This is a genomic window from Tannerella sp. (genome assembly GCF_030528505.1).
Classification (GTDB): domain Bacteria; phylum Bacteroidota; class Bacteroidia; order Bacteroidales; family Tannerellaceae; genus Tannerella.
Map to the genome: position 1 here is coordinate 1 of NZ_JAUMYS010000019.1, position 44,583 is coordinate 44,583.

44 protein-coding genes are annotated in these 44,583 nt (G+C 48.9%); 23 read left to right on the forward strand and 21 right to left on the reverse strand.

Annotated features, from left to right (window positions below):
- Window positions 1-175 precede the first annotated feature (175 nt).
- The 6 genes from Q4A89_RS04355 to Q4A89_RS04380 all read right to left on the reverse strand — a co-directional run bounded on the left by Q4A89_RS04355 (window position 176) and on the right by Q4A89_RS04380 (window position 7,967).
- Complete coding sequence (locus Q4A89_RS04355) at window positions 176-2,080, reverse strand: biotin/lipoyl-containing protein (RefSeq protein WP_303184026.1); 1,905 nt, start codon at window positions 2,078-2,080, stop codon at window positions 176-178.
- 253 nt (window positions 2,081-2,333) lie between these two features.
- On the reverse strand, window positions 2,334-3,893 hold the full coding sequence (locus Q4A89_RS04360) for an L-lactate permease (RefSeq protein WP_303184027.1): 1,560 nt from the start codon (window positions 3,891-3,893) through the stop codon (window positions 2,334-2,336).
- A 36-nt stretch (window positions 3,894-3,929) separates the two neighbouring features.
- Window positions 3,930-4,511, reverse strand: a complete 582-nt coding sequence (locus Q4A89_RS04365; protein ID WP_303184028.1) for an LUD domain-containing protein — start codon at window positions 4,509-4,511, stop codon at window positions 3,930-3,932.
- On the reverse strand, window positions 4,508-5,899 hold the full coding sequence (locus Q4A89_RS04370) for a lactate utilization protein B (protein WP_303184029.1): 1,392 nt from the start codon (window positions 5,897-5,899) through the stop codon (window positions 4,508-4,510). The genes Q4A89_RS04365 and Q4A89_RS04370 overlap by 4 nt, the downstream gene beginning before the upstream one ends.
- Complete coding sequence (locus Q4A89_RS04375; protein ID WP_303184030.1) at window positions 5,896-6,639, reverse strand: (Fe-S)-binding protein; 744 nt, start codon at window positions 6,637-6,639, stop codon at window positions 5,896-5,898. Before Q4A89_RS04375 ends, Q4A89_RS04370 begins: the two co-directional genes overlap by 4 nt.
- A 41-nt stretch (window positions 6,640-6,680) precedes the next feature.
- Window positions 6,681-7,967 (reverse strand): alginate export family protein, encoded by a 1,287-nt coding sequence (locus Q4A89_RS04380; RefSeq protein WP_303184031.1) that lies wholly within the window; start codon window positions 7,965-7,967, stop codon window positions 6,681-6,683.
- Between the two features lie 730 nt (window positions 7,968-8,697).
- Here Q4A89_RS04380 and Q4A89_RS04385 point away from each other — a divergent pair.
- The 7 genes from Q4A89_RS04385 to lipB all read left to right on the forward strand — a co-directional run bounded on the left by Q4A89_RS04385 (window position 8,698) and on the right by lipB (window position 12,947).
- Window positions 8,698-9,225: an NUDIX domain-containing protein gene (locus Q4A89_RS04385; protein ID WP_303184032.1), complete on the forward strand. Its 528-nt coding sequence runs from the start codon at window positions 8,698-8,700 to the stop codon at window positions 9,223-9,225.
- 56 nt (window positions 9,226-9,281) lie between these two features.
- Complete coding sequence (locus Q4A89_RS04390) at window positions 9,282-9,707, forward strand: amino acid-binding protein (protein WP_303184033.1); 426 nt, start codon at window positions 9,282-9,284, stop codon at window positions 9,705-9,707.
- A gap of 67 nt (window positions 9,708-9,774) precedes the next feature.
- The gene (locus Q4A89_RS04395) at window positions 9,775-10,581 is read left to right on the forward strand and encodes an outer membrane protein assembly factor BamD (RefSeq protein ID WP_303184034.1); all 807 of its coding nucleotides are present in this window, start codon (window positions 9,775-9,777) and stop codon (window positions 10,579-10,581) included.
- Between the two features lie 34 nt (window positions 10,582-10,615).
- A complete protein-coding gene (locus tag Q4A89_RS04400) occupies window positions 10,616-10,951 on the forward strand; it encodes a DNA-directed RNA polymerase subunit omega (protein WP_303184035.1) in 336 nt (111 codons plus the stop codon).
- The gene (locus Q4A89_RS04405) at window positions 10,951-11,412 is read left to right on the forward strand and encodes a DUF4293 domain-containing protein (RefSeq protein WP_303184036.1); all 462 of its coding nucleotides are present in this window, start codon (window positions 10,951-10,953) and stop codon (window positions 11,410-11,412) included. The genes Q4A89_RS04400 and Q4A89_RS04405 overlap by 1 nt, the downstream gene beginning before the upstream one ends.
- Before the next feature lie 15 nt (window positions 11,413-11,427).
- Complete coding sequence (gene mtgA / locus Q4A89_RS04410; protein ID WP_303184037.1) at window positions 11,428-12,264, forward strand: monofunctional biosynthetic peptidoglycan transglycosylase; 837 nt, start codon at window positions 11,428-11,430, stop codon at window positions 12,262-12,264.
- 5 nt (window positions 12,265-12,269) lie between these two features.
- A complete protein-coding gene (gene lipB / locus Q4A89_RS04415) occupies window positions 12,270-12,947 on the forward strand; it encodes a lipoyl(octanoyl) transferase LipB (RefSeq protein ID WP_303184038.1) in 678 nt (225 codons plus the stop codon).
- A gap of 12 nt (window positions 12,948-12,959) precedes the next feature.
- Here the strand turns inward: lipB and gldH are convergent, their stop codons facing one another.
- From gldH to Q4A89_RS04440, 5 genes are all read right to left on the reverse strand, one after another.
- Window positions 12,960-13,430, reverse strand: coding sequence for a gliding motility lipoprotein GldH (gene gldH, locus Q4A89_RS04420; RefSeq protein ID WP_303184039.1), 471 nt, complete (start codon window positions 13,428-13,430; stop codon window positions 12,960-12,962).
- On the reverse strand, window positions 13,423-14,787 hold the full coding sequence (gene ricT, locus Q4A89_RS04425; RefSeq protein WP_303184040.1) for a regulatory iron-sulfur-containing complex subunit RicT: 1,365 nt from the start codon (window positions 14,785-14,787) through the stop codon (window positions 13,423-13,425). Before ricT ends, gldH begins: the two co-directional genes overlap by 8 nt.
- A 9-nt stretch (window positions 14,788-14,796) precedes the next feature.
- Window positions 14,797-15,984 (reverse strand): pyridoxal phosphate-dependent aminotransferase family protein, encoded by a 1,188-nt coding sequence (locus Q4A89_RS04430; protein ID WP_303184041.1) that lies wholly within the window; start codon window positions 15,982-15,984, stop codon window positions 14,797-14,799.
- Between the two features lie 155 nt (window positions 15,985-16,139).
- Window positions 16,140-16,853: a tRNA1(Val) (adenine(37)-N6)-methyltransferase gene (locus Q4A89_RS04435; protein WP_368389495.1), complete on the reverse strand. Its 714-nt coding sequence runs from the start codon at window positions 16,851-16,853 to the stop codon at window positions 16,140-16,142.
- A 71-nt stretch (window positions 16,854-16,924) separates the two neighbouring features.
- Complete coding sequence (locus Q4A89_RS04440; protein WP_303184043.1) at window positions 16,925-17,476, reverse strand: hypothetical protein; 552 nt, start codon at window positions 17,474-17,476, stop codon at window positions 16,925-16,927.
- 161 nt (window positions 17,477-17,637) lie between these two features.
- Between Q4A89_RS04440 and Q4A89_RS04445 the strand changes: the two genes are divergently transcribed.
- The 4 genes from Q4A89_RS04445 to Q4A89_RS04460 all read left to right on the forward strand — a co-directional run bounded on the left by Q4A89_RS04445 (window position 17,638) and on the right by Q4A89_RS04460 (window position 23,116).
- Window positions 17,638-18,996 carry a dipeptidase gene (locus Q4A89_RS04445; protein WP_303184044.1) on the forward strand — a complete coding sequence of 453 codons (1,359 nt, stop codon included), beginning with the start codon at window positions 17,638-17,640 and terminating at the stop codon, window positions 18,994-18,996.
- Window positions 18,993-20,255 carry an amidohydrolase gene (locus Q4A89_RS04450; RefSeq protein ID WP_303184045.1) on the forward strand — a complete coding sequence of 421 codons (1,263 nt, stop codon included), beginning with the start codon at window positions 18,993-18,995 and terminating at the stop codon, window positions 20,253-20,255. The genes Q4A89_RS04445 and Q4A89_RS04450 overlap by 4 nt, the downstream gene beginning before the upstream one ends.
- Before the next feature lie 491 nt (window positions 20,256-20,746).
- Window positions 20,747-22,432 carry an energy-dependent translational throttle protein EttA gene (gene ettA, locus Q4A89_RS04455; protein WP_303184046.1) on the forward strand — a complete coding sequence of 562 codons (1,686 nt, stop codon included), beginning with the start codon at window positions 20,747-20,749 and terminating at the stop codon, window positions 22,430-22,432.
- Window positions 22,433-22,471: 39 nt separating this feature from the next.
- Window positions 22,472-23,116 (forward strand): DUF1080 domain-containing protein, encoded by a 645-nt coding sequence (locus Q4A89_RS04460; protein ID WP_303184047.1) that lies wholly within the window; start codon window positions 22,472-22,474, stop codon window positions 23,114-23,116.
- An 18-nt stretch (window positions 23,117-23,134) separates the two neighbouring features.
- On the opposite strand, the gene dnaB is transcribed toward Q4A89_RS04460, so the two are convergent.
- From dnaB to Q4A89_RS04480, 4 genes are all read right to left on the reverse strand, one after another.
- The gene (gene dnaB / locus Q4A89_RS04465; protein ID WP_303184048.1) at window positions 23,135-24,670 is read right to left on the reverse strand and encodes a replicative DNA helicase; all 1,536 of its coding nucleotides are present in this window, start codon (window positions 24,668-24,670) and stop codon (window positions 23,135-23,137) included.
- Between the two features lie 95 nt (window positions 24,671-24,765).
- On the reverse strand, window positions 24,766-27,003 hold the full coding sequence (locus Q4A89_RS04470; protein ID WP_303184065.1) for a transglycosylase domain-containing protein: 2,238 nt from the start codon (window positions 27,001-27,003) through the stop codon (window positions 24,766-24,768).
- A 193-nt stretch (window positions 27,004-27,196) separates the two neighbouring features.
- Window positions 27,197-28,054: a twin-arginine translocase subunit TatC gene (tatC, locus tag Q4A89_RS04475; RefSeq protein WP_303184049.1), complete on the reverse strand. Its 858-nt coding sequence runs from the start codon at window positions 28,052-28,054 to the stop codon at window positions 27,197-27,199.
- A 16-nt stretch (window positions 28,055-28,070) separates the two neighbouring features.
- Complete coding sequence (locus Q4A89_RS04480) at window positions 28,071-28,268, reverse strand: twin-arginine translocase TatA/TatE family subunit (protein ID WP_124790604.1); 198 nt, start codon at window positions 28,266-28,268, stop codon at window positions 28,071-28,073.
- A gap of 126 nt (window positions 28,269-28,394) precedes the next feature.
- On the opposite strand from Q4A89_RS04480, the gene fabD reads away from it, so the two are divergent.
- The 5 genes from fabD to Q4A89_RS04505 are packed head-to-tail and all read left to right on the forward strand — an operon-like array spanning window position 28,395 to window position 32,171.
- Window positions 28,395-29,276, forward strand: coding sequence for an ACP S-malonyltransferase (gene fabD, locus Q4A89_RS04485; protein ID WP_303184050.1), 882 nt, complete (start codon window positions 28,395-28,397; stop codon window positions 29,274-29,276).
- Between the two features lie 4 nt (window positions 29,277-29,280).
- Window positions 29,281-29,823 carry a DUF5063 domain-containing protein gene (locus tag Q4A89_RS04490; RefSeq protein ID WP_303184051.1) on the forward strand — a complete coding sequence of 181 codons (543 nt, stop codon included), beginning with the start codon at window positions 29,281-29,283 and terminating at the stop codon, window positions 29,821-29,823.
- Window positions 29,820-30,416: a 3'-5' exonuclease gene (locus tag Q4A89_RS04495; RefSeq protein WP_303184052.1), complete on the forward strand. Its 597-nt coding sequence runs from the start codon at window positions 29,820-29,822 to the stop codon at window positions 30,414-30,416. The genes Q4A89_RS04490 and Q4A89_RS04495 overlap by 4 nt, the downstream gene beginning before the upstream one ends.
- Entirely contained in the window at window positions 30,413-31,603 is a 1,191-nt protein-coding gene (locus Q4A89_RS04500) for a class I SAM-dependent rRNA methyltransferase (RefSeq protein WP_303184053.1), read from the forward strand. The genes Q4A89_RS04495 and Q4A89_RS04500 overlap by 4 nt, the downstream gene beginning before the upstream one ends.
- Window positions 31,604-31,637: 34 nt before the next feature.
- Window positions 31,638-32,171 (forward strand): sugar O-acetyltransferase, encoded by a 534-nt coding sequence (locus Q4A89_RS04505; RefSeq protein ID WP_303184066.1) that lies wholly within the window; start codon window positions 31,638-31,640, stop codon window positions 32,169-32,171.
- Between the two features lie 27 nt (window positions 32,172-32,198).
- Here Q4A89_RS04505 and Q4A89_RS04510 read toward each other — a convergent pair whose 3' ends face one another.
- Window positions 32,199-32,459: a hypothetical protein gene (locus Q4A89_RS04510; protein WP_303184054.1), complete on the reverse strand. Its 261-nt coding sequence runs from the start codon at window positions 32,457-32,459 to the stop codon at window positions 32,199-32,201.
- A 152-nt stretch (window positions 32,460-32,611) separates the two neighbouring features.
- Between Q4A89_RS04510 and Q4A89_RS04515 the strand changes: the two genes are divergently transcribed.
- Complete coding sequence (locus tag Q4A89_RS04515; protein ID WP_303184055.1) at window positions 32,612-33,283, forward strand: hypothetical protein; 672 nt, start codon at window positions 32,612-32,614, stop codon at window positions 33,281-33,283.
- On the opposite strand, the gene Q4A89_RS04520 is transcribed toward Q4A89_RS04515, so the two are convergent.
- From Q4A89_RS04520 to Q4A89_RS04540, 5 genes are all read right to left on the reverse strand, one after another.
- The gene (locus tag Q4A89_RS04520) at window positions 33,274-34,860 is read right to left on the reverse strand and encodes an NAD(P)/FAD-dependent oxidoreductase (RefSeq protein ID WP_303184056.1); all 1,587 of its coding nucleotides are present in this window, start codon (window positions 34,858-34,860) and stop codon (window positions 33,274-33,276) included. The two genes, Q4A89_RS04515 and Q4A89_RS04520, sit on opposite strands and share 10 nt — an antisense overlap.
- A gap of 24 nt (window positions 34,861-34,884) precedes the next feature.
- A complete protein-coding gene (locus Q4A89_RS04525; RefSeq protein ID WP_303184057.1) occupies window positions 34,885-35,229 on the reverse strand; it encodes a DUF86 domain-containing protein in 345 nt (114 codons plus the stop codon).
- The gene (locus tag Q4A89_RS04530; protein ID WP_303184058.1) at window positions 35,213-35,509 is read right to left on the reverse strand and encodes a nucleotidyltransferase family protein; all 297 of its coding nucleotides are present in this window, start codon (window positions 35,507-35,509) and stop codon (window positions 35,213-35,215) included. Before Q4A89_RS04530 ends, Q4A89_RS04525 begins: the two co-directional genes overlap by 17 nt.
- Window positions 35,510-35,574: 65 nt before the next feature.
- Entirely contained in the window at window positions 35,575-36,945 is a 1,371-nt protein-coding gene (gene radA / locus Q4A89_RS04535; protein WP_303184059.1) for a DNA repair protein RadA, read from the reverse strand.
- Window positions 36,946-37,157: 212 nt separating this feature from the next.
- Window positions 37,158-38,153, reverse strand: a complete 996-nt coding sequence (locus tag Q4A89_RS04540) for a class II fructose-bisphosphate aldolase (RefSeq protein ID WP_303184060.1) — start codon at window positions 38,151-38,153, stop codon at window positions 37,158-37,160.
- Between the two features lie 232 nt (window positions 38,154-38,385).
- On the opposite strand from Q4A89_RS04540, the gene Q4A89_RS04545 reads away from it, so the two are divergent.
- The 6 genes from Q4A89_RS04545 to Q4A89_RS04570 all read left to right on the forward strand — a co-directional run bounded on the left by Q4A89_RS04545 (window position 38,386) and on the right by Q4A89_RS04570 (window position 44,471).
- On the forward strand, window positions 38,386-38,640 hold the full coding sequence (locus Q4A89_RS04545; RefSeq protein WP_124752651.1) for a type B 50S ribosomal protein L31: 255 nt from the start codon (window positions 38,386-38,388) through the stop codon (window positions 38,638-38,640).
- 75 nt (window positions 38,641-38,715) lie between these two features.
- Complete coding sequence (locus Q4A89_RS04550) at window positions 38,716-39,804, forward strand: phosphotransferase enzyme family protein (protein WP_303184061.1); 1,089 nt, start codon at window positions 38,716-38,718, stop codon at window positions 39,802-39,804.
- Window positions 39,805-40,099: 295 nt separating this feature from the next.
- A complete protein-coding gene (locus Q4A89_RS04555; RefSeq protein ID WP_303184062.1) occupies window positions 40,100-40,663 on the forward strand; it encodes a nitroreductase family protein in 564 nt (187 codons plus the stop codon).
- Window positions 40,660-41,424 (forward strand): Rossmann-like and DUF2520 domain-containing protein, encoded by a 765-nt coding sequence (locus tag Q4A89_RS04560; protein WP_303184063.1) that lies wholly within the window; start codon window positions 40,660-40,662, stop codon window positions 41,422-41,424. The genes Q4A89_RS04555 and Q4A89_RS04560 overlap by 4 nt, the downstream gene beginning before the upstream one ends.
- A 5-nt stretch (window positions 41,425-41,429) precedes the next feature.
- Window positions 41,430-41,945, forward strand: a complete 516-nt coding sequence (locus tag Q4A89_RS04565) for an HAD family hydrolase (protein ID WP_303184067.1) — start codon at window positions 41,430-41,432, stop codon at window positions 41,943-41,945.
- 66 nt (window positions 41,946-42,011) lie between these two features.
- On the forward strand, window positions 42,012-44,471 hold the full coding sequence (locus Q4A89_RS04570) for a TonB-dependent receptor (RefSeq protein ID WP_303184064.1): 2,460 nt from the start codon (window positions 42,012-42,014) through the stop codon (window positions 44,469-44,471).
- Window positions 44,472-44,583 lie beyond the last annotated feature (112 nt).

The window sequence follows — 44,583 nt, forward strand, 5'->3', positions numbered from 1 at the left end:
GAAGACGTAACGACCGGTAATCAGGCTGACAAAGTGGCATTACTCTTTCTTCCTGACTCTTTCTTGCTTTAATGAGATAGGTAGAAAAGTTTTGAAAAAAAAGCGGGAAAACCGATTAAAAGGCTTATCCCGCTTTCGTTAATTAATTAAGATAATTTTTCAGAAGGCGTGTTGATTATCCGATCTCGATCATCGGGGCGCCTGCCTGTATGGCGTCACCCGGTTTCACGTAGATACGAAGTACTGTACCGTTGTAATCGGAAGTAATGTCGTTCTCCATCTTCATTGATTCGAGGATGAGCAAGCTGTCGTTCTTTTTCACCACGTCTCCCTCTTTTACCGTGATTCGCAAGATATTCCCCGGCATCGGGCATTCCATTACATGTCCTTTCACCGCTTTTTCGGCAGTCGGGGCGGATTCTTGCTTTGTCTCGCACTTGGCTTCCTCGGCAGGAGCGGCCTGTTTCGCCTGAGCATTGAATTCCTCTTCGCGTTTTTTGCGGAGGAATCCGCTGGCTACGGCCGGGAACAGCTCCATCAACAGGCTGTCTTTTTCGTCTTTGGCCAATTGTACACCTCCGAATTCTTCCAGAACAGGATTGTCCTGACGTTTATAGTTCGACGTATCGTACGGCGTTTCTACCGGAGAACCGGTGATTTGTTCGCGGAATGCGGGATCGACCGGAACAGGCGTTTTTCCGTATTCACCTTTTACCAGCGCAATAAACTGATTCGACGGATTGGCATATTTCGGCCGACCGTTTTTGATGTTCAAGGCCGATACGACGGCTTGTGCGCCCACGATCTGGCTGGTGGGAGTAACGAGCGGCGGCAGACCCGCGTCGAGGCGTACGCTCGGGATCAGCTTCATGGCTTCTTCAAGCAGGTCGAGCGAGTTGAACTGTTTCAGCTGTGCCACCATGTTCGTATACATTCCGCCGGGGATTTCGGCATCCTTCACCAAATTATTCGGTTTCGGGAAGTTGAAGTAAGCCTCGATGGCGTGACAAGCTGCCAGCAAGGCAGGTTCGTCGTTGCGACGTACGGCTTCGATGGCTTTGTCGAACTCACGGTTTATTTCTGCCGGCAGCGTATCGGTCAGCGGGTTGAACGGTTTCGGGAATTGTTTGACGGCATCGAACGCATCGAGTTCCTTACGGATACCCAGCAATTCCTGATTGATCTTTGCCACAGCTTCCATGTTTACATCGAGTTCCACATCGAGTTTCTTACAGAAGAGGTAGATCAGCTCAATAGCCGGAGCAGCCGGTCCACCGGCAAAATTCCAGATATTCGTATCCACAATATCGACTCCGTGATAGATCGCCGTCAGAACCGCGCCTAAGCCAAACCCGGGTGTACAGTGCGTATGGAAATCGATCGGAACGTTCAGGTGCTGTTTGAACAGCGGGATCAGCGTAGCTACGCGCGAAGGCGGGATCAGGCCGCTCATATCCTTGATCGTAATCATATCGGCGCCGAGAGCGAGCATCTCTTTCGCTTTGTTCACAAAGTATGTATCGGTGAACACCAGCTCACGCTTCGGAGCGGCCTCTTCTTTCTTTCCGAACAGACCGCTGAAGAAGCCTCCTTTTTTGGCTTCGGCCTTCGGCTCATCGTCATACTTGGGATCTACGGTGTAGCACACGGCGCAATCGGCCATGCCACCATATTTTTTAATGGATTTTACACTCGACTTTACATTATCTACGTCGTTCAGTGCGTCGAAGATACGCATTACGTCTAACCCGGAAGCAACCGCGTTGCGGAAGAATCCGTCGATGATTTCGTCGGGATAGGGGGCATAGCCGTACAAGTTACGTCCGCGCGATAAGGCTGTCAGCTTCGAGGCGTTACCAACCGAGGCTTTAATTTTTTCCAGTCTGTCCCACGGGTTCTCGCCCAAGTATCGCATGACTGAGTCGGGCACGGCTCCTCCCCATACTTCCATGGCGTAGAAGTTGGCATCTTTGTAGTAAGGCAACACTCTGTCCACCTGCGACTGGTTCATACGTGTTGCGAAAGCCGACTGTTGTCCGTCTCTCAATGTTAAGTCTCTGATTAAAAGCTTCTTCTTCATGATTAATCGGTTTTTTTGAATGAGATTCGTTTTTATGATTTCGTTTGATTTTTATTTTATGATTTGATTGGTTTCCGGATTCTTCGTATCGGAAAAAAACACCGGAAACCAATGCTGTTTTATATTATTTATTCACTTAGCTTTGTTGAGTGCATTAAATATTACATATCATACTGCTGCAAAGTAAATACTTTTTTTGAAGATACATCGCCTGATTAGAGAAAAATTTCTTTAATTGGCGAAATTCTTTCGTTCAACAAGCAAAGTAGACCATCAACCCGGCCAGAATAATATAGCCGATGGCATACGGAAGAGCACTGCGAAGTATCTCTCCGTCCTTTCCCGGCATATTGCACGAAGCCGTTGCGATGGCAATACTTTGCGGCGAGATGATTTTTCCACCGGTTGCTCCTGACGTATTGGCGCTGACCAACCAGTTCGGGTCAGGATACGACAGCTGAGAGGCTACATTAGCTTGCAGTTTGCCGAACAGAATGTTCGACGAAGTGTCGCTACCTGTAACAAACGTACCGATGGCGCCGATCAGTGGCACGAACAACGGATAGTAAGCACCCGTCGCGGAGACAAGCGCCGAAGCGATCACTCCGATCATCCCCGCATAGTTCATCACCGATGCGATGGAAACGAGACTCATGATCGTGATTACTGTCTTATTCAGATTCTTCACCGTCCGGGCTAACACGACAAACAATTTCTTGACCGAAACGCCTTGTATCATGCCGCCGATAAACGTGCCGAGGAAAAGCATCAATCCTGCGTTCGATATCCATCCGAACGAAAAATATTTCCCTTCAGCATAGATGGGCAGATGCACATGACTGACAAGATGCGTACGGAGAAACTCGTTGATCGGCTTCACCAGCGGCCCACTGATAACAATAAAAAACAGGATGAATCCGTAGACGCTCCATGCCCGTAAGGCTCTCGAAAGAGTAATCGGTTCTTCGTCAGCCAAAGACTCGGCCGCTTTTTCTCCTCCGGCAAAAAGACGAGCGTAAAGCACAATGGCCAAAATGGCAGCTACGCTTCCGAGGATGGCCGGTGTCTCAGCCCCCAAGTACTTTGCGCAGAGATATTGTACCACCAACGAGATACCGCCCACCCATAGCGACAGCAGAATGTGTTTGAGAACCTTTTTGGGTGCACTGTCGGTAAGTGTAAGGATCACGAACGGAATAAGAATCATCAAAGGCGATAACTGTATAACCACTTTCGAGGCAATATCGCAAATGGCTTCGGGTGTAGCGCTGCCCGTAGGAGCGACCTCGTTGGCCAGTGTGATCACCGGCACCCCTACGGCGCCGAATCCCGTTGGTACACTGTTGGCAATCAGCGAGACCAATGCGCTGAAACCCGGCTTGAATCCCAAACCGATCAGGATGGCGGCAGGGATTGCGACAGCTGTTCCGAATCCGGCCATCCCTTCCAAAAGCCCTCCGAAGCCCCATACGAGCAGAAGCACGATGATGCCGCGATCGTTTGTGAGCGAGGTGAACTGCTTTTTGATGATCTCGATCTCTCCGCTTTCAAGCAGCGTGTTGTAGCTGTAAATGGCCATCAGGATAATGATCAAGATCGGGAAAGTCGCTTTTAGAATGCCTTCTACAAAAGCCCACAGCACCCCGCCTTGAGTATAACTCTCCGGAGCGAATCCGAGGGTAGGAGCGGCCAGCCATGCAATCAGCAGTGTGGCGACAAGGGTAAGGAATGCGCTCTTGTGTCCGGCCATCTTCACGCCGAGCATCAGTACGAACAAGAGCAGAATGGGGAAAACAGATAATAAAATGTTCATGACATATTTATTTAATTAGGTTTATAAATGAGCGAATTAAATAAGCAATACGGTAACCTGACGCGGTCCGTGTGCTCCCATAACGAGAGACTGTTCGATGTCGGCCGTTTTCGAGGGTCCGGACATAAAGCCTCTGAATTCTCCGGGATGTTCGTTCGGTACACGTTGGTATGCATCGTGCATGGTATCGACCAGTTGATCTTTCGGAAGAAGCATCAGCAACGCTTCCGAAATGAAGTAGATACCGCGTTGCAAATACTCCTGCTCAAAATATACGGCTGCATTTTCACACACCCCGAAAATTCCGCGGCAGATTACGAGGTCAGTTCCGTTCAACTCGGCCGGCGTCTTGATATCGTCGGGATTGTACGTGGCACACGTCACTTCCGGCAGGTTACATGCTATGCGCGAGGCATCGGGAAACAGACGCCGTACGGCATCATCGATCGATTCGCCTTCGTTGAGCACTTCCGCACGGCCGCCTACTCCGGCCGATATTTCGATAAACTGTTTGAGCTTATCGGGGTAAACGACATGTGGGATTTTTATTTCCGGACGTGAAAAACGCTCCTTGATATTTTCCCTCAAACTATGAATGATAAAATCTTTGCTGTTCATTTCGATTCTTGTTTAGTGTTTTTCTTTTGATGATTCTGTTTCCACCACGCTTCGAACGACTGCTTGGCAAAGCGTGGCATTTCTCTTTCTTTTCCCCAAGCATTCAGACCGTTGTACACGGCGAAACGCGGCATTTTATTGGCGATGGGTGCCATTTTCAAGGCAGAGTGGAACAGAGACGGACGTTCCATCAGAAATTGCATCCCTTTGCTCATCATTTTCTTCTGTGAATTGGCCTGTCCGAATCCGTCCAGCTTCTGGCGCCATACGTAAATCTGTTCGCCAAGGTCTACCATAGCCGGACATACGTACGAACACGACAGACAGAGCGAGCAGGCCGAGACGTTTCCGCTATGTTTCTGCGGGTCATGAAGCATGCCAAGATTGATGCCGATCGGCCCGGGGATAAAATACGAATAGGAATATCCACCGCTCCGACGGTACACCGGACAAGTGTTCATACAGGCCCCGCAACGGATGCAATTCATGCTTTTGCGATGTTGAGGCATGCCCAGAATCTTGCTGCGTCCGTTATCTACGATGATAAAATGCTGTTCGCCTCCCGTATGGGGACGTCCGAAGTGTGAGGTGTACGTCGTAATAGGTTGTCCCGTTGCCGAGCGTGCAAGTAAGCGTGTGAAGACGCCCAGCGATTCGAGGTCGGGGATGATTTTATCAATTCCGAAAGCGCAAATATTGAGCTTTTGGCACGACATGCCCATATCGGCATTTCCTTCGTTCGTACAAACAATCACTTCGCCTGTCGAGGCTACAGCAAAATTGCCGCCCGTCATACCGGCATCGGCATTCAGGAAATCTTGACGAAGTGCTCTTCGTGCCTGATGTGTCAGATAGGTCGGATCGAAGTTGCCCTTTTCACTGCCTAATTTTTCTTCAAACAGCTTTCCGACGATCTCGCGTTTAAGATGGATCGCCGGCATGACGATATGACTCGGGTTGGCATCCAGAAGCTGAAGAATACGTTCGCCCAAATCGCTTTCGATGACTTCGTAGCCTTTTTCGATCAGGTAAGGGTTCAGATGACATTCTTCGGAGAGCATCGATTTACTTTTTACCAGCTTGTGCGCGCCATGATCACGTAGAATCCCTTCAATGATCGATCGGTATTCTTCGGCGTCTTTGGCGTAATGTACATGACATCCGTTGGCGGTCGCGTTTTTTTCGAATTCTTCGATCAGCTCCGGCAGATGCGAATTGCTGTACAGCTTAATATCGCGTACGGCATGTCTCAGATCTTCCCACTCGGGGATCGCGTGCGAAAGACGGTCGCGTTTTGTGCGAACCATATACAATGTTTTGTCGTGCCATTCGGCATTCACTTTGTCGGATAAAAAGGCTTTGGCAGCCTTGGCATGTGTAGTACTCATAGCTGTGCGGATAATATTTCTAAATAATGGATGGTACGGATCGGATACTGTTCGCGTTCGATAACGCCTCCCATGTGCATCAGGCAGGAGCAGTCGGCGCCGGTGATGTATTCGGCTCCGGTAGCCATATGATCTTTTACTTTGTCGCGCCCCATACAGGCCGATACTTCAGGCTCTTCGGCAGCAAACATCCCGCCGAAGCCGCAGCACTCGTCCACGCGCTCCGGCTCTACGACTGTGATGCCCGGCACTTTCTCGAGCAAAGCGCGAATCTTATTGTAATAAGGTACCGTCAGTTCCGAAGCGGAAGAGAGGTGGAGCTCCCGTACGCCGTGGCAACTGTTGTGCAAGCTGACCTTATGAGGAAAGTGAGAAGCAAAGCGTTCCGGTTTTACCACATCATGAAGAAATTCAGTGATGTCGTAAATGTGTTTGCTTGTTTCACAGGTGTGCTCGCCGTGTTCGGACAGAAGACGGGGGTGATTTTCTTTCACGAAAGCTACACAACTGGCCGAGGGGCCTACGACATAGGTGTAGTCTTTAAACAATTGCTCGAAGCGTTTGACCAACTTCAACGAATCGCCTTCAAACCCGGCGTTAGCCATCGGCTGCCCGCAACAGGTTTGCCCCAAAGGGTAGTCAACGTCTATACCAAGACTTGTAAGCAGTTTGTAACATGCAATACCGACGTGTGGATAGACGGCATTCACATAACAGGGAATAAATAATCCTACTTTCATAACCACGTAAATTTTTAAAATGTCGAGACAAATATATTAAGTTATAATGTGTATTTCAACTCAAATCGTGCCCAATTATATGGATCTGCACCCTTGAAATAAAAATTGCCCGGAGTAAAGTGTTCGAACAGAAAGTGCCCTGTCCAGTTCTTATGCATCTGGTAACTGAGCTTCATGATGAATAGATTTCCTCGTGTCTTTCCTCCACCCGAACAGAAAGCTGTTTCATTAGGTTTTGGTGCCGATAAATGCAGATAGTCGGCATTAAACTTTATATTCGGAGCGAGCATAGCACAAAAGCCGAGATTGACTGCATGGATATTTGACCAATAGGCTACTTTTCCTTTGCTTTCAGCTATCAGCGTGTATACGTACGATTCGCTCCATTTCGGCCAACGGCTCCAAAGAGGGTCCCATCCTTCTATTTTCTCTGTTTTGGGGTCGTCACCACTCAGATAGAATGCGCCAGCCGATATGCAGTCAAGCAGAGGAATAGATTCTCCCAATTTATAATCCAAACGGGAATATCCTCCGTAAGACTGTCTGTTGAATCCATCTACTTTCCCTAACTGATAAGCCAATTCTGTGGTGAAAGTGAATCCGTTTAGAAATGGCAAAGCTACTCTGCTACCGACCGTATGGGTACGAGCCTCAGGCAACGCTTCGTATTTGAAATAGTTTTTATAAAAATAATAAGTCGACCAGTCGAGTTGCTTGATCTTCGAATTGTAGTGTATTCCTAACCCGCTGTTTGTTTGTTCTTCCAGGAGTTGATACGAATCTTTTTCGCGGAGGATCGGAAGAAACTCTTCTTTCCTTGTATTATAGGTGAAAAATGCCGTGAGTCTGTTTTGCTCATTGAAGCGATAGACGATTTTCAGGGCATTAAAATAATTTGAACGGGAACCAACCAACGGATTACCGTCGAAACAGATAAACCCTTCATCCAGCACGATATTTTGCCGTCCGAGGCGGATATCAAGCGGTAAGTTAGCAACATTTTGATAGTTAATATACAACTCGTTGATGAAGATTTCGTTCAGACTCGTCTTTTTAGAAGATGGAGACATCCAGATACGGGCCTCATTGCCCAGCTCAAGTTTCATACCCAGATACTCATTCAGGGTGTACTCTGCGCCCAGATACGTTCGCCACCGTGTGAATGTCAGCACATCCTTGCTGTTATCCAGTGTAATAGCCTTGTCAATGGTTGTTAAACGGACACGTTCCGAAAAAGACAGCTTGAATTTCGAGTCTTTCGTTGTCTCTTGTGCTTTAATCGGGTAAAAACAAAAGAGGAAGCAAATGATAGATACATACTTTTTCATTGGTTTATATGGCTTTAGATGGATATATTATGTTTAAGTTAGGATATTTATCGATGCATTGAATGGAGGATAAGAAAAGTAGAGGTTGTCACCCAATTGTCCCACACGGCTTTTATTGAAAAAAAAACGTGAATACAGTGTTTTATTAGATAATCTAGATAACATGTTTCTGTGAATTTTTTTGTAAAAGTCCGAAATATTTATCTAAACTGCAAAATAAAAAGAGAAAAAAGTGGTTGTTACTTTCGTTGTTTTATTGTTTGTTAACTGTTTTCATGGTGTTTTGTTTGTATATTAGCATATTTTAGTTATTGTTGGTTCGTATATTTTATCCTGAATTCTGAGTATTTTTGTTTTATCTAAGAGAGATTTATACAGGATTAGCGAATCATATTGTTAAATGTTATGTTTGATTTTATGTGTTGACTATATTTTGAATCATGTTTGATTTTTTGATCTAATCTATAATTAAATTTGGAGATAAAGCAAGAAATTGATCTTGTAGCCATATTGATCTGTTGTTTTCTGGAGTTTGTTTTATTGAGGGATGATTAATCGTGTGTTGTAATGTTGTAAATTAGTTGCTAATCGACATTTTACACAGCTTATCGTTTGGGGGTATCGGGTAGGAGAAATCGTTTATTGGATTCATTTCATCTCGAATATTCTTTGTGAAAATCGTTGAGTAAACGGAAAATTTCCGTAAGTTTGTCACAAAATAACGAAGGAAATGAGTGTTCATCCATTGGCAGATTTTCATTATTGTCCACAATGTGGTTCGTCGCACTTCGGTATACACGATAGTAAGTCGAAACGTTGCGCCGGCTGTGGCTTTGTATATTACTACAATTCCGCAGCGTCGACGGCGGCTATTATCCTGAACGAACAGGATGAACTGATGGTTTGCCGGCGTGCGCAGGAACCGGCGTGCGGCACACTCGATCTGCCGGGAGGGTTTTGTGACTGTTCCGAAACGGCTGAAGAAGGTGTCGTGCGTGAAGTGCGTGAAGAGACAGGGTTGGAAGTAATGCGTACTACTTATTTATTTTCATTACCCAACCGCTATCTCTATTCGGGTTTTTGGGTGCATACGACCGATTTGTTTTTCCGTTGTGAGGTCTCCTCTTCGTCGTCGCCGGTAGCGTGCGACGATGCATCGGAGCTGCTTTGGATACCGCGAAGTGAGTTGAAGGCTTCCGATTTCGGCCTCGAATCGATCCGAAAGGGGATTGAAACGTTTTTGGCCGGAAACTTTTAATGAATTGTTTTTTTTGTATGATAACGAATGAATGTCGAACCTAAATATAAATTGTTATGTTGATCAGGCAATTATCTGTTTTTCTGGAAAACAAACAGGGGCGTTTTACGCAAGTAGCCAAGTTATTGGGACAGGAAGGAATTAATATGACGGCATTTTCCGTTTCTGAGAATGCGGACTTCGGTATTCTTCGGCTGATCGTTGATGACCCTGATCGAGCCTTCGAGGTGCTTCGCCGTCATAAGTATGCTGTCACGGAAGTGGATGTTCTTCGTCTGTGTTGCCCGAATCGGCCGGGCGCACTCGGACGGCTAATGGATATCGTTACGCAGGCAGGAATTTTTATTGAATACATGTATGCGTTTTCTGGAGAACGTTCGGGACATGTGATCATTCGTCCGGATAATCTCGAAGAATGTGTCGAAGTATTGAACGAGCATCAATCGGAATTGACCTCCATCAGCGAGTTGTACGAGTTGTAAATATTAACGTTCGAAAAGGAGGGAGTTTCGTGAAGATGCATTATCTTTGCGGGCTAAACGCAGGAAAATGAAAAAGATTATCTATCTAATGATAACAGGTTTGTTGTGCGTTTCGTGTGGAGAGTACAATAAACTGCTGAAAAGTACGGACTATGAGTTGAAGTATTCGTATGCCAAGAAATACTTTAATGAAAAGAAATACGCCAAAGCGGCGACGCTTCTTGAGGAGGTCGTTCCGATATTTAAGGGATCGACTTATGCTGAAGAATCGTTGTATCTTCTGGCACAGACGTATTACGGACAGAAAGATTATCAGACGGCTTCCGAATATTTTAAGACATATTACAATACCTATCCGAAAGGAGAATTTGCAGAATTATCGCGCTTCTATTCAGGCTATGGGTTGTACCTCGACTCTCCTGATCCGCGCCTTGATCAGTCGCAGACGTATGAAGCGATCTCACAGTTACAGCTCTATATGGAATATTATCCGCAGAGCGAACGTGCCAAGCAGGCACAGGAGATTCTGTTCGAGTTGCAGGAAAAACTTGCTTATAAAGAATTTCTTGCGGCACAGTTGTATTACGATCTGGGGACATACATGGGGAACAACTATCGTTCGTGTGTGATTACCGCCGATAATGCCTTGCGTGACTATCCTTATTCAAAATATCGCGAGGATTTGATATTCCTCAAGATCAAATCGAAGTACGAATTGGCCATCGTCAGTGTCGAAGACCGTTTGCAAGGCCGTTACCGAGATGTGGTTGACGAGTACTACAATTACAAGAATGAATTTCCGGAGGGGAAGTATATGAAGCAGGTACAGAAGTTTTTCGACTATGCCAACGCTCAAATTACGACAAGTTATTAATTTACATAGATTTTCACTAGGATAAAAAATAATTATGGATTATCGCAAAACAAACGCTCCGACGACAACCGTCACTCGCGACATGATTAAGTTATGTCACGGTAATGAAGACAATGTATATGAAACGGTTATGGTTATCGCTAAACGTTCCAACCAAATCGCTTCCGAAATGAAGCAGGACTTGGAAAAGAAACTGCAGGAGTTCGCATCGTTCAACGACAATTTGGAAGAAGTGTTCGAGAATCGCGAGCAGATTGAAATTTCCCGTTACTACGAGAAATTGCCCAAACCCACACTTATCGCTACTCAGGAATACACCGAAGATAAGGTGTATCACAAAAATCCGGCGAGAGAAAAAAATAATTTCTGATGATTCAGCGTATTCAAACCGTCTATCTGCTGATCGTTGTCGCGTTGAATTTGGCTGTCGTCTTTTTGCCGCTGGCCGTTATTCAGTCGGGAGGGGCTTTTTACTCTTTCGATGCTTCGGGGATGAGCACGATCGAAGCCCCTCAGGAACTCGTTTATCCGACATGGGCTTTGATGGCGTTATCGGCCATCATCTCCTTGCTCGCATTGGTCACGGTATTTCTCTATAAGAAACGGATCTTGCAAATTCGTCTCTGTATATTTAATGCCCTGCTGATTATTGGCTTTTACGGGCTTTTTGCTTTTTCTCTTTGGAAAGTTGCAGGTGCTTCGGAGTCTTTTCATTTCAGTATGCGGATTGCTGTTGCGTTCCCCTTGGTAAGTTTAATTCTGAATTATTTAGCCATTCGCGAAATCGGAGCCGACGAGGCATTGATACGTTCGCTCGATCGGTTACGGTAAGCGTCTTTCTGCGCTATGAAGGCTGTCAAACGCCTGCTGGTTTGGGGCAGGAATACGTTGTTATTCCTGTTCTTATTTAGCATCCTGATTGTCGTTTTCTACAAATGGGTGCCGGTTTATTATACGCCGCTGATGTTTATTCGTTCGAGTGAAGAGGCCGCTCCTGCCCGTAAACATCAGTGGGTGCCGATCGAAAAGATTTCGCAGGCTATGCCTTTGGCAGTGGTAGCCTCCGAGGATAATCTTTTTATGACACACCATGGTTTTGACAGGGAACAGATTCGTAAAGCCATGGACGAAGCCGAAAAAGGAAGGCGCCGGCGGGGAGCCAGTACGATTTCGCAACAAACGGCCAAAAATGTGTTCCTGTGGCCGGGTAAGACTTATTTTCGGAAGGGGCTTGAAGCGTATTTTACGGTGCTGATCGAACTGATATGGGGAAAAGAACGCATCATGGAGGTCTATCTCAACTCAATTGAGATGGGAAAGGGTATTTATGGCGTAGAAGCGGCTTCAAGGACGTACTTTTCGAAACCGGCTATTGAACTGACACGCGGCGAGGCAGCCCTGATTGCCGCCTCGTTGCCTAATCCGCGCAAACGGAATCCGGGCAGTCCGTCCGGTTATATGTTACAACGACAAAGCGAAATCTTGTCGTTGATGCGCAAAGTCGAGAATGTTCCGTTGGGGTATCGACGTCCGATAAAAGCCGAAGCGGAAGAATCAAACGGGAAAAGAACGGACGAGGTGCAGGAAAAAGGGGCTTCGTCCGATGAGGTAACGGCCGGAGATAAAGAGAAAGCCGTCGTACAAGCTGCAGATACCTTGTCCGGAGGGTCGGCTGAACAATGAACCGAATGAACCACCCTCCATCATTTACTTTTTGCGATTTAGGCCGCATCTTATACGAAGAAGCATTGGCCATCCAGACCGATGCTTTCAATCGCTTAATTGTGAAAAAAGCGCACGGAAGCATCGGAGAGAATACGCTCTTTTTCTGCGAACACGAGCCGGTGTTCACGCTTGGGAAGCACGGTCGGGAAGCGAATCTGCTGCTGCCGGAAGAAAGGCTTAAGCAACGAGGCATTTCGTTTTATCATACGAATCGGGGAGGGGATATCACGTATCATGGTCCCGGACAGATTACGGGCTATCCCGTGTTTGATCTGGAGCAATTCGGTCTGGGACTGAAAGCCTATATCGACCGTTTAGAGGAAACGGTCATTCGTTTTCTGGCCTTTTACGGTCTGAAAGGTGAACGCATGACGGGGGCGTCCGGCGTCTGGCTCGATGCCGAAACGCCGAAAGCTCGCAAGATTTGCGCCGTAGGAGTCAGAAGCAGTCGTTTTGTGACCATGCACGGGTTTGCCCTGAATATCTCGACGGATTTGTCTTATTTTTCCCTGATTCATCCATGCGGGTTTGTGAATAAAGGAGTGACTTCTTTAGCTGCAGAATGTAAAAATGTTCCTGATTTTGACGTGGCAAAGCAACGTTTGGCAGATCTCTTTGAGGAAATGTTTCAACGAGTTTAGCTGACTCGTTCGCTATCGGGCTGTTTTCTCGATACGCAGCCCGATTGCTTCAATACCTTTCAATCGTTCGTCGCGCATACCTTGTCGGATGCATAACGTATATTGGCCTTTGTGTGGAAATAAGTGGCTGTTGCGAACGGGGATGGTGTTATGATAAACGGAGATTCCGCGACCTTTCCATCTGCCGTAATCGTCGGCCAATACACATTCTACGGTGTCGCGAACCATGGCGCCGACCGGTCGCTCTTCGGCGCAAAGCAACCACAGATTCTGATAGGGGTAGAAATTGTTGTTTCGAATTTCTAACGAAATATTATAAGGTACCGTATGATCTTCAATCTCATACGTGAAATAATATTCCCTGTCTTTTGGCCAAGGGTTTTCGATCGTTTGGTACAGGTCGTAATGGGCCGTGTTGGTACAGGATAAAAGAAGTCCCAATATCCATGATACCGATAACAGTCGATACCGACTTTTATTCATCGGAAGAAGCTTTTGGAGATGGTTTTCTTTCCGACGCAGAGCGGTCGTTCTTCGACGCGTTGCTCTCGTTTTTCTTGGGAGGCGGCGTATTGCCGTTATTTCTCGAAGGGTTTCCTCTACCGCCGCCTTTTCGGCGAGGAGCGTTTCCGTTTTTGGGCTCCGTACGATTTCCCGCTTGGGGTTGCGTACGCTGGTTGCCGTTCTGCGGCTTGTTGTTTGGAGCCGCCTGTTCAGTGTTGGCGTTGGTATTATTACGGCTACCGGACGGCCGCTTTTTCTTTTTCTTTCTGACCGAGTCGAATCGACTTACACTATCATCCAGAATGTCGTGCGTATCGATGGGTTTTGTGTTGGCTCCTGCCAGATGCTCCGGTTCCAACGTATCGGGTTTAATACCTTTTCTGTTCAGGTTGATAATCTCAAAAACTCGCTCTACCGAAATCGTGACGATATTCGCCGCAATCACTTTATCGGTAGAATAGCTGAGCTCTTTCTTGAAAATATCGGTCTTGAAATGATAATACGTCCGGTCTTTTGTTTCCAGCGCGATCTTCCGCGAAGGTAATTGCTTCTGCACTTCGGCATACGCATCTACTTCGTAGTTAATACAACATTTGAGTTTGGCGCATTGTCCGGCCAACTTTTGCGGATTCATCGAAATATCTTGCAAGCGTGCGGCATCTGTGGCAACGGATACGAAGTTCGTCATCCACGAAGAGCAGCAAAGTTGTCGTCCGCACGGTCCGATTCCGCCGATACGCCCTGCTTCCTGTCGAGCGCCGATCTGCTTCATTTCGATGCGTACATGGAAATTTTCGGCCAACACCTTGATCAGTTGACGGAAATCGACTCGCCCCTCGGCAATATAATAGAAGATGGCTTTGTTCCCGTCGCCCTGATATTCTACATCGCCGATTTTCATCGACAAGCCGAGATCGGCGGCGATTTGCCGCGAGCGAATCATCGTCTCGTGCTCTTTGGCCTTCGCTTCTTCGTAGCGTTCCAAATCACCGGGTTTGGCGATACGATAAATCTTCTTGGCCGTCGTATTGTCTTGACGAACATTGTTTTTCCGCATCTGGAGCAGAACCAGCTTGCCGGTGAGCGTGACCGTGCCGATATCATGTCCCGGATTCGCTTCTACGGCAACGATATCGCCTTTGTTGAGCGGGATTTTCGCTTCGTTCAGATAGTACCCTTTACGGGTGTTTTTAAACTGAACTTCGACATAATCCGTGGCATGCTCCGCTTCGGGAATATCACAGAGCCAGTTGCAGGTACAAAGTTTACCTTTCGAATGCTTACAACATCCTCTGGGCCCCATCGCGCTGTTCCCCATGTTCTGTACGAAGTCCATCGTGGATTATCAGGGAATCAGGTTGTGCTTCTTGAATATCTTCCGGATCGCTTCGAGGGCATAGTCGAGTTGGGCCTGCGTATGCGTAGCCATGAGGGAGAAGCGGATCAACGTATCTTGCGAAGCAACAGCCGGCGAAACGACCGGATTGACGAAGATACCCTCGTCGAAGAGTTCCTTCACGATGAGGAACGTCAAGTCGTTATCCCGGATAAAGAGCGGAATAATCGGGGTCGAAGTATGTCCGATCTCGCAACCCATCTGACGGAAGCCTTCCAAGGCATAATGCGTCAGTTTCCACAAATTCTTCATGTGTTCCGGCTCATTCAGCATGATGTCCAATGCCGCATTAGCCGCTGCTACAGAAGCGGGGGTACAGCTTGCACTGAAGATGTACGTGCGTGAATGATGGCGAAGATAGTTGATCGTATCTTTATCTGCTGCAATAAATCCACCCAGCGCAGCAAACGATTTGCTAAAGGTACCCATGATCAGGTCGACATCTTTCGAAACGCCGAAGTGATCGCACGTGCCGCGTCCGTGATTGCCGAGCACACCGATTCCGTGTGCTTCGTCGACCATGACATTGGCATTGTATTGCTTGGCCAGACGGACGATTTCGGCCACATTGGCCACATCGCCTTCCATGCTGAAAACACCGTCGGTGACGATCAGTTTTACCTTGTCCGGCTCGCATTTACGGAGCTGTTTTTCCAACGACTCCATGTCGTTGTGCTTATATTTGAGCTTATTGGAGAACGAAAGACGAATGCCTTCAATGATGGAAGCATGGTTCAATTCATCCCAAATCAGATAATCTTCGCGTCCGGTGATGCACGAAATAACGCCTTCATTGACCTGAAAACCTGTCGAGAAAGAAATAGCATCTTCTTTGCCGACGAACTTGGCCAGGCGTTCTTCGAGCTGAACATGGATGTCGAGTGTCCCATTCAAGAAGCGCGATCCGGCGCATCCGGTACCGTATTTCTTGATAGCTTCGATGGAAGCTTCTTTAACTTTCGGATGGTTAGTCAGCCCCAAGTAGGAGTTGGATCCGAACATCAATACTTTTTTTCCGCTGATATAAACTTCCGTGTCCTGGTCGCTTTGGATTTCGCGGAAATAAGGATAGATACCGGCAGCCTTCGCTCGTTGCGGGGCATCGTATTTCGCTAGTTTTTCTCTTAATAAGTTCATATATTGTTGAGGTTTACCTTGTCTTTTGTGAAAAAATCAGCGGCAAAAGTAGTAAAAAATCGAGATATATACAATGGGGCTTAAAATATTGAATGGCGTGTCTATGCTCCGATCAAGTGATCATCAGCCGTGGTTTCACTTTTTCGATGCGCTGTTTAAAACAGGTAGAAAACCTGTGTCAGTTGCCGGTAGGCGATTGTGCGTTGGTGCATGCGGTTTTCGAGCGTAAGTTCGTCTGTTGTGGAAACGGGCGAAGGCATGGAAGAGAGTTCTATAAGAAGACGTTTGGGAGCCGCTCCTTCGACGGGAATGACGTACGTTTCACGTACCTTGTGTAGTGCTTCGTTTTTGGCGGTGCGTAGCAGATCGTCACGTTGCGCGAAGGGCAGGATCAGGGCGATTCGTCCGTCGGGGGCAAGGAGCGATTTTCCGGTATGAAGCAGATCGGTGAGAGTCAGGCTGTCGTCGTGTCGTGCCAGGCTGCGTCTGCCTTCGGGGCATTTCATCGATTCTCTGAAATAGGGAGGGTTGGAGACGATCAGGTCGTACGGTTCGGTGACAGTCGAGGCGAAGGACTGAAGCGGAGCATGTACAACCCGGATACGTGTGGCGAAGGGTGACTGCCGTACATTCTCCTGCGCTTGCAGGCAAGCATCGGCATCGAGGTCGATGCCGTCGATGCGCGCTTCGAGGTTGCGTTGCGCCAGCATCAGCGCAATCAGTCCCGTACCCGTTCCGACGTCGAGAATCCGCCTCCGGTCGTGCACGTTAGCCCATGCTCCGAGCAGAGTACCGTCGGTGCCGACTTTCATGGCACAACGGTCGTGCCATACGGTAAACTGTTTGAAGCGGAAATACGGATTGGACATCGTCAGGGAGTCATCATAAAAACGCCGCAAAGATAGATGTTTTTATGATTGCGGCGTTATGATGTCCGTTTTTACTTCCCTTGTTTTCCGTCTGCTTCGAAGCGCATCCGGTGATGTTCGCGAATCTCCCGGCGTTCGTTGACAAAGTCTTGGATGAGTCTGTGGTCATCCTCCTGTTTCACCGTGGCATGACTGTGTCTATGACCGTGTCCTTTGGGGTAGAGCACCGTCATCACCTGCTTTTGGGTGAGTATCTTGGAGAACTTGGCGTAGTAATTTTCGCGGATGTCGAGTATTTTACGCTCGTTTTTCAGATGCTCTTTGAATTTTTTCTCAAGGTCTTTGTCCGACGGACGGTTAACGTTTGCGCCCTCCTGCTTGATCCTTGGGCACTCCGTTCGGCATTCCTGCAACTCTTTGAGGTAAGACTCGTACATCGGTTTGAACCGGGCTGCCGTCTGATCGTCGAGCATGAGCCGGTCGGCTACTCGTTCGGCTTTCATTTTCATGCGTTCGCCCGTGTTGGCCGGGCAGCGCTTTTCGCCGTGCATGGCGTTGTCTTGTGCAAAGGATTGTGAGCCGCATAACAAAAGGCTCATCGCAGCTACATAAAATACGTTCATTTTCATATCGTCAAAAAAAATAAATTCATGTTGGCATTAAGACGTGCCCGGTTGGAAAAGGTTTATTCGGCCGGTAAAAATTCCGGGCGATTCTTTTTCCCGGCGCGATTTCGTGATTCGTGAAATAGTTGTATTTTTACGGCTTGAAATAAAAAAATGTTATGGAAATAAAAGCGTATATCGAAGAACACAAGGACCGCTTTCGTGACGAGTGGTTCAGTTTGTTGCGTATTCCGTCGGTCAGTTCGCAGAGCGAGCACAAGGCGGACATGGTGAAGTGTGCCGAACGGTGGAAAGAGTTGTTGATCGCCTCGGGGGCGACGCGGGCGGAAGTGATGCCGACAGCTGGCAATCCGGTGGTGTATGCCGAGCGTATCGTCTCGGCCTCGGCGCCGACGGTGCTCGTGTACGGACATTACGATGTGATGCCGCCCGAGCCGCTGGAGCTGTGGAAGAGCAATCCGTTTGAACCGGAGATACGTGACGGACGGGTCTACGCGCGCGGCGCCGACGATGATAAAGGTCAGGCGATGATTCAGATCAAAGGATTTGAGACGGCGTTGCAGACGGGAATTTTGAACTGCAACGTCAAGTTTATCCTCGAAGGAGAAGAGGAAATCGGCTCGATCAGTCTCGGCGATTTCTGTGCGGCTCACAAAGAGCTGCTCGCCGCCGATGTGATTCTCGTATCGGACACGAGTATGGTGAGTGAGGAAACGCCTTCCCTGACGACCGGCTTGCGCGGACTGTCCTATTGGGAGGTGGAAGTGACGGGACCTAACCGCGACCTGCACTCGGGACACTTCGGCGGAGCGGTGGCCAACCCGATCAATGTGCTTTGTAAACTGATTGCCGATATTACGGATGCTGACGGACGCATTACGATCCCCGGTTTCTACGACGATGTGGAAGAACTCTCGGACACGGAGAAAGCCATGCTTGCGCAGGTGCCGTTCAGTGAAGCGAAGTATAAGCAGGCGATCGACGTGGACGAACTGTTCGGCGAAAAAGGCTATTCGACGCTTGAGCGCAACAGTTGCCGTCCGTCGTTCGATGTGTGCGGTATCTGGGGCGGTTACACGGGCGAAGGCGCGAAAACCGTTCTGCCGTCGAAGGCGTACGCCAAGTTGTCGTGCCGTCTCGTCCCGAACCAGCAGCCCGACAAGATTACGCGGCTGATGATCGATTATCTGGAGTCGGTCGCTCCCCGCTACGTGAAGATCAAAGTCGTTCACAAGCACGACGGCGACGCGTACGTTTGTCCGATCGATTTGCCGGCCTACAAAGCGGCCGAGAAAGGTTTTACAATCGCGTTCGGCAAACAGCCGCTGGCGGTGCGTCGCGGCGGAAGCATCCCGATTATTCCCGCCTTCGAGAAAATCCTCGGCATGAAATCGGTACTGATGGGCTTCGGACTGGAACGCAACGCCATCCATTCGCCTAACGAGAGCTTCGGGCTGGATATGTTTTATACCGGTATCGAGGCGGTGGCGGAGTTTTATAACCACTATCGTCCATGAGCATCCTGATTCAATCCGTCGAATGGAACGGCCGGCCGACGGATATTCTGATCGAGGGACAGACGATTGCGCAGGTGGCACCGGTGATCGACCGAACAGCCGATACGGTGATCGACGGGCGAGGCAAGGCTGTCATCCCGGGATTGATCAACGCGCATACGCATGCGGCTATGACGCTCTTTCGCGGTTACGGCGACGATATGCCGCTGATGCCGTGGCTCGAACAAGTGATCTGGCCGAACGAGGCCAAGCTGACCGACGAGGATGTATACTGGGGCGCCAAGTTGGCGTGTGTGGAGATGTTGCGCAGCGGCACGACGGCGTTTCTCGACATGTATCACAAACTCGACGCCACGGCGCGCGCCGTCGAAGAGATGGGCTTGCGTGCCGTTCTGTCCGAAGCGTGCTTCGATTATTTCAAACCGGCCGTTGCCGAGCGCAACAAACAGACCATTACGCGCCGTTTCTCATCGCCCTCTCCTTATGGAGACCGCATACGTTACGCCCTCGGGCCGCATGCCATCTATACCGTTTCGGGCGAGCTGCTGCAATGGGCCGGCGCCTTTGCGGCCGATCATGGGCTGCTCATCAACACCCATCTGGCCGAAACGGAGTATGAGACGCAGCAGTGCCTCCAACGCTTCGGACTGACGCCGGTGCGTTATATGCACAAACTGGGACTGCTTTCGCCGCGTCTGGTCGTGGCGCACGGGTTGTATGTAGACGACGAAGAGATCCGAATGCTGGCCGATCACGGCGTGAAAGTGGTGCATAACCCGGCCTCGAACATGAAGCTGGCTTCGGGCTACCGGTTCAAATACGAAGAGATGTGCGCCGCCGGCGTGACGGTCGGGTTGGGTACGGACGGCTGTTCGTCGTCGAACAATCTGGATATGATCGAGGCGATGAAGCTGGCTTCGTTGCTGGGCAAGGTTTGGCGCGGCGATCCGGAAGCCATGCGATGCGACCGCATGCTGTATGCCGCTACCGAAGCCGGCGCGGCGATACTCGGGATCGATGCCGGGCTCATCGCCGAAGGTTGTCTGGCCGACTTGTGTCTGATCGACCTGCGTCAGCCTGTCTTTTCGCCGAATCATCATTTCGTATCGAACCTCGTTTATGCCGCCAACGGCAGTTGCGTCGACACGGTGATCTGCGACGGGCGCATCGTGATGCGCGACAAAAAAGTGCCGGGCGAAGACGAGATCATGGAGCGCACCGCAGCGCTGGCGTATGATCTGATGAAGAGAGAGCGTTGAGATGGAGGGTGGTCAATCCGGCCATCAAGCATGGGGATAGGTGTGCATAGGGGCAAACCCACGTGTTCGCCCGCAATAACGATACCCAATAGTTGTATTATATAGTATAGTAGAGACGCCCAAATTGGACGTCTCTGCCATCTATGCCATGCTGAAACCTTCTCCAAGTGTTTCGGCATGCTTTCGGAAGATTCCGATACCTTCTCCAAGTGTTTCGGCATGCTTTCGGAAAGTTCCGAATTCTTGCATGTCAGAGGGCATATGGTCTGGTTTGAGAGTTAGAACATCATCCTTCTATTCAGAAACTTTACCTGAATTGTCAATCATACAAAGGAAAACGCTATCTTTTCATAAATTACGACTTTTTGTGCTTCGAGCACGCGAATAGACCATCAATCAAGTCCGCAGGGCTTGATTTTTTTATTCCACCAGTATAAAAAATGAAGTTTTTTATGTAAGTTTGCCCTATCATAAACAATACTGCTAAAAATATGGCTGACGACAAGAAAATTATTTTTTCGATGGTGGGAGTAAGCAAGATTTTCCCACCGCAAAAACAAGTGTTGAAGAACATTTACCTTTCGTTTTTTTATGGAGCTAAAATCGGGATTATCGGTTTGAACGGTTCCGGAAAATCGACGTTGTTGAAAATTATTGCCGGCCTTGACAAGGACTTTTTGGGCGAGGTCGTTTTTTCGCCCGGTTATACGGTCGGTTATCTGGAGCAAGATCCACGCCTCGAAGCCGGCAAGACCGTCAAAGAGATTGTACAGGAAGGGGTGCAGGAAACGGTCGACTTGCTGAAAGAATTTGAAGAGGTAAATGAAAAATTCGGAGATCCGGAGGTGCTTGAAAACCCGGACAAGATGGAGGCGCTGATGAACCGTCAGGCCGAACTTCAGGATAAGATCGATGCGATGGACGCGTGGAACCTCGATAGCAAACTCGAACGTGCGATGGACGCTCTCCGCTGTCCACCCGAAGATCAGGTGGTCGATACGCTGTCAGGAGGTGAGCGCCGCCGTGTGGCGTTGTGCCGTCTGCTGTTACAACAGCCGGACGTGCTCCTGCTTGACGAGCCGACGAACCACCTTGACGCCGAATCGATCGACTGGCTCGAACAGCACCTGCAACAATATGCGGGCACGGTGATTTGCATCACGCACGACCGTTATTTCCTCGACCATGTGGCCGGCTGGATTCTCGAACTTGACAGGGGCGAAGGAATTCCGTGGAAAGGCAATTATTCATCGTGGCTTGATCAGAAGACGCAGCGTATGGCACAAGAGGAGAAGCAAGCGAGCAAACGTCGGAAGACACTCGAACGCGAGTTGGAATGGATACGCATGGCACCGAAGGCCCGTCAGGCAAAAGGTAAAGCGCGTCTGAACTCTTATGAATCGTTGCTTAACGAAGACCAGAAAGAGCGCGAAACGAAGCTCGAAATATTTATACCGAACGGCCCTCGCTTGGGGAATAAGGTGATCGAAGCACATGATGTTGCCAAAGCATTCGGCGATAAACTACTGTTCGATAATCTCAACTTCATGCTGCCGCCTAACGGCATCGTGGGAGTGATCGGGCCGAACGGTGCCGGAAAGACGACTCTTTTTAAGATGATTATGGGGCAGGAGGCTATCGATAAGGGAGAGTTTGAAGTCGGCGAAACGGTTAAAGTCGGATACGTCGATCAGACTCATAAGGATATTGATCCGAATAAATCCGTGTATCAGGTGGTCTCGGGCGGAAATGACTTTATACGTGTCGGCGGAAAAGAAATCAATTCGAGGGCTTACCTTTCGCGATTCAATTTTGCCGGAGCCGATCAAGAAAAGTTGTGCGGTGTATTGTCGGGAGGCGAACGCAACCGATTGCATCTGGCGCTTGCTCTGAAAGCCGAAGCCAATGTGCTCCTGCTCGACGAGCCGACGAACGATATCGACGTGAATACGCTCCGCGCGTTGGAAGAAGGCTTGGAGAACTTTGCCGGCTGTGCCGTTGTCATCTCGCACGACCGTTGGTTCCTCGACCGTATCTGCACGCATATCCTCTCGTTCGAAGGGAACTCCGAAGTCGTGTTTTACGAAGGCAGTTATTCGGATTATGAAGAATACAAGCGTAAGCAGGTAGGCTTTACTGAACCGAAGCGAATCAGATACAGACAGCTAGTCAAATGACCTGCTGTCGTGTCATTACCATTTTATATTTATTGTATCATGAAACGTAGATTTTTTTTGCTGTCCGCCATCGTGGCGGCGTGTATGACGGCAGGAAGCAGTCATGCACAAACGGAAGATTTGTTCAACGGCAAGGACTTGTCGAATTGGAACTTTGTAGTAGCCGACGGAAACACACCGGCTGAAGACGTGTTTTCCGTGCAGGACGGTGTAATCCTTATTCAGGGCAATCCGTTCGGCTATATGTACACGAAAAAGAAGTATACGGACTTTACGTTGGAGGTCGAATGGGCATGGGTCGACAAGGCCTCGAACAGCGGTATTTTTCTGATGATTAGCGATCCGAAGACTCCGTTCCCGAACGGTATCGAATGTCAGTTGCACGCCGGTGATGCCGGTGATTTTATTCTGCTCGAAGGCGCTCATCTCGCGGAGTATAAACAACCGGCAGGCGAAGAGCGTCCGAAATTTCCGGTCGTAAAAAAACGTACCGACTCGAACGAAAAACCTGTCGGAGAATGGAACAAGGCGAAGATCGAAGTCAAAGATGGAGTCATCAAGGTGTACATTAACGATCTGTTGCAGAACACCGGGACGAGCAACGTGAAAGAAGGCTGCATCGGTCTGCAAAGCGAAGGTGGCTTGATTCAGTTTCGCACCGTGAAGGTCACTCCGGCCGGTTGAGGCTACGCCTCAATCCGGTCAGAAGGGATAGGGACTCTCCGATTGGACCGAAATAAAGTCTTCGACATTCGGTGTAAACGGAGAGGTCTCGTTTTTTTCTCCCGTATGATTGAGCTGGTTCATGCTCGATGCATATTCCTTTGTAGCCAGATCTTCATCCAGATTCATAAATTTCGCAAATTCACTTTTGAAACGCAGACGCACATCTCCTGTGGCGCCGTTACGGTGTTTCGCGACGATAATTTCGGCCAAACCGCGCAGATCGTTCCCCCTCTCGTCTTCATAAATCTTGTAATATTCCGGGCGATGGATGAAGCATACCATGTCGGCGTCCTGTTCAATGGCACCTGACTCACGCAAATCGGCCAACTGCGGGCGTTTTCCTTCAATTCCCTGACGCGATTCGACTCCGCGGTTCAACTGTGACAGGGCAATAATCGGAATATTGAGTTCCTTGGCCAGCGCTTTCAACGATCGGGAGATGGTACTGACTTCCTGCTCGCGGCTTCCGAAATTCATACCGCTGGCGTTCATCAGCTGCAGGTAATCGATAAAGATACATTGAATCTTATGTTCACGTACTAAACGTCGCGCTTTCGTACGTAGCTCGAAGATGGAAAGGCTGGGAGTATCGTCGACATAAATCGGGGCATCGTACAAATCTTTGATTTTATATTCGAGCTGTTCCCATTCGTACTTTTCCAATCGTCCGCTTTTGATTTTCTCGCCGGACAATTCGCATACATTTACGATCAGACGGTTTACAAGCTGCACATTACTCATTTCAAGCGAAAACATCGCAACGGGAATCTTGAAATTGAGTGCCATGTTTTTGGCCATCGAAAGCACAAAAGCCGTCTTTCCCATCGCCGGGCGGGCGGCAATAATCACCAAATCGGAATTTTGCCAGCCCGATGTGATTTTATCTAAGTAGGTAAAGCCGCTTGGCGAACCGCTCAACCCTTCTTTCCGGTTAGCCGCTTTCTCCAATAATTCGCGGGCTTGCTTGATGACCGGATTGATTTGAATTGCTTCGTTCTTGATGTTTTGCTGCGAAATTCTGAAAAGTTCGCCTTCGGCCTCTTGCATCAGCTCTCTGACTTCGACGGTCTCATCGAACGCTTTCCCTTGAATCAGACCGGTATAGCGGATCAGTTCGCGTGCCAGATATTTTTGTGCGACGATTTGCGAATGGTATTCCAAGTGTGCCGTACTGGCTATATTTTCTGTTAAGCGTGAGATGTAAAGAGGCCCTCCGACGGTTTCCAGATCTCCGTTTTTTTTTAACTGTTCCACAACGGTGAGCATATCGATGGGTTGCTGACGGGCAGCTAAATCTAAAACGGCTTGATAAATCAGCTCGTGGGCTTTTTCGTAAAAACTCTCGGGTTTAAGTATCTCGTTTATTTTGAAAAATGCATCTTGTTCGAGCATCAACGCACCGAGGATGGCCGCTTCAAGATCGCGAGCCTGCGGTTGTAATCTTCCCACATCGGAAACCTGTACGACCGCGGGCTTCTTCCGCGTCGCATTTTTCTTTTGTCCTTCTGCCATGTCTTGTTTTGATAATTCGGGCATCAAAAATACATGTTTTTAGGCAGACGGAAGCCCCGAAAAAAGAGAATTTATAACAAGGTTATTAACACGGATCAGTTAAAAAAGTCGTCGAATCCGGTCGCTTCGTTTACCCGACTGTTGTTATCTTTTGAAGAACCGCACGATACGGCATATTGCGACGGTACATCAAAGTTTTCCGTTTCCGAATATCCCAACGTTTTATCGGCATACACCTTTTGCATAAATAAGGCAAAAATAGGTAACGCCATCGAAGCGCCTTGTCCTTCACTCATCCGGTCGAAATGGATCGAACGGTCTTCGCCGCCTACCCAGCATCCGGCTACGAGGCTGGGCGTAAATCCCATAAACCATCCGTCGGAATTGTTCTGTGTCGTGCCGGTTTTGCCGCCCATGGGCGCACGCACGCCATAGCGAAAACGCAATCGACTACCTGTGCCGCCATCTACCACGCTGCGTAACATCCCGATCATCTTGCAGGAGGCTTCTTCGGACAGTACTTCGTTGACTTGTGCCGAGAACGAAGCGATCGTGTTGCCGTACGAATCTTCGATACGGGTCACGTAAAGTGGTTCGACGCGAATTCCTTTATTGGGGAAAACACTGTATCCGCTGACCATTTCGCTGACCGAAATATCGGGTGTACCCAAACACATCGAAACGACCGGATCAATATGTCCTTTCATGCCGTATGAACGCAGCAGGCGTACCAGCATATAGGGCGAGAGTTGTTTCATCAGATAAGCCGTTACCCAGTTCGATGAATTTTGCAATCCCCACTGGATGGTTACTTCTTCGCCGATATGTTTAGCCCCTGTATTCTTAGGAGCCCATTCTTTACCGTTTTCATCGACGAGAACCTGTTGGACATGGCGCATTTTATCGCAAGGATCAACGCCTTCGATTATCGCCAGAGAATAGAGGAAAGGCTTCATGGTCGATCCGATCTGACGCCGTCCGGTCGAGACCATATCGTATTTGAAGTAATTGTAATCGATTCCGCCGACGTAGGCCTTTACATATCCGGTTCGCGGATCCATGGCCATAAAGGCCGTACGCAGGAAGCTTTTGTAATAACGTATAGAGTCCATCGGCGTCATAGTCGTATCAATCGTTCCCGACCAACTGAAGACTTGCATGTCGACCGGCGTTTCAAAACTCTTTTTAATCTCGTTGTCGGATTTTCCGGCGTTTTTTAAGATACGGTAGCGATCGCTTTGCACCATGGCGCGTGTCAGCATTTCTTCCCGCTGTTCTTTGGAAACACGTTGAGAGAAGGGGGCATATTCACGTCCTTTCTTCTCTTTGAAAAAGGCCGGTTGCAACGTTTGGCTCAGATGTTCGACCACGACTTCTTCGGCATATTGCTGCATGTGCGAATCGATGGTCGTATAGACTTTCAATCCGTCGGTATAGATGTTGTACGGTTCGCCGTTGGCTTTTGTGTTTTTATGACACCAGCCATACAAAGGGTTGGTCTCCCATGCCAGCGAATCGTCTGAGAATTTCTGCGATTGCCACGCCGCGTAATCACTACGTACGGGCTTTTTGGCCGTAAGCATCAGGCGGAGGTATTCACGAAAATAGCGTGCCGGCCCTTCGTTATGGTCCATCCGCGTGAAATGCAGTTCGAGCGGTAAAGCGCATAACGAATCGCATGCGGCCGCATCGAGGTAACCGGCTTTCTTCATCTGAAGGAGCACCGTATTGCGCCGATTGCGTGTGCGTTCGTTGTGACGAACCGGATTATAGTACGACGGATTTTTGCACATCCCGACGAGGGTAGCCGCCTCTTCTACCTTCAAGGTTTTCGGGGTCTGTCCGAAATACACACAGGCAGCCGACTGAATACCCACGGCGTTGTGAAGAAAATCAAACTTGTTCAGATACATGTTGATGATTTCCTCCTTCGTATAGTAGCGCTCCAGACGTACGGCAATCACCCATTCGATCGGTTTCTGCAATAACCGTTCGGTAAGACTTTCGACACGCGGTGAAAATAATTGTTTGGCTAATTGCTGAGTGATCGTACTGCCGCCACCGCCGCTTTTTTGCATCAGCAGTCCGCGTTTGACAACGGCACGAAACAAACCGCGCACATCGATGCCGCAATGCTTTGTAAAACGGACATCTTCCGTGGCGATTAACGCTTTGACGAGGTCGGGAGATAAATCGTTATAGCTAACATAGATGCGATTGTCTTTTCCGTACGAATAACTGCCCAGCATCTTGCCGTCGGACGAGATGACCTGCGTCGCATAACGGTCGATAGGATTTTCCAACTGTTCGATGGGAGGAACGTAACCGATCATTCCCTTGCCGATGGCTATAAAGACCACGATGCTTGCAAAGACAAACAGTCCGGCCAACGACCAGAGTGTCACGATCAGGTATCCGCGTCGCTTCGGCGTCAGATTCAGTTTGCGACTCATCCATGCCGAGGTTTTGCGGTATCCGGCAATCGCTTTCGATAAGATAGCTTTGATTTTCTCCTTCATCATTACATTATAAATCTTTTTCAGCAGAGACGGTCGACAGCAACTCGTCCGAATCATCTTCCGCTTCCGTTTCTTCCGGCGCTTTTTTTACAAAGAAAGCGCTCAACTCATACAAGCCGTACAAGGGGAAGAAGACAAGCGACAACGTGAACGGATCGCCACTGGGCGTAATAAACGCCGCCGCCACTAATAGACCCACGATGGCATAACGCCGATAGGTACGAAAGAACGAGCGGTTCAGAATGCCTATCTGCGAAAGCAGCCACGAGAGCAACGGCATTTCAAAAACAATCCCCATGATGAAAATCATCATCAGAAAATTGTCCATATACGATTCGAGCGAAACCTGTTCCGTGATAGCTGCGCTTAACTCATAAGTTGCCAAGAATCGGAGCGTCATCGGGAATACGATAAAATATCCCACGCCGCATCCGATAAAAAACATCAGGGTACCGAACGAGAAGACCCAGCGAACGCTTTTCATCTCGTTCTCGTAGAGTGCCGGGCGGATAAATTTCCAGACCTCATACACCAGATAAGGAAACGTCAGAAGCAATGCCAGCCAGAAAGAGGAAGACATGTGCGTAAAAAACTGGGTAGCCAGTTTGATGTTGACGATGTTTACCTTAAAAGCCGGATCACAGAAGTCCGGCAGAAACGATACGCTCGACGTCACCTTACACATCAGTCGGTAGGTGGCAAAATCGCCGTAGCAGGGAGCCATGATGACGTGATCGAACAGATAACGCATCATGGAGAAAGAAGCAATCGTAAAAACAAGAAGAGCTAAAATGCAGCGGAATAAAGTCCATCGAAGCGCTTCTAGGTGATCCCAGAAGGACATTTCGTCATTTTGCTGTGACATGTTTATTTCGGTGCTTTTATTTCGTCGTGTTCGTGTCGTTCAAATTGATATCGTCTTCGATGCCTTTGACTCCGTCTTTAAAGTTCCGAATGCCTTTGCCCAACCCTTTCATCAGTTCGGGAATCTTTTTCCCGCCGAAGAGCAATAAGACGAGGACGGCAATAATGATGATTTCACCGGTACCTAAATTTCCCAAAAATAATAACTGGTTCATATATGAATAAATAAAGTTAATAATTCGTTTTGTCTGGGAGGCAAAGGTACAATTTGAAAATGATTCGACGATCCTTTTTACTAAATTTATTACTTTTGCGGCGTCTAAAAAATAAAATAGAAGATTATGAATGCGTATGTATTCCCCGGACAGGGGGCACAATTCGTTGGAATGGGCAAAGATCTGTATGATCATAACCCTTTGGCTAAAGAACTTTTTGAACAGGCGGACGCCGTGCTCGGATTTCGTATTACGGATCTAATGTTTGCCGGAACGGACGAGGACTTGAAACAGACGAAGGTCACTCAGCCGGCTATTTTCCTGCATTCGGTCATTTTGGCTCGTACGTTGGGAGCCGACTTCCAGCCCGATATGACGGCCGGACATTCTTTAGGTGAATTCTCGGCGCTCGTAGCAGCGCAGGCGTTGTCGTTTGAAGATGGCCTGAAGCTGGTGTCGAAACGCGCGCAAGCCATGCAGAAGGCGTGCGAGCTGGCGCCGTCGACGATGGCGGCCGTGATCGGACTGCCGGACGAGACAGCCGAAAAAATATGCGCTGAGATTACGGACGAAGTCGTGGTCTGCGCCAATTATAACTGCCCGGGACAGATCGTAATCTCCGGAAGCATGGCTGGTATCGATGCGGCATGCGAAAAATTAACGACTGCCGGGGCGAAACGCGCGCTCAAGCTGAAGGTAGGCGGTGCATTCCACTCGCCGCTGATGGAGCCGGCACGTGCCGAACTGGCCGAGGCTATTGAATTGACCGCGTTCAGTAAGCCTGTTTGTCCGGTTTATCAAAATGTGGACGCCCGTCCGCAAACCGATCCGGATGTGATCCGTAAAAATCTTGTCGCTCAACTTACCTCGCCGGTGCGCTGGACCCAGACCGTGCAAAACATGGTGGCCGACGGCGCCACGCGTTTCGTCGAGCTCGGGCCGGGAAACGTGTTGCAGGGACTGATCAAGAAAATAAGCGGTAACGTTGCAACCGAAGGAAAACAATAATCCGATGGACGGGGGAAGCAGTCCGGTTTACGACAAAAATACGCTGGAATTCGTTACCGTGGCGTTCGAGTTTTGCTCATGGATGGAATCCGTCGGGCATGACTTGCCGGCCTTTGTCGATAAGGCGACCAAGCTGCTTCCTCTGCTTTATCTGAAAGCGACACTGCTGCCCGAAACGGAGGCGGATAACGATACTGAAGTCTCGCATTTCGTCACGGAAGAGACGTATCATGCCCTCCGCGAGCGCCTTGCTGCGCTGCTGGGCGAATATGACAGTTATCTGGAAACTTTTACGCCCGACATGCCGTACAGCGATACGCCTGTTGCGGCGTTTATTTCCGAAAACCTGTCCGACTTGTATCAGGACCTCGGCAATTTCGTTTCGCTCTTCCGGCAGGGATACGAAGAAACGATGCGGGTGTCGCTGGCGCTCTGCACCGAGAATTTCCGGATGTACTGGGGGCAATCGCTCCTCAACGCGCTGAAAGCGCTCCATGCCGTGCGGTATAACGAAGAGATGTATCTGGCCGGAGAAGAAACGGTATGACGTATACTCCGAACTTTTCCAAGATTACGAAAGAAGAAATTGCGACGCTGCCTGTGGAGTCGTTCCCGGGACATATCGTCGTCGTAGATCGGCCCGAGGAGGTCGAGCACGCTGTTCGTATCCTGTCGGCAAGCCGCTGCGTGGGATTTGATACGGAAACGCGTCCGAGCTTCAAAAAAAATCAGCATCACAAAGTCGCGCTGATGCAACTCTCGACCGAGAATGTTTGTTATCTTTTCAGGCTTAATCATCTGGGAGGTATTCCGGAACCGCTGATCGCGTTTCTGAAGGACGAGCGGATCACGAAAATCGGATTGTCGCTGCCGGACGACTTCCACATGATGCGCGAGCGCGTCAAAGACCTGATGCCGGCGGGTTTTATCGACTTGCAGAAAATTATACCTTCGTACGGTATCGAAGAGGCGAGCTTGCAGAAAATCTACGCGATTCTGTTCGGGAAAAAAATTTCGAAACGTACGCGTCTCACGAACTGGGATGCCGATATCCTGACGGACGCTCAGCAGAAATATGCCGCGCTTGACGCATGGGCTTGTCTGCGCATCTATCAATTGTTGAAATCCGAAGAATCATGACTTACTGTAAAATCTACCTGAAGCCGAAGAAGGAAGAATCCGTACTGCGTTTCCATCCGTGGATTTTTTCCGGGGCCATTGCTCATATCGAAGGGAAGCCGAATGAAGGCGACTTGGTCGAAGTGTATAGTGCCGGGCGTTCTTTTCTTGGTATCGGACATTATCAGATCGGAAGCATCGCCGTGCGTTTGCTCTCGCTCAAGCCGGTGTCGATCGATCAGGCGTTTTGGACGGAACGGATACGGACGGCCTATCGGGTGCGTTGGATGCTCGGGCTGGCAGGCCGCGACGACAATAACACGTATCGCCTTGTTTACGGAGAGGGCGACCGTCTGCCCGGACTCGTGATCGATGTGTATGGCGACACGGCCGTGATGCAGGCTCATTCCGTAGGGATGCACCATGTACGAAAGGAGATTGCCGAGGCGCTGCGTGAAGTGCTCGGCGAGGTTCTTCATCATATTTATTATAAGTCGGAAGGGACGTTGCCTTATAAAGCCGGTCTCGATCAGATGGACGGGTATTTGTACGGCGGTCATCGGACGGAAGCGCATATGGCCGTCGAGAACGGGCTGAAGTTTCGTGTGGACTGGGAGAAAGGGCAGAAGACAGGCTTTTTTATCGATCAGCGGGAGAATCGCCGGCTGGTTGAACAGTATGCGCGGGAACGCTCGGTGCTGAATATGTTTTGTTACACGGGCGGATTTTCGGCTTATGCCATGCAGGGAGGTGCACGGGTGGTGCATTCGGTGGACAGCTCGGCCAAGGCCATATCACTGACGAAAGAGAACGTGGCGTTGAACTTTCCGGACGATTCGCGTCACGAAGCGTTTGCGGAAGACGCGTTCGATTACCTCGATCGGGCAGGCGACTCGTACGATCTGATCATCCTCGATCCGCCTGCATTCGCCAAGCATCGCGACGTGCTTCGCAACGCCTTGCAGGGGTATCGCAAACTGAATGCGCTTGCGTTTGAGAAGATTCGTCCCAATGGTCTTTTGTTTACTTTTTCTTGTTCGCAGGTGGTGAGCCGCAACGATTTTCGGCTGGCCGTATTCAGCGCAGCGGCGCAATCGGGACGTGCGGTGCGGATCCTGCATCAGTTGACTCAGCCGGCCGATCATCCGGTGAATATCTATCATCCCGAAGGGGAGTATCTGAAAGGATTGGTGCTGCATGTGGAGTAAAGAACTGGCACTGACGAATGCCGAAATCCGGAAGATGCGCAACGGCGAATGGCCGGATTTTTCGGATGCGGGCATGCAGGCCGGTTTCAGGCATGCCAAGCAGTTGTTAGCGAAACTGCGGACGATGTCGACGTACGACGAGGGGTATCGCGCCGTGCTCGAAGCGCTTATTCCCGGCATCCCTGCCTCGGCCGTCATTTGTCCTCCGTTTCATTGCGATCACGGACACGGTATCATCCTCGGTGAACATGTTTTTATCAATGCTAATTGTACATTTCTTGACGGTGCTTATATCCGTATCGGTGCGCATACGCTGATTGCTCCCAACGTACAGATTTATACGCCTCATCATCCGCTCGATTATCGGCTGCGGCGCGAGGGGAGGGAGTATGCTTATCCCGTTACCGTCGGGGCTGACTGCTGGATTGGCGGCAGTGCCGTGATTTGTCCCGGTGTTACGATTGGCGACCGTTGCGTGATCGGAGCCGGCAGCGTTGTGACGGAAGATATCCCCGACGATTCGTTGGCCGTCGGTAATCCCTGCCGTGTTATCCGGCGGTTGGCGTGATTCCATAGTTGTCACAATTGTCAATTGTTAATTGTCAGTTGTTATGCGTGGTACACGCCGAATTTGTCTCGAATGACGAAGCATTTTTTCTTCTAACGATTTATTTTTTCGTTCTGTCGTCTCATTTTTTGTTTCTGACAGAGCTTTTTTTCGTTCTGACGGGGTGTTTTTTTCTTCTGTTATTTTGTTTTTTATCTTTGACATGGCATTTTTTGTTTCTGACACGGTATTTTTTCGTTCTGACAGTTTATTTTTTTCTTCTGTTCTCTTATTTTTTGACTTTGACAAGGTGTTTTTCTCTTCCGGCGGTGTGTTTTTTCGTTCTGACGGGATCAGAATCCAATCTTATTGCGCAAGAAGTGTAAAAAAGGTGAGTTTTATTAAACTTTTTTATTCTTGGATTGTTTTATATAAGAGTATCGTACTAAATGGTGAGAATTATGACAACAAGAGATGAAAATTACGTATCAATGTGTAGGGCTGTAGAGAGTGTGCTGGTTACATACGAGTCGGTATGGCGTATTAACGTGCGTTTTGTAAAAGAACGGACACTTTTCAGGGATTTGTTAAGCAAGGTTGAGCAAGCAGGAGTGGAAAGCCTGATTGTTACGACGGGAGCAACGACGGATAAGGCGGAGGCTGCTTCGAGACTTTTTTCGATGGTGACGGATTTGGGTAAACGGGCGTCTGTTTATGCCTTGGATCATGATAATCAGGAGTTGCATGACCATTTGCGAACGAGTAAGGGTGCGTTATCGAACATGTCGGACACGGTTTCGCTTGCCAAAGCGAAGGATATGTGCGCGCGCATGGAGGAAATCAAGAGTGGTTTGGCAGATTATGGTATTACGGAGGAGGTTTTGGCCGAGTGTAAGCGTTTGATCGATGCTTACGATTCGTATATCACGCGTCCGCGCGATTTAATTGTGGAGCGTAAGGGCCATAACCAGAGTCTTTCGGAACTTATGCGTGATTTGCGTCGGTGTGTTTATAAATTAGACAGTTTAATGACTCTGTTTTCGGGTACACTTTTTGAGACGAATTATCGGAACGCCCGCATCATCGTAGATTTGGGAGGGCGCAGGAAGAAAAAAGAAGGGCCTCAGGCGTAAGCTTCGGCCACTTGTTCGGCGCAGCGTTCGCCATCGATGGCTGCGGAAACGATTCCTCCGGCATAACCGGCTCCTTCGCCGCAAGGGAAAAGTCCTTTCAGGGTGACGTGCTGCAAGGTTTCTTTATCGCGCAGGATGCGCACGGGCGAGGAGGTGCGCGTTTCGACACCGATCAGGACGGCTTCGTTCGTGAGAAAGCCGCGCGATACGCGGTCGGAATGGCGGAATCCTTCGCGTAAACGCGTCGTGATGAACTCCGGCATCCAGAAATGAAGCGGTGAGGCAAGTAATCCCGGTGTGTAGGACGAAACGGGCAGATGCGAGGAGTTCTTTTTTTGTACAAAATCGGCCATGCGCTGGGCGGGAGCCGTTTGGGTCATCCCTCCGCTCAGGCGGCAGAGGCGTTCGAGGCGTTCCTGAAAGTCCATGACGGATAAAACGGGTGGGAGCGAGGCGTCTCCTGCGGGCATGCCCGGGCAGAGACAGGCGGGCAGGTCTTCGGGTCTGATTTCGACGACCCATCCGGCGTTGGCCCATCGCGATCCGCGGTTGGAGGGCGACATGCCGTTTACGACGACCTCGTCGGGCGAGGTGGCGGACGGCACGACAAAACCTCCGGGACACATGCAGAACGAGTATACGCCGCGTCCGGCGGCTTGGGTGACGAAACTGTATTCGGCGGCGGGCAAGTATTTTCCGCGTCCGTCTTTGCGATGGTAGCGGATGCGATCGACCAGTTGCTGCGGATGTTCGAGCCGTACGCCGACGGCAATTCCTTTGGCTTCGATGGGGATGTTTTGTGCTGCGAGGTAACGATAGACGTCGCGCGCGGAGTGTCCGGTGGCCAGGATGACGGGACCGTGGAATTCGCGTCCGTCACGCGTTCGTATGCCTTTTACTTCGTCCGCTTGTAAGAGAAAAGCTTCCATGCAGGTTTCGAAATGTACCTCTCCGCCGCAACGCAAAATCTGCTCGCGCATGTTTTCGATGACGCGCGGGAGTTTATCCGTTCCGATATGGGGATGGGCATCCGCGAGGATGGTTGTACTGGCGCCATGCTGGCAGAAAATGCGGAGGATGCGTTCGACCGATCCGCGTTTCTTGCTTCGGGTGTAGAGTTTGCCGTCGGAATAGGCGCCGGCGCCTCCTTCGCCGAAGCAATAGTTGGATTCGGGATCGACGGTATGTTCACGACTGATCAGGGCGATGTCTTTTTTGCGCCGTCGCACGTCTTTTCCGCGTTCGATGAGGATGGGGCGCCGCCCCAGCTCAATCAGCCGCAAGGCGGCGAAGAGTCCGCCCGGTCCGGCCCCTACGACAACGACAGGTTTGGCGGTCGATACGTCGCGGTATTCGACAGGGGTAAATTCGGTTTCTTCCGGTTCTTCGTTGATGAAGGCGCGTACGGTTACGTTGACCCAGACCGTGCGTTGGCGCGCATCGATCGAGCGTTTCAGTACGCGCACGGCGCGTACGGTTTCGAGCTTCTCGCCCGTTTCGCGGCAGACGACCTCGCGCAACGAAGATTCGTTCGCCGCCTCTTCGGGCAATATACGTAATGATAGTTCTTTGATCACAATTCGAAAGGATTTTACTTTATTTTATAATGTTTTTAGAATCAGTTGAACTTTTTCTCTCAAAGGGAGTAAATCGGTCTCTATGGTAGCCCATACGATCTCATCCCGGATTTGATAATATCCGTGAACTAATACATGTCGCATCCCTATGAGAGCATGCCATTCTATCTCCGAATATTCTTTTTTAAACTCATTCGTCAGCAAGTAGGCTGCCTCGCCTATTATTTCCAGATTTTTAATGATAGCAAAACGCAACATTTTATTTTGCGTGTATGTTTCAAATGTTTTGTTATTCGTAAACTCGAAAATATTATCAATCGCTTCAATGATGTGCAACAAACGTGCTTTATCTTTATTTTTTTCTCTCATATATCAGTATTTTATCGGCATTGGCACTATCTTCGGCGAAGTCTTTCAGTTGTCCTTCTTCGACCAAGTCTATCTTTTTATTCAGTAAGCGTTCCATTTTATATTGCATAGAGGCATAGGAGAATAAGGTTATTCTTCTTCCTTTCAAAAAACGAACAAGTACATCCATATCACTCCCTTCTACTTCTTCGCCGCGCGAATAAGATCCAAAAATCCATGCTTTCTCTACCGGTTGTGTCCGGAAAAAATCGGATAATTTATCAATCATCAATTTGTCCATATCTTTTCTGTCGTTGTTGTGCGGATACAAAGATAATGTGTTTAATTCGCCTGTTAAAGTCATCCTTATCCGAATAGCTGCCGGAAGGCTTCTTCTACTTTTCTGACCTGAACGATCTTCATTTTGCTTTTCAACGCTTCCAATCCTTTCATCTGGGGGACAATCATGTGGGTGAATCCGAGTTTCTCGGCTTCCTGAATGCGCTGTTCGATACGGTTGACCGGACGTATCTCGCCGGAGAGTCCCACTTCGCCGGCCATGCAGGTGCTGCGATCGATCGGGATGTCCAGACTCGACGACAAGACGGCGCTGATCACCGGCAGGTCGATGGCCGGATCGCTTACGCGCAGCCCTCCTGCGATATTCAGGAAAACGTCTTTCTGTACGAGCTTGAAACCGGCGCGTTTTTCCAGTACGGCCAGCAGCATATTCATCCGCCGGAGGTCGAATCCTGTCGCACTGCGTTGAGGCGTTCCGTAGACGGCGCTGCTGACGAGCGACTGGGTCTCGATCAAGAAAGGACGAGCGCCTTCCATCGCGGCCGCAATGGCTACGCCGCTGAGTCCTTCGTGATTCTCGGTCAGGAGCAGTTCGGAGGGATTTTCGACCTGCCGCAATCCGTTCTGCCGCATCTCATAGATGCCCAGCTCGGAGGTGCTGCCGAAACGGTTCTTGATGCTTCGCAGGATGCGATACATATAATGTTGATCGCCTTCGAACTGCAAGACGGTATCGACAATGTGTTCGAGCACCTTCGGTCCGGCGATGCTGCCTTCCTTATTAATATGTCCGATCATCAGCACGGGAGTCCCCGTCTCTTTGGCAAACTTCAGTACCGCCGCGCTGCACTCACGCACTTGGGTGATGCTGCCCGGCGACGATTCGGCTCGGTCGGTAAACATGGTTTGGATGGAATCGATGATCAAGAGATCGGGTTGGAGATTTTGCGCCTGTACGAAAATCTGTTCGAGATTCGTTTCGCAAAACACATGGCAATTGCCCATATCGGTATCTTTTCCGGCCAGACGGTCGGCACGCATCTTCAACTGTTGAGCGCTCTCTTCGCCCGAAACGTAGAGCGTATGCAGACCTTTCATCTGCAAAACGGTTTGCAGCACGAGCGTAGATTTTCCGATGCCCGGCTCTCCTCCGACGAGTACGAGCGAGCCTTTCACTAATCCGCCGCCTAAGACACGGTTCAATTCCGTATCGTGCATATCGATACGTGTCTCTTCTTTTGCCGTGACATCACGCAGCAGCCGGGGCTTCATGCCGTCACGTACGATTCCCGGAACAGCCCGCCATGTTGCGGGTTCTTTCTTTACAAGTTCTTCTACATACGTATTCCACGCGCCGCACGACGGACATTTGCCGACCCACTTCGGTGATTCGGCACCGCAGTCGGAACAGATATATACGGATTTAACTTTAGCCATACATCGTTTTTTTGAAGAGGTAAAGGTAAGAAAAATATCGGAACATGTTATGCCCCGTTTACGGAACGAAACATACGGAAATTAGGCCGATGGACGGAAGAGCAGGAGTGGGAGCCGTTTTTACGGGAGATGCCCGAAGCAACAGCACAAAAAAAGGACTGTCCGTTTTTTGTGAGACAGCCCTTTTTCGCTTTGATTTTTTATCGTACTAATTAAAGCTTGTTGTCTGAACCTAATACATTTTTGATCTTATTGATGTAAAGAGCCTTCGCTGCATCGCGAGCCGGTCCTAAATATTTACGCGGATCAAATTCGGCCGGTTTTTCGGCAAATACTTTACGAATGGCAGCCGTCATGGCTAAGCGGCTGTCGGAGTCGATGTTGATTTTGCAAACGGCCGACTTGGCAGCTTTACGCAACTCTTCTTCCGGAATACCGATCGCATCTTTCAGCGCACCGCCGTATTTATTGATGGTGTCTACATCTTCTTGCGGTACGGACGATGATCCGTGGAGCACAATCGGGAAGCCCGGCAATTCTTTTTCCACTGCTTCCAAGATATCGAAAGCCAAAGGCGGCGGAACAAGGCGTCCATCTGCGTCACGCTTGCACTGTTCGGGTTTGAACTTGTTTGCTCCGTGCGAGGTACCGATCGAGATCGCCAGCGAGTCACAGCCGGTTTTCGTTACAAAGTCAACGACTTCTTCCGGCTTCGTGTAGGTGTGATGTTCTGCTACGACATCGTCTTCAACGCCTGCCAGAACGCCTAATTCACCTTCCACTGTCACATCGTGCTGATGAGCATACTCAACGACTTGCTTCGTCAGTGCGACGTTTTCGTCGTATGGGAGATGCGAACCGTCGATCATGACGGAAGAGAATCCCATGTCGATGCAGTTTTTGCAAAGTTCGAACGTATCCCCATGGTCGAGGTGAAGGACGATTTGCGGATTCGGGCATCCGAGTTCTTTTGCATAAGCAACGGCACCTTCGGCCATGTAGCGCAGGATTGTCTGGTTGGCGTATTTCCGCGCCCCACTCGAAACTTGTAAAATCACCGGCGATTTCGTTTCTACCGCGGCCTGAATGATGGCCTGCATCTGTTCCATGTTGTTGAAGTTGAAGGCCGGAATTGCATAGCCTCCGTTGATTGCTTTTTTGAACATTTCACGCGTGTTCACCAAGCCTAAGTCTTTGTAATTTATCATTGTTTCTTGTGTTATATGTGAAAAATCAGCCTCAAAGGTACGAAAAAAATCAGGAACGAATAAATATGGAGCATTTTTTTTCATTGTTTGGCGCATAAATTAGACGGGGCTATGCTATGAATTAGAATTTTACCGCTTTTTTCTTGCTTGTTTAAACAATTATGAATACTTTTGCACCCCGTATTTGGAAAAAGGAAACAAGATCATAATAAATTAAAAAAATAGAAGAACAATGAAAAAGGAACTTCATCCGGAAAATTACCGTCAGGTTGCTTTCAAAGACATGTCGAACGAAGAAGTGTTTATCACGCGTTCTACGATCAACACGAAAGAGACAATCGAGATTGACGGGGTTACCTATCCGCTGGTTAAACTGGAAATTTCCAGCAGTTCGCATCCGTTTTATACGGGTAAGGCCAAGTTGGTCGATACGGCCGGTCGTGTAGACAAGTTTATGAGCCGTTACGGTAACCGAAACAAAAAGTAAGTGTAATACGTACGATCAGAGAGGGCGTTCTATGGAGCGTCCTTTTTTTGGTTTACATCAAATTTTTTCAACACCATGACAAACGAAAAATATCTGCAAATCCTGAGTCGATTTGATATTAAAGAAAAGGTCCTGTCTGTCGAGCCTTTCGGTAACGGACATATTAACGATACGCTGAAAGTAATTACCGAATCCGGTACACCCGGTTATGTTTTACAACGTATCAATCATCATATCTTCACCAATGTGGAGATGCTCCAAAATAATATTCATACGGTTACATCGCATATCCGCGCGAAGTTGCAGGAGCGCGGAGAAGAGGATATCGACCGTAAGGTGCTGACTTTCCTTCCGACCGATGACGGGAAAAGGTATTATTTCGACGGCGAAAGTTATTGGCGCGTTTGTCTGATGATTCCTCGTTGCCAAAGTCTGGAGGAAGTGAATCCTTCTTCTTCTTATGAGGCCGGACGCGCTTTTGGCGATTTCCAATCGATGCTTGCCGATTTACCCGAAGGGGCTTTGGGTGAAACGATTCCGAACTTTCATAATATGGAGTTCCGGTTGCAGCAATTTCACGAGGCAGTTGAGGCAAATGCGGCCGGACGTGTGGATGAGGTGAAAGACCTCATTGACGAAATTGAGAAGCGTGCCAAGGAAATGTGCGTTCAGGAAGAGTTGTATCGTGAAGGCAAACTGAAAAAACGCACGAACCATTGCGATACGAAAGTCAACAATATCTTGTTCGATGAAGAAGGGAAGGTCTTATGTGTGATTGATCTGGATACCGTCATGCCGGGCTTTGTCTTGTCCGACATCGGCGATTTTATCCGTACCGGAGCCAATACCGGATCCGAAGACGATGAGCAACTTGATCGAGTGGGAGTAAATATGGAGATTTTCAAAGCGTACACGCGCGGTTATATGGAAAAGGCAAAATCTTTCCTGACACCGCTCGAAATCAGTCTCCTCCCTTACGGAGGACGTCTGTTGACGTATATGCAGACCGTACGTTTCCTGACCGATTATCTCAATGGCGACACCTATTATAAAACGCATAAGCCGAAGCATAATCTGATTCGTACACGGGCTCAGTTTAAGCTGTTGCAAAGTCTTGAAGCACATGCTGAGGAAATGAATGCGTTTATGAAAGAATGGCTGTAATCAGCCGTAGAACATCATACAGACTCGGCGGTATGTCATAACGGGCGAACTCCTTCGTTGCTTGCGGAATGTGAGCTCGGTCACATACGTTAGTATGCTCCCTCGTTCTCATCCTTAGCGCCTTGCTTTTCGCCCATTCTTACACACCTAAAGAGGGTGTGCCCAAACATTGCGTTTTGACACACCCTCGAAGTTTTTTGTGACGAGATGTTTTTTTCGTCCTGTTCATTTTCTTGAGAAGCTCCATTTCGGAAAAATTCTCTAATTTTGTCCTCACATCATTATAATATATAGTATGGAAGATTTCAATTCTCTGATCACCCGTCGACGCAGCACGCGGAAGTTTACGGACGAACTGATCGCACCGGAAAAGGTGCAGCAACTCTTGAAAGCCGCTTTGATGGCTCCGACATCGAAGAACTCGCATTCGTGGCAGTTTATCACGGTCGAAGATAAGGATATGCTGACGCAGTTGGCGAGGTGCAAAAGCGCCGGGGGCGGTTTTCTCGAAGGATGCGCGTTGGCCGTTGTGGTGTTGGGTGATATGACGATAAGCGATGTGTGGGTCGAAGATGCCTCTATCGCCGCGATATATATGCAGTTGCAGGCCGAGGACTTAGGCCTGGGGAGCTGTTGGTGCCATGTGCGGAACCGTCTGACGGCCGATGAGCGCGACTCGGAGCAATATGTCCGCGATTTGTTGGATATACCGTATCAGATGGGGGTTCTGTGTATCATCGGTTTTGGCCACAAGGATCAGGAACGCAAACCGTTCGATGAATCCCACTTGTTGTGGGAGAAGGTGCATATCGGTAAGTTCGCGTTGCCCGGTACATCGGAGGAAGCGACTCTGGCATGAAGGTCGTCTTTATCGGAGCCGGAAATGTAGCGACTCATCTGTCCGCAGCGATGCGGCAGGCCGGACTATGTATCTGTCAGATTTATAGCCGTACTGAAGCAAATGCACAAAGGCTGGCTGCGGAGCACGCGTGTGCGTGGACAACGGATATCGGCGCACTACGTTCGGATGCCGATTTATATGTCTTTGCTCTGAAAGACGCCGTTTTGCAGACGATTGTGGCACAGGTTTCCCCGAACGAAGGGCTTTGGTTGCATACGGCAGGCAGTGTGCCGATGGATATTTTTGACGGATATGCGCGCCACTATGGCGTGCTTTATCCGTTACAGACTTTCTCAAAAAAACGACCAATCGATTTCCGGAATGTTCCTTGCTTTATCGAAGCTGATTCGCCGCAAAATGAACAGCGTCTGCGAACGCTGGCCGAAAAGATTTCTTCCGATGTGCGGGTGCTCGCTTCCGAGAAACGGCGTTATTTGCATCTTTCCGCAGTTTTTGCCTGTAACTTTACAAATCACATGTATGTCCTTGCCGATCGGATTTTGAATGAGCAGGGGATAGACCCTGCCGTGCTGTTGCCGCTTATTGATGAAACGGCCGCAAAAATACATACCCTTTCTCCTGCTGATGCGCAGACGGGACCGGCCGTGCGATACGATCGCAATGTGATCGAAAAACAATCGGCCATGCTGACCGATCCGGTCGTGCGTGAGCTGTATGAATTAATCAGTAAACATATTCACCAATTATCTCAATCTTGAACATGATGATACCGTATGATTTGACAAAAATAAAAGCTTTTCTGTTCGATGTGGACGGCGTGCTGTCGTCCGACAAAATTCCGTTGACGGATAACGGCGATCCGGCCCGAACCGTTAACATCAAAGACGGCTATGCGTTGCAATTGGCTGTTAAGCATGGTTATCAGGTGGGTATCATCACCGGTGCCTACACGGAAAATGTACGTTTTCGCTTCGAGCGTCTCGGGGTGCAGCATATTTATATGTGTAGCTCTATCAAAATAAAGGATTACGAAGATTTTCTTCAGAAGACCGGTTTGGAAGAAGAAGCGATCGTGTATGCCGGCGACGATATCCCGGACTATGAAGTGATGTGCCGTGTCGGTTTGCCTATTGCGCCGGCTACGGCAGCCCCAGAGATTAAACACATCGCAAAATATATTTCGCCTCTGAACGGTGGTGACGGGATTGCTCGCGAAGTGATTGAGCAGACGATGAAAGCGCAGCAAATGTGGATGACGGATAAAGCATTCGGTTGGTAAAAATTGCCGGCGGAATATACGCTTTGGGCTTTTTTTACGTTCATACTCACGTAAAATAAAGGAAAGATGAGAAATCGTACGTTGGCGTCGCTTCTGTTTTTGTTGATAGCCGTGGGTTTGAATGCTCAGGGCAAAGTGAAAGTTTCGGGAAATGTGCGGGATGCCGAGGGCAACCCGTTGGAGCTCGTAGCTGTACAGGTGAAAAACACACTGACTGGCGCGATGACGGACGAGAAAGGATTTTATTCGTTGTCGGTTTCGCCGGGCGATTCCGTTGTGCTGCTTTTTTCGTGTCTCGGATACAATAAGGCAGAGCGAGTGATTCCGCGTTTGTCGCAAGATATGCGTGTGAACGTACAAATGAATTATACCTCCCTCCAACTGAACGAAGTGTCGGTTACGGCGATTCGCAGGCAGACGACTACGATGGAGACACTCGATGCCGGTCGCTTGAAGATTCTTCCCGATCCGGCGGGCGGGAGTATCGAAAGTCTGATCGTGACGTACGCCGGCGTATCGTCGAGCAATGAACTGAGTACGCAATATTCGGTGCGCGGCGGAAGTTTTGATGAAAATCTCGTTTATGTGAACGGGATGGAGGTCTTTCGTCCTTTGCTGATACGATCCGGTCAGCAGGAAGGATTAAGTTTTGTCAATCCGAGCTTGACTGAAAACGTGCAGTTCTCGGCCGGCGGTTTTGACGCGCGTTATGGAGATAAGATGAGTTCCGTCTTGGATATCTCGTATAAAAAGCCGACAAAACCGGAAGGCTCGGCTTCGGTCGGTGTGCTTGGCGCTTGTAAATTGAACATCAGCAACGCGAGTGCGTATGTGGGCAGTGGAAGTAAGAAATTTACACAGGTTACCGGCATACGTTACAAAATGTCGAGTTCGCTGTTGAGCAATTTAGTTGGCCGTGCCGAGTATGTGCCGCGCTTCGTAGATTTGCAAACCTTCATGACCTATAAACCGGCTCCGAAGTGGGAACTTCATTTTCTGGGAAACCTCTCGTCTAACCATTACAAATATGTCCCGATTGAATTGGAGACCACGTTTGGTACGGTAAAGAATAAGCAAAAGTTTCATGTGTATTTCGATGGAAAAGAACGTGACAAGTTTGAAACGATCTATGGGGCTTTGACGTTGAAGCATCAATTAAGTGCAAAGACGGAACTGGGGTTGCAGGCCTTCGCTTTCCGGAGCAATGAAGAGGAAAGTTACGATTTGACCGGAAATTATCGTCTGGATAAGGCCGCAGAAGAGGATGACGATGAAAAGACCGCTGAAGGAGAACAATCCATTACGCTCGCATCGTATCACGAACACGCACGAAACAGATTACAAGCGACCGTTAGTCATGTCGGACTCTACGGCATCACACAGCTTACGACTCATCAAACATTGAAATGGGGCGTCAACGCGCAGATGGAACGTATTATCGATAAAATCAGCGAATGGGAAAGTCGTGATTCGTCCGGTTATTCGTTACCTCAGACCGGTAAGGAGGTAAATGTGATTGCGAATCTTTTTTCGGACAATAAATTAAGTAGTACGCGTCTCGCGGCCTATGTTCAGGATGTGTTCAAGTTTCGCACCGACCAGGGCTTGTTTACGCTTGTCGGCGGTATACGTGGCAGTTATTGGACCTACAGCAAGGAGTTTCTTTTCAGTCCGCGCGCTTCGTTAGGCTTCATTCCGAATGCCAATCAGGATCTCACGTTTCGTTTTGCGACCGGACTGTATTATCAGTCTCCTTTTTATAAAGAATTGCGCACTGAGGTGAAGGATAAAGATGGAAATACGGTGATCAGGCTTAATGAGCAGTTGAAATCGCAACGGTCGATGCATTTTATTTTGGGAGGCGATTACGGATTTAAGGTCGGCAGTCGGAACTTTAAGTTGACGACGGAGCTGTATTATAAGAACCTAAGCAATATCAATCCTTATACGTTAGATAATGTGAAGATACGATACTATGGAGAGAATTGTGCGAAAGGGTATATTGCCGGCTTGGATATGAAACTTTTCGGCGAGTTTGTACCCGGAACCGATTCTTGGATCAGCTTGTCGTTGATGAAATCACGTCAGACGATTAAACGGAGTGGTCGGGAAACAGTCAGCGTATCAATGCCGAATAGTCCCGCGTATAATATTTCGCTTTATTTTCAGGACTATTTTCCCGGCTACCGCCGGGCCATGCTCAATCTGCGCGGTGTGCTGACCGGGGGATTACCCGTCACGGTACCACGTCGGGGATATGACGGAAGCAATTACAAAACGCCGCCTTATCGTCGCATAGACCTCGGTTTTACGTATCAGCTGGCCGGGGGAGAAGATGCTTTGATGGAACGGGGTTTTTTCCGGAATTTCAAAAGCATTTGGTTAGGGCTTGACGTATTCAATGTATTCGATATTTACAATACGAGTTCTTATTATTGGATAACGGATGTATATAGTCATCAGTATGCGGTGCCGAATTATTTGACCGGTCGCCAGCTGAATTTTCGTCTGACGGTCGATTTTTAATCGAACCGTTGAATGATTGTACTCCTTGTTCCTGTTTTGTTTTTCTCGTGTTTTTGCGCTCTATTTTTCTTTTATATATATTAATGTATATACTGGCTTGTAGCTTTATTTA

Excerpts from the sequence above, each read along its gene's own strand:
- Q4A89_RS04435 (WP_368389495.1), bottom strand. The coding sequence starts at position 16,853 with ATGTCCAATCCGTATTTCCGCTTCAAACAGTTTACCGTATGGCACGAC.
- ricT (WP_303184040.1), bottom strand. The coding sequence starts at position 14,787 with ATGGACTTCGTACAGAACATGGGGAACAGCGCGATGGGGCCCAGAGGA.
- Q4A89_RS04360 (WP_303184027.1), bottom strand. The coding sequence starts at position 3,893 with ATGAACATTTTATTATCTGTTTTCCCCATTCTGCTCTTGTTCGTACTG.
- dnaB (WP_303184048.1), bottom strand. The coding sequence starts at position 24,670 with ATGGCAGAAGGACAAAAGAAAAATGCGACGCGGAAGAAGCCCGCGGTC.
- mtgA (WP_303184037.1), top strand. The coding sequence starts at position 11,428 with ATGAAGGCTGTCAAACGCCTGCTGGTTTGGGGCAGGAATACGTTGTTA.
- Q4A89_RS04440 (WP_303184043.1), bottom strand. The coding sequence starts at position 17,476 with ATGAACGTATTTTATGTAGCTGCGATGAGCCTTTTGTTATGCGGCTCA.
- Q4A89_RS04385 (WP_303184032.1), top strand. The coding sequence starts at position 8,698 with ATGAGTGTTCATCCATTGGCAGATTTTCATTATTGTCCACAATGTGGT.
- Q4A89_RS04450 (WP_303184045.1), top strand. The coding sequence starts at position 18,993 with ATGAGCATCCTGATTCAATCCGTCGAATGGAACGGCCGGCCGACGGAT.
- Q4A89_RS04445 (WP_303184044.1), top strand. The coding sequence starts at position 17,638 with ATGGAAATAAAAGCGTATATCGAAGAACACAAGGACCGCTTTCGTGAC.
- Q4A89_RS04460 (WP_303184047.1), top strand. The coding sequence starts at position 22,472 with ATGAAACGTAGATTTTTTTTGCTGTCCGCCATCGTGGCGGCGTGTATG.
- Q4A89_RS04370 (WP_303184029.1), bottom strand. The coding sequence starts at position 5,899 with ATGAGTACTACACATGCCAAGGCTGCCAAAGCCTTTTTATCCGACAAA.
- Q4A89_RS04555 (WP_303184062.1), top strand. The coding sequence starts at position 40,100 with ATGGAAGATTTCAATTCTCTGATCACCCGTCGACGCAGCACGCGGAAG.
- Q4A89_RS04405 (WP_303184036.1), top strand. The coding sequence starts at position 10,951 with ATGATTCAGCGTATTCAAACCGTCTATCTGCTGATCGTTGTCGCGTTG.
- Q4A89_RS04480 (WP_124790604.1), bottom strand. The coding sequence starts at position 28,268 with ATGAACCAGTTATTATTTTTGGGAAATTTAGGTACCGGTGAAATCATC.
- Q4A89_RS04390 (WP_303184033.1), top strand. The coding sequence starts at position 9,282 with ATGTTGATCAGGCAATTATCTGTTTTTCTGGAAAACAAACAGGGGCGT.
- tatC (WP_303184049.1), bottom strand. The coding sequence starts at position 28,054 with ATGTCACAGCAAAATGACGAAATGTCCTTCTGGGATCACCTAGAAGCG.
- Q4A89_RS04530 (WP_303184058.1), bottom strand. The coding sequence starts at position 35,509 with ATGGACAAATTGATGATTGATAAATTATCCGATTTTTTCCGGACACAA.
- fabD (WP_303184050.1), top strand. The coding sequence starts at position 28,395 with ATGAATGCGTATGTATTCCCCGGACAGGGGGCACAATTCGTTGGAATG.
- Q4A89_RS04570 (WP_303184064.1), top strand. The coding sequence starts at position 42,012 with ATGAGAAATCGTACGTTGGCGTCGCTTCTGTTTTTGTTGATAGCCGTG.
- Q4A89_RS04565 (WP_303184067.1), top strand. The coding sequence starts at position 41,430 with ATGATACCGTATGATTTGACAAAAATAAAAGCTTTTCTGTTCGATGTG.
- Q4A89_RS04355 (WP_303184026.1), bottom strand. The coding sequence starts at position 2,080 with ATGAAGAAGAAGCTTTTAATCAGAGACTTAACATTGAGAGACGGACAA.
- Q4A89_RS04550 (WP_303184061.1), top strand. The coding sequence starts at position 38,716 with ATGACAAACGAAAAATATCTGCAAATCCTGAGTCGATTTGATATTAAA.
- Q4A89_RS04490 (WP_303184051.1), top strand. The coding sequence starts at position 29,281 with ATGGACGGGGGAAGCAGTCCGGTTTACGACAAAAATACGCTGGAATTC.
- Q4A89_RS04540 (WP_303184060.1), bottom strand. The coding sequence starts at position 38,153 with ATGATAAATTACAAAGACTTAGGCTTGGTGAACACGCGTGAAATGTTC.
- radA (WP_303184059.1), bottom strand. The coding sequence starts at position 36,945 with ATGGCTAAAGTTAAATCCGTATATATCTGTTCCGACTGCGGTGCCGAA.
- Q4A89_RS04495 (WP_303184052.1), top strand. The coding sequence starts at position 29,820 with ATGACGTATACTCCGAACTTTTCCAAGATTACGAAAGAAGAAATTGCG.
- Q4A89_RS04430 (WP_303184041.1), bottom strand. The coding sequence starts at position 15,984 with ATGAACTTATTAAGAGAAAAACTAGCGAAATACGATGCCCCGCAACGA.
- Q4A89_RS04560 (WP_303184063.1), top strand. The coding sequence starts at position 40,660 with ATGAAGGTCGTCTTTATCGGAGCCGGAAATGTAGCGACTCATCTGTCC.
- Q4A89_RS04545 (WP_124752651.1), top strand. The coding sequence starts at position 38,386 with ATGAAAAAGGAACTTCATCCGGAAAATTACCGTCAGGTTGCTTTCAAA.
- Q4A89_RS04525 (WP_303184057.1), bottom strand. The coding sequence starts at position 35,229 with ATGAGAGAAAAAAATAAAGATAAAGCACGTTTGTTGCACATCATTGAA.
- Q4A89_RS04470 (WP_303184065.1), bottom strand. The coding sequence starts at position 27,003 with ATGATCGGTTACGTTCCTCCCATCGAACAGTTGGAAAATCCTATCGAC.
- Q4A89_RS04515 (WP_303184055.1), top strand. The coding sequence starts at position 32,612 with ATGACAACAAGAGATGAAAATTACGTATCAATGTGTAGGGCTGTAGAG.
- Q4A89_RS04400 (WP_303184035.1), top strand. The coding sequence starts at position 10,616 with ATGGATTATCGCAAAACAAACGCTCCGACGACAACCGTCACTCGCGAC.
- Q4A89_RS04365 (WP_303184028.1), bottom strand. The coding sequence starts at position 4,511 with ATGAACAGCAAAGATTTTATCATTCATAGTTTGAGGGAAAATATCAAG.
- Q4A89_RS04375 (WP_303184030.1), bottom strand. The coding sequence starts at position 6,639 with ATGAAAGTAGGATTATTTATTCCCTGTTATGTGAATGCCGTCTATCCA.
- Q4A89_RS04380 (WP_303184031.1), bottom strand. The coding sequence starts at position 7,967 with ATGAAAAAGTATGTATCTATCATTTGCTTCCTCTTTTGTTTTTACCCG.
- ettA (WP_303184046.1), top strand. The coding sequence starts at position 20,747 with ATGGCTGACGACAAGAAAATTATTTTTTCGATGGTGGGAGTAAGCAAG.
- lipB (WP_303184038.1), top strand. The coding sequence starts at position 12,270 with ATGAACCACCCTCCATCATTTACTTTTTGCGATTTAGGCCGCATCTTA.
- Q4A89_RS04500 (WP_303184053.1), top strand. The coding sequence starts at position 30,413 with ATGACTTACTGTAAAATCTACCTGAAGCCGAAGAAGGAAGAATCCGTA.
- Q4A89_RS04505 (WP_303184066.1), top strand. The coding sequence starts at position 31,638 with ATGCGCAACGGCGAATGGCCGGATTTTTCGGATGCGGGCATGCAGGCC.
- Q4A89_RS04395 (WP_303184034.1), top strand. The coding sequence starts at position 9,775 with ATGAAAAAGATTATCTATCTAATGATAACAGGTTTGTTGTGCGTTTCG.
- gldH (WP_303184039.1), bottom strand. The coding sequence starts at position 13,430 with ATGAATAAAAGTCGGTATCGACTGTTATCGGTATCATGGATATTGGGA.